This is a genomic window from Nocardiopsis sp. N85, from assembly GCF_028882275.1.
In the GTDB taxonomy this organism is placed as follows: domain Bacteria; phylum Actinomycetota; class Actinomycetes; order Streptosporangiales; family Streptosporangiaceae; genus Nocardiopsis; species Nocardiopsis lambiniae.
Window position 1 is genome coordinate 172298 of sequence record NZ_JARBUT010000005.1, and the last position, 57671, is coordinate 229968.

A 57671-nucleotide genomic window follows, 5' to 3' on the forward strand; every position below is an offset into this window, starting at 1 on the left:
AGCCCGCTGAAAGAACTCGGTGTCCTTGGGGTTCGCCCCCGGCCACCCTCCCTCGATGAACGCCACCCCGAAGTCGTCCAGCAGCTTCGCGATGGCCAGCTTGTCGGAGACCCGAAGGTTGATCCCCTCGCGCTGGGCCCCGTCGCGCAGCGTGGTGTCGAAAACGTGGAAACCGTCGTCCCTCATGGGTGGAACTCCCGAAGGTGGATGCTGTGGTGGACCGACCCGGACCCGGCCAACAAAAAAGACCCCTCATGGACATGAGAGGTCTGCGCGCCGGCAAGGTCCGTTGTCAGCCGACGCGCCTCACGATAATGATCACCTGAGACGGCATGACGTCAGTGTGCCACACGGAGCCGGTGTTGTCGGTGCTCCGAGACCGATTGTCCCAGCATGTGGAACAGTGATTTCTCCCACCGGACAAAGCGGACAACACGAAAGGCCGCCCGGGGAACCCCGGACGGCCTCGTCGGAAGGGCCGTTCGCCCTGGACCGGAACCCTAGAAACGGGTGACCCAGTCGTACTTGTCGGTGCGGTGACCGGTCTGCAATCCCACCAGTTCCTCGCGCAGGCGCATGGTCACCGGACCCGGGGTGCCGTCACCCACGGTGAACTCGCCCTCGTCGCTCTTGACGAATCCGACCGGGGTGATGACCGCCGCCGTGCCGCAGGCGAAGACCTCGGTCAGCTCGCCCGACTCGGCGGCCTCGCGCCACTCCTCGATCGAGATCGGCTTCTCCTCCGCCGGGATGCCCAGTTCGGGGGCGAGGGTCAGCAGCGACTCGCGGGTGATGCCGGGCAGCAGCGTGCCGGTCAGCGGAGGCGTGCGCAGGCGCGCGTTCTCACCCGAGCCGAACACGAACCACAGGTTCATGCCGCCCATCTCCTCGACCCAGCGGTGCTCGCGGGCGTCGAGCCAGACCACCTGGTCGCAGCCCTTCTCGACGGCCTGGGCCTGGGCCAGGAAGCTGGCCGCGTAGTTGCCGGCGAACTTGGCCGCACCGGTGCCGCCGGGCGCGGCACGGGTGTAGTCCTTGGACAGCCACACGGTGACCGGCTTGATGCCACCGGAGAAGTAGGAACCGACCGGGGAGGCGATCAGCAGGTAGACGTAGCTGCGCGACGGGTGGTTGACCCCGAGGCCGACGTCCGTGGAGATCATGAACGGGCGCAGGTAGAGGCTGAAGTCGGGCTTGCTCGGAACCCAGGCGCCGTCGTGCTCCAGCAGGAGCCGGATGGATTCGAGGAAGAGCTCCTCGGGCAGTGCCGGCATGGCCATGCGGGCGGCGCTCCGGTTGAAACGGGCCGCGTTGGCGTCGGGCCGGAAGGACGCCAGCGAACCGTCCGGGTGGCGGTAGGCCTTGAGCCCTTCGAAGATCTCCTGGGCGTAGTGGAGGGCGGAGGTGGCGGGGTCCAGGCTCAGCGGGCCGTAGGGCTCCAGCTTCGCGTCGTGCCACCCCTTCCCCTCGGTGTAGCGGATGCTCACCATGTGGTCGGTGAACACCTGGCCGAACCCGGGACTCTCCAGCAGCGCCTCTCGCTCCTGCGGGGTCTTCCGCCGGTCGGAGATCTGGATGTCGAACGCCAACCCGCTCGTGGTGGTGTTGTCGTTGGTCATGTCGTCGTCGGTCCTCTCGGGTGCATCAGGTCGGCAGCGCCGCCGACCTGGGATCTAGTCTGTCGGAAGAGCGCACCCTGTGCCAGAGCGGGAGCAATGCACCCGTAACACGGACAGGGCGCGCCCGGGGATGTCCGGGCGCGCCCTGTCTGCGTGTTCGCGATGTGACCGTGCCGGTCGGCCGCGCCCTGATCCATCCGGGGGCAGGGCCGACGCGAGGGATCAGCCCTGCTCGGCTACTCGCGCGGCGAGGTCGTCGCCGATGCGGGAGGTGGAGCGGGGCTCGCCGCCCTGGGCACGGGTCTTGAGGTCCGCGGCGACGGCGGCCTCGATGCGGCGGGACGCCTCGGGGACGCCGAGGTGGTCCAGCATGGCGGCGGCCGAGAGCACCGTGGCGGTGGGGTCGGCCTTGCCCTGCCCGGCGATGTCCGGCGCGGAGCCGTGGACCGGTTCGAACATGCTGGGGAAGGTGTTGTCGGGGTTGATGTTGCCGCTGGCGGCCAACCCGATGCCACCGGTGATGGCGGCGCCGATGTCGGTGATGATGTCGCCGAACAGGTTGTCGGTGACGACCACGTCGAAGCGGGCCGGCTGGTTGACGAAGAACATCGACGCGGCGTCGACGTGGCAGTAGTCGACGGAGACCTGCGGGTACTCGGCGCCGACCTCGCGGACCACGCGCTGCCACAGTTCGCCGGCGAAGGTCAGGACGTTGTCCTTGTGGACCAGGGTGAGCTTCTTGCGCGGGCGCTCGGCCGCCTTGCCGAAGGCGTAGCGGACGACGCGCTCGACACCGAAGCGGGTGTTGACGCTGTCCTGCGTGGCGATCTCGTGCGGGGTCCCCTTGCGCAGGACTCCACCGGCCCCGGCGTAGGGGCCCTCGGTGCCCTCGCGGACGACGAGCATGTCGATGTCCTCGGGGGTCACGCCGGCCAGCGGGCTCTCCACGCCGGGGTACAGGCGCACGGGACGCAGGTTGACGTAGTGATCGAAGTCGAAGCGCAGACGGAGCAGCAGACCCCGTTCGAGGACCCCGCTGGGGACCGTCGGGTCGCCGACGGCGCCCAGGAAGAGGGCCTCGTGCCCGGCCAGCTCGGCGGCGACCGAGTCCGGCAGGGTCTCGCCGGTGCGGTGCCAGAGCCGGGCGCCGAGTTCGTACTCGGTGGTCTCGATGGCCAGGTCGTGCGGGGCGGTGGCGGCCTCCAGGACCTTGAGACCCTCGGCGATGACCTCGGGGCCGATCCCGTCGCCGGGGATGACGGCCAGTTTCACCGTGCGCGCTGCCATACGGCCTGCCTCTGATCCGATCGCGATCCCACCGGGGATTTCTCACATGGTGAGATCAGAATGAACACTGAATGAGACAACCATACCGGCCCACGAGACCGGAGGCGCCCACCGCCCCGAACGTTCAGTCGCGCCGGTCGAGGGCGTCCTGGAGGGCGCGGGAGATCTCTTCGTCGACGTCGGAGGTGGACGGGTACTCGACCATGTCGTACATCATGTGGGACTCCGATTGCGGTGCGTGATCGCGGCCGCGTGCGGCGGGCCGGATGGGCGTGCGCTGCGCGGGTGCGGCGATCGACGGTGACCGCGAGAGAGATGTGGAAGAGAAGGAGCACCTGCCCCGACGAGGTCGCGCCGGGTCCACCCCACGGGCCCGGTTGGGGCGGGCGGGGCGGCGGACGGCGGCGTCGATCGGTGGAGACGGACGCCGCTGACTCCTAGGACGCCAGAATATCGGATGTCCAACTATGTGGCCAGAAATTCTCACCATGTGAGACGGGCGCGTGTCGCCCCTGGTCGCGAACCGCCCATTCCGCCACGGAACACCCGTGGAACACGACCGACACACGGGCGAGGGGGTCGCACCGCGTGGTGCGACCCCCTCCGAGCCCCGGTGTTCCCTTCGGCCCCCGCGGCGCTCCGGGCCGCGCTCGGGCACCCGGGGGACGGGAACGGACCGAAGGAGGCGCGGCGGCCACCGCGCGAACCTCCCCGACCGCTCCCGGAAGGCCCTCCGAGGACGGCCCGCGGCCGAGGGGCCCCACCGCTCGGCGACGTCCGCTCCGCAGGCCTTCGGAACCCCGGGGGCGCGCCCTCGGGGCGCCCCGATCAGTCCTCCAGGTCCACCTGACGGGTGACCTCGGCGTCGATCTCCTCGGAGATCGACGCCAGGATGGCGTCCGGGACCGCGGAGTCGACGGTCAGCGCGATGAGCGCCTTACCGCCCTCCTTGTCCCGGATCACCTGCATGCCCGCGATGTTGACGTCGGCGTCGCCCAGCAGGGCGCCCACCTTGCCGACGATGCCGGGACGGTCCTCGTAGGACAGGAACACCATGTGCTCGGCCAGGCCGATCTCCAGGGCGTAGTTGTTGACCTCCACCAGCTTCTCCAGCTGGCGGGGGCCGGTGAGCGTCCCCGACACCGACACCCGGGTGCCGTCGGTCAGCACACCGCGCACCGAGATGAGGTTGCGCCAGTCGCCGCTCTCGTCGCTGGTGACGAGGTTGACCTCGACACCGCGCTCCTTGGCCAGCAGCGGGGCGTTGACGAACGTGACCGTGTCCTCGACCACGTCCGCGAACACGCCCTTGAGGGCGGCCAGCTCCAGCACCTTGACGTCGTGGGCCGCGATCTCGCCGCGCACCTCCACGTCGATGCGGCTGGCGATGGTGCCGGCCAGGGCGGTGAAGACCCGGCCCAGCTTCTCGGTGAGCGGCAGACCCGGCTTGATCTCCTCGGCCACGCCGGTGCCCTGCACGTTGACCGCGTCGGGCACGAACTCTCCCGAGAGGGCGAGCTTGACCGAACGGGCGACCTGCGTGCCGGCCTTCTCCTGGGCCTCGTGGGTGCTGGCGCCCAGGTGCGGGGCGACGACCACGTTCTCGAACTCGAACAGCGGGCTGTCGGTGCACGGCTCCTTGGCGAACACGTCGATGCCCGCGCCCGCGACACGGCCGTCCTTGATCGCCCGGTACAGCGCGTCCTCGTCGAGGATGCCGCCGCGCGCGGCGTTGATGATCCGCACGCTCGGCTTGACCTTGTGCAGGGCCTCGTCGCCGATCAGACCCAGGGTGTCCTTGGTCTTGGGCAGGTGGATGGTGATGAAGTCGGCGCGCCCCAGCAGGTCGTCGAGCGTGGTCATCTCCACGCCCATCTGGGCGGCGCGGGCCGGCTGCACGAAGGGGTCGTAGGCGATGACCTTGGTGCCGAAGGCCAGCAGCCGCTGGGCGACCAGGGCGCCGATACGGCCCAGGCCCACGATGCCGACGGTCTTCTCGTACAGCTCGACACCGGTGTACTTGGACCGCTTCCACTCGCCGTTGACCAGGGCGTTGTGCGCGGGGGCGGTGTTGCGGGCGCTGGCCAGCAGCAGGTTCACGGCCTGCTCGGCGGCGCTGACGATGTTGGAGGTGGGGGCGTTGACCACCAGCACGCCCGCCTTGGTGGCGGCCTCCACGTCCACGTTGTCCAGGCCGACGCCGGCCCGGGCGACCACCTGGAGGCGGGGGGCCGCGGCGATCGCCTCGGCGTCGACCTTGGTGGCGCTGCGCACGATGATGGCGTCCACGTCGGCCAGGGCCGGCAGGAGTCGAGAGCGGTCGGAGCCGTCGACGCGGCGCACCTCGAAGTCCTCTTCGAGCAGCGCGATTCCGGCGGGCGAGAGTTCTTCCGCTACGAGTACGGCGGGTTTCGACACAGGGGTTCCTTTTCGGGTGTTGCGTCCCGATTCACGCAGGTCAAGCCCTACCGAGATCGGGGAGGACGGCCGGAACAAAGTCTACTGCGGGGGTAGGGAAGCCCGAAGGGGGCGGGTGGTCGTTGCCACCCACCCCCGTCTCACGAGGACTCGTCTCAGCCCTTGAGCCAGCTCATCAGCGGACGCAGTTCGGCGCCCACCTTCTCGATCTGCTCACCCTGCTCGGCCTCACGGCGCTTGGTGAAGGTCGGCTGACCGGCGTCGAACTCGTCCATCAGCTCCTTGGCGTAGGAGCCGTCCTGGATCTCGCGCAGGATCTTGCGCATCTCCTCGCGGGTCTGCTCGGTGACGACGCGCGGGCCGCGGGTGTAGCCGCCGTACTCGGCGTTGTCCGACACCGACCAGTTCATCTTCGAGATGCCGCCCTCGTACATGAGGTCGACGATGAGCTTCAGCTCGTGCAGGCACTCGAAGTAGGCGATCTCGGGCTGGTAGCCCGCCTCGACCAGGGTGGCGAAACCGGCCTTGACCAGTTCCTCGGCGCCGCCGCACAGCACGGCCTGCTCACCGAAGAGGTCGGTCTCGGTCTCCTCCTTGAAGGTGGTCCTGATGACGCCGGCCTTGGTGCCGCCGATGCCCTTGGCCCACGACAGCGCCAGGTCCCAGGCCTGTCCGCTGGCGTCCTTCTCGACCGCGACCAGGCAGGGCACGCCGCGCCCGGCCTCGAACTGGCGGCGGACCAGGTGCCCCGGACCCTTGGGGGCGACCATGGCGACGTCGACGCCCTCGGGCGGGGTGATGAAGCCGTAGCGGATGCTGAAGCCGTGGCCGAAGAACAGGGCGTTGCCCGGCTCCAGGTTGGGCTCGATCTCCGCGGCGTACAGGTCGCGGTGGATGTGGTCCGGGACCAGGATCATGATGACGTCGGCCTCGCGGGTGGCCTCCGCCGGGGTGAGGACGCGCAGGCCCTCCTCCTCGACCTTGGCGCGGCTCTTGGAGCCCTCGGCCAGGCCGATCCGCACGTCGACGCCCGAGTCCCGCAGCGACAACGCGTGCGCGTGGCCCTGGCTGCCGTAACCGATCACGGCGACCTTCTTGCTCTGGATGAGCCCGAGGTCCGCGGAGTCGTCGTAGTACATCTGTGCTGCCACTTGGGGTTGCTCCTTGTTCTTCACATTCATTGGGGTACGCGGGGACACCGGTCCGGGTGCCGGGTTCCTCAGGCGGTGCGGTCGACCGCGCGGAGGGAACGGTCGGTGATGGAGCGCGGCCCGCGTCCCAGGGCGACCAGCCCTGACTTGACCAGTTCCCGGATACCGAACGGCTCCAGGTTCTTGACCAGGGCATCGAGCTTCTCGGGGTCGCCGGTGGCCTCGATGACGACGACGTCCGGGCTGACGTCCACGACGTGCGCGCGGAACAGCTCGGCCGTCTGAAGCACGTGGGTGCGGCTCGACGCGTCGGCCTTGACCTTGACGAGCAACAGCTCGCGCTGGACCGACGCGGTGGTGTCCATCTCCACGATCTTGACGACGTTGATCAGCTTGTTGAGCTGTTTGGTCACCTGCTCCAAGGGGTGGAGGTCGCAGTTGACCACGATCGTCATCCTGGACAGGCCCGGATACTCGGTGGTGCTGACACTGAGCGAGTCGATGTTGAAACCACGACGGGAGAAGAGGGCGGAGGCGCGGGCCAGGATACCCGGGGTGTCCTCCACCAGAACGGAAAGCGTGTGACGGCTCATGGTGGTCGACCTGCTCCTCTTAGTCCTCGGTGTCCCAGCTCGGCGCCATGTCGCGCGCGTACTGGATGTTGTCGTTGCTGACGCCGGGGCCGACCATCGGCCAGACCATCGCGTCGTGGTTGACCGTGAAGTCGACGACCACGGGGGCGTCGTCGATGGCCATGGCCTTCTCGATGGTGGCGTCGATGTCCTCGGCGCGCTCGCACCGCAGGCCGACACAACCGTACGCCTCCGAGAGCTTGACGAAGTCCGGAATGCGGACCTTCTCGTCCCGGGGCGAGGTCTGGAGGTCGGTGTTGGAGTAGCGGCCCTCGTAGAACAGGGTCTGCCACTGCCGGACCATGCCCAGGTTGCCGTTGTTGACCACGGCGACCTTGATGGGGATGCCCTCGATCGCGCAGGTGGCCAGTTCCTGGTTGGTCATCTGGAAGCAGCCGTCACCGTCGATCGACCAGATCACCCGACCGGGGTCGCCGACCTTGGCGCCCAGGGCGGCGGGCACGGAGAAGCCCATCGTGCCCAGCCCGCCGGAGTTGACGAACGCGCCGGGGCGCTCGTAGTCGATGAACTGGGCGGCCCACATCTGGTGCTGACCGACGCCCGCGACGTAGGTGGCCTCGGGGCCGACGATCTCGCCCAACCGCTGGATGACCATCTGGGGTGCCAGGCTGCCGTCGTCGGGGACCTCGTAACCCTTGGAGTAGGTCTCCCGGAGGCGGTTCAACTGCTGCCACCAGGCCGCGTAGTCGCCGGCGCGGCCCTTCTCCTGGTCGGCGCGGACCGCGACGACCAGGTCGGCCAGCACCTCGCGGCAGTCGCCGACGATGGGGACGTCCGCGTGGCGGTTCTTGGAGATCTCGGCCGGGTCGATGTCGGCGTGGACGATCTTGGCGTCGGGGGCGAAGCTGTCGAGCCTGCCGGTGACCCGGTCGTCGAAGCGGGCGCCCAGGGCGACGATGAGGTCGGCCTTCTGGAGGGCGCCGACCGCGGAGACGTCACCGTGCATGCCCGGCATGCCGACGTACTGGGGGTGGCTCCCGGGGAAGACGCCCCGGGCCATCAGGGTGGTGACCACGGGGACACCGGTCAGCTCGGCCAGGACCCGCAGTTCGGCGGAGGCTCCGGCGCGCAGGACGCCGCCGCCGACGTACAGGACGGGGCGCTTGGCGTCGAGGATCATCCGGGCGGCCTCGCGGACCTGCTTGCCGTGCGGCTTGGTGACCGGGCGGTAGCCGGGCAGGTCCAGGCGGTCGGGCCAGACGAAGTCGGAGGCGGCCTGGAGGGCGTCCTTGGAGATGTCGACCAGGACCGGGCCGGGGCGGCCGGTCGCGGCGATGTGGAAGGCCTCGGCGACCGTGCGGGGGATGTCGCGCACGTCCTTGACCAGGAAGTTGTGCTTGGTGATCGGCATCGTGATGCCGCAGATGTCCGCCTCCTGGAAGGCGTCGGTGCCGATCATCGGTGCGGCGACCTGGCCGGTGATGGCGACCATGGGCACGGAGTCCATGTAGGCGTCGGCCAGCGGGGTGACCAGGTTGGTGGCACCGGGTCCGCTGGTGGCCATACAGACCCCGGGGCGGCCGGTGGCGTAGGCGTAGCCTTCGGCGGCGTGCCCGGCGCCCTGCTCGTGCCGCATGAGGATGTGGCGCACCTTCGCGGAGTCGTAGAGGGGGTCGTAGGCGGGGAGGATGGCACCCCCGGGAATCCCGAAGACGGTGTCGACACCGACCTGCTCCAGCGACCTGATCAGCGATTGTGCTCCGGTCATCTGCTCGGTCATCTCAAGATCCTTCGCGAGGGTCCAGAGCGGCACGGGGGCTCTGGCTTTTGGTGGGTCTGACTCTTCGTGGCCTGGTGCGGCAATAAAAAAACCCCCACCGCCCGGTGGCGGTCGAGGGGTGGCGCGCAGCAGAAGTGACTCAGTGGGCTGCGCGCCGACCAAGTACGAGAATCAGGGAGTTGCTCTTCACGCTCCCAACCTTGGCCGAAGAAGCGTCCGCGCGTCAACCAGAACTTCATATTGTCTCAAATAGTGAGACGTAGATGTCACGATGCGGCACGACCATCATCCAGTGAACCGCACTGAACAGGACAAACACAAAAAAGTCCCCTGTTACGTGTAACGGAGAACACGTAACAGGGGACCTGGGTTCAGATCGTTAGGCCGTCTTAACGGCCCTTCTCGGAACGCTCCTCGAAGAGGTCCTCGACCCGCTCGGCGCCGACGGCCCGGTTCAGCCACACGTCCAGGAGTTCCAGGTCGGTCGTGCCATCGATACGCTTCCGCGTCTCCTCGGAGACCTCGATCCCCTTGCTCTTCAGGACTGCGAAGATCCCCTTGATCTGCCCCAAGGCTTTGCCCTCGCGAAAGGGGCGCCCGATCAACTCGGTCTTGAACTCGTAGTCCTTCAGCTTCATGAGCTTCTCCAGGGATCCGAGGGCCGTGGCGGACAGGGCCGCGAGCACGTGATCAGAGTACAGCGAGGAGGACGAGCCATCGAGGCTTTTCAGCGCCGTGAGCAGCGCGTCCAGCGCCGCTTCGTCCTCGGTCGGGTTGTCGGCCATGGCCGGCACGGCGAGCACCGGTCGGGCCGCGGCGGCCTTCGGGTCGCTGATCGGCCTGAGGGTGTCCAGGGCCAGGACCAGGGGGCGGATCTCCCCGCACCCCAGGTCGATGGGTTCGGCGTAGCGACGGGCCGGTGACGACGTGGGGGTGAGCACCAGGAGCGCCACCGGGCGCTCCAGGCGCATACGGGTGCTGGCCACGTAGGCCGGCCAGCGGTAGGACTTGCGGTCGTCACGCCTGTTCTGGGGCTCGACGATGACCGCCAGGACCGGGACCGGGTCGTCCCGTTCCTCATGGGGGTGGGGCGGCCGTTCACAGACCACCACCGAGTCCGAGGTCAGATGGGTCAGAGCCGTGCTGGTGGCCTCGGCCGCGTCGCAGCGGACGCGGGTGAACTCCGGCAGCGGTTCGCCGGTGAGTTCTCGGAGGAGTTCGACCGCGGAACCCGGATCGCAGCGGATCAGGTCGAGGGGGAACTCGTGCTGATGAGAGGGCATGACGGAGAATTAGCGGCCACGTCGGCGTCTTCGCAGGTGAACGCCGCTATATTCGTATTGGCGCAGATTCGTCCTAGAGGTTGGCGCCGGCCTCGCCGCCGACCAGCGACTCCACACCGGGGGCGGCCATCGGACGGGCCACCAGGAACCCCTGACCGCGATCGCAGCCCATGGCCCGCAGCTGCTCCAACTGCTCGGGGCGTTCGATGCCCTCGGCGACCACCTGTACGCCCAGGTCCCGACCCAGCTGGATGATCGTGTGGGTGAGCAGCGTGACCGTGTCGTCGCGGCCCAGGTCGGCGATGAACGACGGGTCGATCTTGATCGCGTCCACGCTCAGCCTGCGCAGGTGCGCCAGCGAGGCGTACCCCATCCCGTAGTCGTCGACGGCCAACTGCACACCCAGATCCCGCAGTTCCGCGAGCCGCTGCACGGCCTCGCCGCCGCCGTCGAGCAGAACGTCCTCGTCGACCTCCAGGGTCAGCACCTCCGCGGACAGACCCGAGTCGGCCAGCACGGCCTCCACCGTCTCCACGAAGCGCGGGGAGAGCACCTGCTTGATGGACAGGTTCACCGACAGGCCGATGTCCCAGTCCGATACCCGCCACACCGCGACCTTCTCGCAGGCCTCGCGCAGGATCCACTCCCCCAGGGGCACGATCAGCCCCGACTCCTCGGCGGCACCGAGGAAACCGTCCGGTCCCACCACCTCGCCGTCGCGGTCCCACCGCACCAGGGCCTCCACCGACGTGACCCGGGACGTGCCCAGGTCCACGATGGGCTGGTACTCCAGGAAGAACTCCCCTTCGGCCAACGCCCGACGCAGCCGGATCTGCAACTCCAGACGGGACACCACGGTGTCGTGCATGTGCGCGGCGTACACCTCGACGTTGCCCGCCCCGCGCTCCTTGGCCCGGGTCAGCGCCACGTCGGCGTTGCGCAGCAGGTCACCGCTGTCGGTGTCGGGTTCGGCGAAGGCCACACCGATACTGGCGGTCAGCACCAGTTCCCGGTCGGCCACCTGGAACGGCTCCGAGGCGATGACCCGTCCCAGACGTTCGGCCAGGTCCACCACCCGCTGTGCCCGGGGTACGCCCTCGATGAGCACCGCGAACTCGTCACCGCCCCAGCGCGTCAGGGTGGCTCCGGGCTCCAGTTCGCCGCGCATCCTGCGGGCCGCCTGGGCCAGCAGGTGATCGCCGCGCACGTGCCCGGCCGAGTCGTTGACCGCCGTGAACCCGTCCAGGTCCAGGAACAGCACCGCGATGTCCCCGATCGGCTCGTCGCTGATCGCCCGGTGGGCCAGCACGTCGCTGGCCCGCTCCTCCAGGTAGGAGCGGTTGGGCAGGCCCGTGACACCGTCGTGGAAGGTGAGGTGCTCCACCTCGTCCTGCAACGCCACCTGGGCGCTGATGTCGCGGGTGGTCACCAGGAGCCGGTCGGGTTCGCCGGGCTGCTCGTACAACGACACCGTCGACTCGGTGTGCCGCCAGGTCCCGTCCGCCGCGCGCACCCGCAACCGCAGGTGCACGCCCTGGCTTCCCCGCTCGTCGAACAGGGCGGTGACCGTCTCGGTCCGCTCCATGTCCTCGGGGTGGATGAGCGTGGTCACGGGTGCGGCCAGCACGTCTTCGAGCCGATATCCGAAGGCCTCGGCCGTGCCCGGGCTGACGTAGGACACCCCGCCGTCGCGGTCCAGCACCAGGATGACGTCGCCGCTGTTGCGCGCCAACTCGTGGAAGTGCCCCTCACGGTTGCGCACCATGCGGGTGAGGGTGGCGTTCTCCTCCAGCATTCCCAGGATCCGCACCAGCAGCACCACCACGGCGGTCCCGGCGGCCACCGGCAGCACCGGGGCCACCCCCGTCAGGCGCAGTCCGCCGACGGTGAGCACCACCGCCGCGATCGCGACCGCGCCGATCGCGGCCAGCTCGGGCGCGAACCGGTACAGGCCACGACCGGTGATACGGCGCGGTTCGGCGCCCGGTCGATGCTCCACCAGCCACGGCAACGCCCCCAGCAGGGCGAACCCGAGGAAGCGCACCGGGTGCTCGATGCCGCCGGCCACGGACGGCCCGGACAGACGGGTGATCGCCCCGATCATGTCCGAGGTGGCGATGACGATGAGCGCGGCGATCGCGAGCAGCACCGCGCGCCGGGTGCTGTGCGGCGACATGAACACCAACGGGACGAGCAGGCACAGGACGGCGATGTCGGCCACCGGGTACACCAGGGCGAAGCCCAGCACCCCCGAGCCCTCGCCCAGCTCCCCGTACAACGGTGAGAAGACGAGCAGCCACACGACGGAGAACACGGCGGCGGCGCACACGTAGCTGTCGGTGATGTGCCGCAGCGCGGTGCGCACGCCCCCCGGCCAGGGGGCGAACCGGGTGAAGCCGACCACGAACAGCGGCAGAGCCGCCAGCGCGAACAGGTCGCCCAGTGTCAGGGACAGCACCGAATTGGAACTGAGCGCCCCCGTGATGCCGTGGGTGACCCCGCCCGCGCACCAGGCCAGGGCCGCGAAGCCCAGGTTGCGCAACGCCGCCGGCCCGTCCGCGCCGTCGACGTGGGCCTCGCGATCGGCGCCGGTGGTCGCCCACCGGCGGGACGCGTACAGCAAGGAGGCCCCTGCGATACCCGCGACCAGGGATGAAGGCCACTCACCGAGGAACGTCGCGACCGTGTCCGTTCCCATCGGGATCCGGGTCGCGACGACATAGACGAGGAACAGGACGACGAGCCCGATCACCGACAGGCGACGTGTCCGGGTTCCCATTACCGACCTCCCAGCGGGCGCGTGACGCCGTCCGCGGCGGCTCGCCGCGGACACGCTCTCTCCTCGGACATGGAGCACCCACCTCGCGTCGTGACGATTCCTGGCGCGCTCGGGGCGTCCGGCGCGCGGACCGCCGATCTCGCGGGACCGGGACCGACCGGTGGCGGGCGATCGCCGTCGACCACCGCCACCGTGCGTCGCAACCCTACGCAACCAAGGTCACATGGCGATTGAGGGTCGGACGAGAGATGACGACGGAGTCATCACGGACCGTGATCGACGTTACGGTGACGCGGACCCCCTGATGCTCACGCGGTGTGCCGCGATCTCCCTCCGAAGTCGCGGCACACCCAGCACCCTAGGGGATCCGTGAGGGGGCCCGGTCGATCCACGGCGTGGCACCGGGCACACGTCACGCGACGCCCAGCTTCTCCAGGATCAGTTGCCGGGCGCGACCGGCGTCGGCCTGCCCGCGGGTGGCCTTCATCACCGCGCCCACCAGCGCTCCGGCCGCGGCGACCTTGCCGCCGCGCACCTTGTCGGCGGCGTCGGGGTCGGCGGCGATGGCGGCGTCGACGGCCGCGCCCAGCGCGCCGTCGTCACTGACGACCTTCAGCCCTCGGGCCTCCACGACCGTGTCGGGCTCGCCCTCACCGGCCAGGACGCCCTCGACGACCTGGCGGGCCAGCTTGTTGGTGAGTGCGCCCTCGGCGACCAGGGCGATGATCCGTGCCACCTGGGCGGGGGTGATCGGCAGGGCCGACAGCTCCACCTCCTGCTCGGTGGCGCGGCGCGACAGCTCGTTGAGCCACAGCTTGCGCGCCTCCGCGGAGGGGGCGCCGGCCGCGACGGTCGCCTCGACGAGTTCGACCGCGTCGGCGTTGACCAGGTCGCGCAGCTCGGTGTCGGTGAGGTCCCACTCGGCGCGGATCCGGGCCCGCTTGGCGGCGGGCAGCTCCGGCAGGGTGGCGCGCAGGTCCTCGATCCACTCCGCGGACGGGGCGACCGGGACGAGGTCGGGGTCCGGGAAGTACCGGTAGTCCTGCGCCTCCTCCTTGCTGCGACCGGACACGCTGGCTCCGGTGTGCTCCTGGAAGTGGCGGGTCTCCTGCACGACCTTCAGCCCGGCGTCGAGGACACCGGCCTGTCGCTCGATCTCCGAGCGGACGGCGCGCTCGACCGAGCGCAGGGAGTTGACGTTCTTGGTCTCGCTGCGGGTTCCCCACTCGGAGGCGCCCCGCTCGTTGATGGAGACGTTGACGTCGCAGCGCATGGAGCCCTCCTCCATGCGCACGTCGGAGATGCCCAGCGAACGGACCAGGTCGCGCAGCTCGGCGGCGTAGGCGCGGGCGACCAGCGGGGCCAGGACACCGGTGCCGGTGATCGGCTTCGTCACGATCTCCAGCAGCGGGATGCCGGCGCGGTTGTAGTCGACGATGGAGTACTCGGCGCCGTGGATGCGACCGGTGGCCCCGCCCACGTGGGAGGTCTTGCCGGTGTCCTCCTCCATGTGGACCCGCTCGATCTCCACACGGAACTCGCGGGGGCCCTCGGGGGTGTCCACCGTCACGTTCAGGTACCCGTCGACGCAGATCGGCTCGTCGTACTGGGAGATCTGGTAGTTCTTCGGCATGTCCGGGTAGAAGTAGTTCTTCCGGGCGAACCGGCCCCACGGGGCGATGGAGCAGTTGAGCGCGAGCCCCAGCCGGACGGCCCCCTCGACGGCCTTCTCGTTGACCACCGGCAGGGAGCCGGGCAGCGCGAGGCAGACCGGGCACACCTGGGTGTTGGGGTCGGCCCCGAACGCGGTGGGGCAGGAGCAGAACATCTTCGAGGCGGTGCCCAGTTCGATGTGGGTCTCCAGGCCGAGCACGGGCTCGTACCTGGTCAGCGCCTGCTCGTAGGCCACCGGAGAGGGGTCACCGTTCGTGGCAGTGCCAGGAGTTACCGCGTGGGCCATCGCCGCAAACCCGTTTCCGTAGAGGACGTACCTTCCAGGTCAGCCTACCGAGCGCGCGGGGGTGGAGCGCCCGCCCTCGGCCCCGCGTGGGAACGACGCATGTCACGTCATGTGCACGATCAGGCCACTGTAGAGGTGTCAGACCGTCACCGACGGTGCCGGACCGTTAGTCTGAGTGCTCCGAGAAGACGATTTCGCCGGTCGACCCGATGGTCCGTCCGCCCTCCGTACAGGAGCTGCACATGGACATCCCGCGTCGGTGCGCCGCATTGCTCTCATCGGTCGTCCTCGTCACGGTCCTGGCCGGTACCCCGGCCGCGCTCGCCGACGATTTCTCCCGTGTGGACCGCGAACCGGTGGCCGGGGTCGAACTGACCCCGGTCGGCGGTGGAACCGTGGCCACGGCGCTGTACAGCCTGCGCATCGGGAACGACGACTCCGTGCGCGCCTACACGACCTCACCCGACGGTGAGGTCCGTCGACGTGCCGCCTACGTGGAGTCGGACTGGTCCGGCGTCCCCGCGTGGGCGGGCGGCGCGACCGAGGCGGCCCCGGCCGACCGGGCGCACTGGATCGTCACCCACTCCTACCCCGCTCGGGACCTGGTGTCCCTGAGCATCGACGCGGGGCTGCCCCCGATGCGCGAGGACCAGGCGATCGCGGGCACGCAGGCGGCCCTGTGGCGGGTGCTGTCCGACACCGAACCGGACCGCGAGGCCAACGACCCGACCGTGCTGGCGCTGTACGACCACCTCATGGTGGGCGCGCTCGCGCCGGAGGAGAGCCCGGCGGCACCGTCCCTCAGCGTGTCCCCCGAGCACGTGGACGCGGTGGGACCCGAGGAACCGCTGGGACCCCTGACCGTGTCGAGCGCCGGTGACGAGCCGATGCCGGTGTCGTTGGGCGGGGCGCCCGCCTCGTGGCTGGTGGACGCGGAGGGCCGACAGGTCACCCACGCCGTGGACGGCGACGAGTTGTACCTGCGGGTGGAACCGTCGATGCCCGCCGGAGTGGTGTCGCTCCACGTGCACGGCGAGGACATCCCCCTGGCCGAGGGCGGGCTGTTCACCGGGCGCGACGGTGTGCGCACCCTTCCACTGGTCACCGCCGAGGCCGGTACGGCGACGAGCACGGCGACGGCCACGCTGACGTGGCACGCTCCGACACCTTCGACCGAACCGGCGTCCCCGACGCCGGAACCCCCGACCGAAACCCCGGAGCCGACCCCGCAGGAACCACTCGCCGAGGCAGAACCGAGCGAAGAGGCCGTGTCCACCGAGGATGACCGAATCGTGGGCGACGACCTCCCCAGGACCGGCACCTGGTTGTCCGGGTTGCTGGTCATCGCGGGTGCCCTGGTGGTATCGGGCCTGATCATCCTTATTCTGGGGCGTAAGCGACGCGAGTGACCCCCACTTCGTTGCATAACATTCGGCCATAATGCGGCTTTGCGCAGGTGGATTTTTTTCTGGGCCGTATCGGGTCACATTTTTCGCGAACCGGGTTGGAAGTGGCGAACCGTATCGCTAGTATCGGGCGGGCGATCGGCCTTGTGCGGCATCCCGACGGCCCGCCCCCGCGAGACGGCGAATCCGGGCCCGGGCGCGCCGCGCCCAATCTCCGCTCCCAGGGCACCACGCCCCCTGACCCCGAGACGTGGTCCACCCGACCCGGACGCACGAGTGGCGGCCTCGCACCGCCTCCGCACGGCCCTTCGCACCCGGACCCCGCCGCGGCTCCCCGCTCCGGCATGGTCCGACATCATCCGGTTACCCCTAGACCGGTCACCCCTAGACGACACCGGGATACGACTTGACTCAGATCTCCCTCCCCCGCACCGCCGGGCGCGCGGGCCTGGCGGCCACCGCCGCGGCCTTCCTCGCCTTCGGCATGGCCGCTCCCGCGGCCGCCGAGCCGGCCCCGTACGAGGGCGCCGTCACCGGCACCTACATCGGCAACGCCGAGAACGGCCCCCAGGTCCACCTCGACGGTGGCAACGCCCCGACCAGCCTCTTCAAGCTGGAGCTGGAAGACGGCACGGTCCTGACGACGTACTGCATCGACTTCCGCACGAGCATCGTGAGCAAGGCGAAGTACGTCGAGGACAAGTGGGACAACTACCCGGGCAAGGGCGACTTCGCCGAGCCCGCCAAGGTCCACTGGATCCTCCAGAACTCCTACCCGAACGTGAGCGCCGAGGAACTGGGCGCGGCCGCCGGGGTCGAGGGTCTGAGCAAGGCAGACGCCCTGGGCGGCACCCAGGCCGCCATCTGGCACTTCAGCAACGGCATGGACCTCAAGAACAGCGGCAACAGCGCCGGCGTCAAGAAGGTCTACGAGTACCTGGTCGGCAACGCCCAGGACCTGCCGCAGACCTCCGAGCCCGACGCGACCCTGAGCATCACCCCGGGTACCGCCGAGGGTGAGGCCGGCTCCAAGGTCGGCGCGTTCGTCATCGAGACCAGCGCCGCCTCCGTCCCGGTCGTCCTCGACGCCCCCGAGGGCGTCACCCTGGTCGACCTGGAGACCGGCGAGCCGGTCACCGCCGTCGAGAACGGCGACAAGGTCGCCTTCGACGTCCCGGCCGACGCCGCCGCCGGCAACGCCTCCTTCTCCCTGGAGACCACCGCCGAGGTCGCCACGGGCCGCCTGTTCAAGGGCGAGGACCCGAACAAGCCGACCCAGACCCTGATCACCGCCAAGGGCGGTGAGACCAAGGTCTCCGCTTCGGCCTCCGCCTCCTGGACCGCCAAGCCCGAGGTCCCCCCGACCGACGAGCCCAGCGAGCCCACCGAGGAGCCCAGCGAGCCGACCGAGGAGCCCAGCGCCCCCGAGTCCCCGGCCCCGTCGGAGTCCCCGTCCGTCCCGGAGTCCCCGAAGCCGACCCCCCCGGCCGATGACCGCCCGAGCCTGCCCGTCACCGGCGGCGCCCTGGCCGGCCTCGTCGCAGCCGGCATCGCCGCCCTCGGCGCCGGTGGCGGTGCGATCTACCTGAGCCGCAAGCGCAAGGCCGCCTCCACCCAGGAGTAGGCACCGCGTCCCAGGCGAGGGCCCCCTCTTCCGAGCAGTCGGAAGAGGGGGCCTTTCGTGTACACCATCCGCCCCAGCCGCGCGTCTTCCTCTTGGAAGTCCCATGCCCGCGCACAGGAGGCGCGGCGCGACCACACCTCATCGGCTCGGTGGGGGACATCCCGCATCACCGACATCGGTCGGGCGGTCATGCCCGACCGGTCTCCCCCGCTCACACTCCTCACGTGCTCCCAGGCCGTACCGGCGCCCTTGACCCCGCCCACGGTCGGAGCCGTAGAACCCAAGGAACAGACGTGACGAACGTGTCCCTCCCCCTTGCCCTCGGGCGTACGACCGTCGCCGCGGGCGCGGCCTCCCTCCTCGCCCTCGGTCTGGCCGCCCCGGCCGCCGCGGACCCCGACACCTACGAGGGCGCCGTTCGGGCCCAGTACACGGGCCCGGCCCAGAAGGGCGCCGACGTTCGCGTCGACGGCGTCAGGCAGAACACCATGCTCTTCACCCTGAAGCTGGAGGACGGCAGCACGTTCACCACGTACTGCATCGACCTGGAGACCGGCATCCGCGGCGATGCCTGGTACCGCGAGGACGACTGGGCGAACTACCCGGGCAAGGGTGACTTCGCCTCCCCGGGCAAGGTCCACTGGATCCTCCAGAACGGCTACCCGACGATCTCGGCCGCGCAGTTGGCCGAGAACGCCGGCGTGACCAACTCCCGCTTCAAGGAGGAGCACGCCATCGCCGCCACCCAGGCCGCGATCTGGCACTTCACCAACGGCGCCGAGGTCACCGCCAACGACCCCGAGGGCGTCAAGAAGGTCTACGACCACCTGGTCGCGAACGCCGTGGAACTGCCCCAGGAGCCGGGACCGGCGCTGAGCGTCACCCCGGGTACCGCCGAGGGTGAGGCCGGCTCCAAGGTCGGCGCGTTCGTCATCGAGACCAGCGCCGCCTCCGTCCCGGTCGTCCTCGACGCCCCCGAGGGCGTCACCCTGGTCGACCTGGAGACCGGCGAGCCGGTCACCGCCGTCGAGAACGGCGACAAGGTCGCCTTCGACGTCCCGGCCGACGCCGCCGCCGGCAACGCCTCCTTCTCCCTGGAGACCACCGCCGACGTCTCCGCCGGGCGTCTCTTCAAGGGTGAGAGCGACAAGCCGACCCAGACCCTGATCACCGCCAAGACCGAGAAGGTCACGGTGTCCGCTTCGGCGTCCGCCTCCTGGACCGCCAAGCCCGAGGTCCCCCCGACCGACGAGCCCAGCGAGCCCGAGTCCCCGGCCCCGTCGGAATCTCCGTCCGCCCCGACCTCTCCGTCCCCGGCCCCGTCGGAGTCCCCGTCCGTCCCGGAGTCCCCGAAGCCGACCCCCCCGGCCGATGACCGCCCGAGCCTGCCCGTCACCGGCGGCGCCCTGGCCGGCCTCGTCGCAGCCGGCATCGCCGCCCTCGGCGCCGGTGGCGGTGCGATCTACCTGAGCCGCAAGCGCAAGGCCGCCTCCACCCAGGAGTAGGCACCGCCTGAATCATCGGGCCCCTTCCCCATCGGGAAGGGGCCTTTGTCGTTCAGTGAACAGACAAAAGGCTCAAGTGCGGACACAGTGCACTTGCGTCACTACCGAGGGTTGGCCGCCGAGAGATGAATCGCTACCATCGGCCCCGTATCCCCGAACGGAACAGGTACCGCCCTCCCCTCCGTGCTCCGCTCCTCCACTCCACGCCCCACCGGAAAGTGATATGTGAACGTGCCGCTCTCCCGTGTGATCCCCGCCGCGTTCGCGGCCACCGCCCTGGTGCTGGGCCCCTTGGCCCTTCCCGCCATGGCCGAATCCGTGCGCGGTCGGTACACCGGTGTCGACGAACACGGTCACGGGATCATCATGCGGGGCGAGGAGTTCACCACCACGGGCACGTTCAGGGTGGACCTGGGGGATCGGACGCTCACCACCTACTGCATCGACTTCCGGACCGGCATCGTCGGCGACGCCTGGTACCGGGAGGACGAGTGGGCGAACTACCCCGGTGAGGGCGACTTCGGCGAACCCGGCAAGGTCCACTGGATCCTCATGAACTCCTACCCGGTGGTGGACATCCCCGATCTGCGCAAGGCGATCGACACCCCGGGCCTGTCGAAGGCGGAGGCCCTCACCGCCACCCAGGCGGCGATCTGGCACTTCAGCAACGGCCTCGACCTGGTCGAGGTGGAGCAGAACCCGGACATCACGGCCCCGGTGAGCGAGGAGGAGGTGATCCGGCTCTACGACCACCTGGTCGAGAACGCCGAGGAACTACCCGACGAGCCCCCGTCGACCCTGTCCGTCTCCCCCGACCTGGGATCGGGACTGGCCGGGGGGACGGTCGGCGCCTTCACCGTGGAGACCAGCGCCGACGCCGTGCCGCTGGAGCTGGACGCGCCCGACGGTGTGGAGATCGTCGACCTCGACAGCGGGGCGACGGTGGAGTCCGTCTCCGACGGCGACCGGATCGGGTTCGCCGTCCCGGCCGACGCCGGGGCGGGCGAGGCCGAACTCACCCTCGCCGCGGAGGCCGCCGTGCTCACCGGCCGGCTCTTCAAGGGCGAGGACGAGGACGAGCCCACCCAGACCCTGATCGCCGCGGCCGACGGTGAGATCACCGTCTCCCGCACGGTGTCGGTGGTCTGGGACGAGGCGGGCGGCACCCCGCCGCCGATCGCGGCCCCGTCGGCGAGCCCGGTGTCCGCGGCCGGCGAGGAGAGCCGCCTGGCGCTGACCGGCGGGGCCATCGCCGCCCTCGTCGTCGGCGGCCTGGCACTGCTCCTGGGCGGCGGCGCGTTCGTCGTGCTGAGCCGCCGCAGGAGGGCCTCCGACGGTCGGACCCCGACCCCCTGAGCCCGGGGTCCGGACCGTACCCCCCACGGCCCGGGCCCCGTTCCCCTTCCGCGGACACGGAAGCGCCCGCCCGCCCCGAGGGCCGGCGGGCGCTTCGCGCGCGGACGCCTAGGCGTCGACCGCGTACGGGCTGCGGGCGATCAGGGCGCCGTCCCGATCGGTCAGGGCGCGCTCGACCGCCGCCGCCACCCGGTAGGCGCGGTCGTCGGCCAGCGGCGGGGCCATGATCTGAAGGCCCACCGGCAGCCCGTCCTCCGGTGCCAGTCCGCACGGCACCGACAGCGCCGCGTTGCCCGCCAGGTTGGACGGGATGGTGCACAGGTCGGCCAGGTACATCGCCATCGGGTCCTCGGCGCGCTCGCCGATCGGGAACGCGGTGGTCGGCGTGGTCGGCGAGACCAGTACGTCCACGTTCTCGAAGGCGGCGTCGAAGTCGCGCTTGATGAGCGTGCGGACCTGCTGGGCGCTGCCGTAGTAGGCGTCGTAGTACCCGCTGGACAGCGCGTACGTCCCCAGCATGATGCGGCGCTTCACCTCCGGGCCGAAGCCCTGGGCGCGGGTCAGCGACATGACCTCCTCGGCGCTGCGGGTGCCGTCGTCGCCGACGCGCAGGCCGTAGCGCATGGCGTCGAACCGGGCCAGGTTCGACGAGCACTCGCTGGGCGCGATGAGGTAGTACGCCGACAGGGCGGCGTCGAAGCTGGGGCAGGACACCTCGACGATCTTGGCGCCCAGGGACTCCAGCAGTTCCAGGCTCTCGTGGAAGCGCTGACGCACACCGGCCTGGAAGCCGTCGCTGTCGAGTTCCTCCACCACGCCGATGCGCAGGCCGTCGATCTCGCCGTTGCGGGCGGCCTCGACGATCGGCGGCACGGGGGCGTCGATCGAGGTGGAGTCGAGCGGGTCGTGCCCGGAGAACGCCTCCTGGAGCAGGGCCGCGTCGAGCACGTTGCGCGCGAACGGGCCGGGGGTGTCCAGGGAGGACGCGAACGCGATCATGCCGTAGCGGGAGGAACCGCCGTAGGTGGGCTTGGCGCCGACCAGGCCGCACACGGCTGCGGGCTGGCGGATGGAACCGCCGGTGTCGGTGCCGGTGGCCAGCGGGGCCTGGAACGCCGCGACGGCCGCCGACGACCCGCCGGAGGAGCCGCCGGGGATGCGGGAGGTGTCCCACGGGTTGCGGGTGACCTGGTAGGCGGAGTTCTCGGTGGAGGAGCCCATCGCGAACTCGTCCATGTTGGTCTTGCCCAGGATGACCAGCCCGGCCTCGCGCAGGCGCGCGGTGACGGTGGCGTCGTAGGGCGGGTGCCAGCCCTCCAGGATCCTGGAGGCGGCGGTGGTGGGCATGTCCTTGGTGACGAACACGTCCTTGTGGGCGACCGGGACTCCGGCGAGCGGGCCCAGCTCCTCGCCGGCGGCGCGGCGGGCGTCCACCGCGCGGGCCTGGTCGAGGGCGGTCTCCCGGCGCACGTGGAGGAAGGCGTCGATCTCGCCGTCCACGGCCTCGATCCGGTCCAGGTAGGCGGTGGCGGCCTCCTCCGCGGAGGCCTCGCCCGTCTTGATCGCCGTGCCGAGGTCGGCCGCGGTGAGGCTGACGATGTCGCTCATGGCTACTCCTCCTCCCCGAGGATGCGCGGAACCCGGAACCGCTGGTCCTCCACGGCCGGGGCGCCGGACAGGGCCTGCTCCGGGGTGAGGCAGGGCCGGGCCTCGTCGGGACGGAAGACGTTGGTCAGCGGCAGGGCGTGCGAGCTCGGCGGGATGTCGCCTTGGGCGACCTCCTGCACCTTGGCCACGGCGGTGAGGATGTCACCGAGCTGGGCGGCGAGCGTGTCGAGCTCGCTCTCGTCGAGCGCCAGCCGCGACAACCGGGCGAGGTGCGCGACCTCATCGCGGGTGATGGCGGTCATGAGTGACTTAACCGTTTCTTCGGCGGACGGACTGTCCCGTCAATCCTATGGCTCCGTCGTCGTTGCCGGTGCCGGTCGGCCGGGGCCGCGATCCGGATCACCCCGAGGTCGGGGCCCCTGTGGACACCCCTCGGTGGGCGGTCAGCCAGGTGAGGGCCTCGTCGGCGGGCATCGGCGGGGCGAAGTGGTGCCCCTGGGCGGCGTGGCAGCCGGTGCCCCGGGCGGCCTCGGCGAACTCCCGGGTCTGCACGCCTTCGGCGGTGGCGCGCATGCCGAGCGCGTTGACCAGCGCGATGGCGGCGTGGACCACCGTCGGACCGTTGCCGGTGCCGTCGGTGAGGCGGGCGGTGAACGACTCGTGGATCTTGACCTCGTCGAGCGGCAGCCCGGCGAGCTGGACGAGGGTGAAGTGGCCGGTGCCGAAGTCGTCCAGTGCCAGGCCCACGCCGAGCCCGCGGAGTCGGTGGACGGCCGCCGTGGCCGCTTCGACGTCGGTGATGAGGGCGTGTTCACCGATCTCCAGCACCAGGCGTTCGGGCGGGATCCCGTGCTCGGCCAGCGCGGAGGCGACGGTTTCGGGCAGGGAGGGGTCGAGGAGTTCGCGCACGCCCAGGTTGACGGAGACGGGCAGGCGCACCCCCTGTTCCCGCCATTGCGCGAGGCGGGACAGGGTGATGTCGAGGACCTGCCCGGTGAAGGCGCGGAACAGGTGGGACTCCTCCACCACCGGCATGAACTCCTCGGGTCCGAGCAGCCCGCGCGTGGGGTGGCGCCAGCGGGCGAGGGCCTCCATCCCGACGGGGTGTCCGTCGTCGAGGCGCACCTTGGGCTGGTAGTGCATTTCGAGGGCGCCTTCGGTGAGGCCTCGACGGAGTTCGCTGAACAGGCTGAGCCGGGCGGTGGAGTTGCGGTCCTTGCCGGGGTCGTAGGACTCCACCCCGGAGCGGGCGGACTTGGCGACGTACATGGCGACGTCGGCGCGCTGCATGAGGTGTTCGAAGTCGACGGCGTCCTCGGGGTGGAGGGCGATGCCGATACTGGCCTCCAGGTCGAGGTCCATGCCGTCGAGGCGGACGGGTTCGGTGAGGGCGCCGCGCAGGCGGGCGGCGACCTCCGCGGCCGCCTCGATGTCGCGGATCTGGGGCAGCAGCACCGCGAACTCGTCGCCGCCGAGCCGGGCGACGAGGTCGCCGGGGCGGACGCTGTGGGTGAGTCGGCCGGCGACGATCTGGAGGAGCCGGTCCCCGGTGGGGTGCCCCAGGGTGTCGTTGACCTCTTTGAACCGGTCGAGGTCGAGCAGGAGCAGGCCGACCCGGCCGCCGCGGCGGCGGGCGGCGTCGATCTCCTGGTGGGCGCGCAGGGTGAGGAGTTTGCGGTTGGCCAGGCCGGTGAGTTCGTCGTGGTTGGCCTGGTGATCGCGCTTCACCGACAACAGGGCGCTGGTGTAGAGGGCGCCCAGGGGCAGGGCGAAGAGCGGAACGTACAGCACCGAGTGGGTCATGGCGACGGCGACGAGGGGGGCCATGCCGATGAGGACGGCGTTGATCTGGATCTGGCGGCCGAGGCCCTTGGCCATGGCCTGTCCCAGGGGAACGCGTTCGTGCATGGCGACGGCGCAGATCACCAGGATCCGGTTGACCAGGAAGTAGGTGATTCCGGCCAGCCCGATGGCGAGGAGCGCCTGCCCGGCGGGCACCCCCGTGGCGGTGCCGCGCAGGGGCGCCAGGACCAGGCGCAGGACGGCGTCGGCGGCGCCGAGGGACAGGGTGTACTGGGCGGCGTTGAAGGCGATGCGGTGGGCGGCGTGGCCACGGACGAACCCGGCGACGACGGTGGCGACGACCTGGACGAGTCCGGCCAGGGGCAGGCCTTGGAAGAGGATCAGGGCCAGGGAGAACGGCAGTGAGGTGGGCGCGCCGCTGCCGGGGGACCGCCCGGGGATGGAGATGGGGCGCAGTTCACCGAAGAGGACCATGCCGAGCAGGACCCACGTGAGCGGTTCGACCGCGTACGGGAGCAGGTCGGGCCCGGCCCACAGCAGGGCGGCGGCGAGCAGGAGCGTTCCGGCGGCGACGGTGCCGGCCATGTACAGCCACAGCGGCGTCCCGATCCGCGGGCCGATGTCCCGGGTACTGATGGGGTCTCTCATCCGTTGTGTCCTCGTGAGGGGGACGCGGAGATCGACGGCATCGGCCGTGCCGCCGCTCCTGATGGTTCGGCCCTCGGGCGCGGTCACCCCTCCATGACCGAATCCCGGGTTCGGTGGTGTCCGCTTCGCGGAGCACACTGTCCACCTTACGCCGCTTCGTCACCAAGTGTCGTCCGACAGGAACTATCAGTTAACCAAGACGTGGGTCGATTGTGGCGCGAACCAGGAAAAAGAAACGGCGGTCCGGAACGGATTCCGACCCACGGACCATCGGACGGACGTGCGTGTCGGATGGCGTCCGGACCGCCGCGCGGACGCGACCCCTCAGGCCTCGACCGCCTCCTCCCGCTGCTCATCGGCTTCGTCGCCGGCCTCCGGCGGGTTGATCCGCGCCTTCTCCGCGGCCTCCGGGCCGGCCTCCAGCAACACCCGGAAGCCCTGCTCGTCCAGGATCGGCACGCCCAGCTTGACGGCCTTGTCGTACTTGGAGCCGGGGCTGTCGCCCACCACCACGAATCCGGTCTTCTTGGAGACCGACGCGGTGGCCCGGCCACCGCGTTCGGCGATGGCCTCCTTGGCCCCGTCCCGGGTGAAGCCCTCCAGCGAGCCGGTGACCACCACGGTGACCCCCTCCAGGAAACGCGGTCGGTTCTCGTCGACCTCGTCCTCCATGCGCACGCCGGCCGCCGCCCACTTGGCGACGATCTCCCGGTGCCAGTCGACCTCGAACCACTCCTTGATGGAGCGGGCGATGGTCGGGCCGACGCCGTCGACCGCCGCCAGTTCCTCCTCCGAGGCCGCCCGGATGGCGTCCATCGACCGGAAGTGGCGGGCCAGGTCCTCGGCGGCGCGCGGGCCCACGTGCCGGATGGACAGCGACACCAGGACCCGCCACAGCGGCCGCGCCTTGGCGATCTCCAACTGCTCGAACAGCTTCTCCACGGTCTTCTTGGGCTCGCCCTTGAGATTGACGAAGAAGGAGACGACCTTGGCCTCGCCCGTCTTGGGGTCGGTCTTGGGCTCGGAGGTGTCGGGGTCGAGGACGTAGGTGCGGATCGGCAACAGCTGCTCGACGGTGAGGTCGAACAGGTCGCCCTCGTTCGCGAGCGGCGCCTCGGTCGGCTCCAGCGGCTGCGTCAGCGCGGTGGCCGCCACGTAGCCGAGCGCCTCGATGTCCAGCGCCTTGCGGCCGGCCACGAAGAACAGGCGTTCGCGCAGCTGGCCGGGGCAGGAGCGGGCGTTGGGGCAGCGCAGGTCGACGTCGCCCTCCTTCTGCTGACCCAGTGGGGTGCCGCACTCGGGGCAGACCTCCGGCATCACGAAGGGCCGCTCGGTGCCGTCGCGCTTCTCCAGCACCGGGCCGACGATCTCGGGGATGACGTCGCCCGCCTTGCGCAGCACCACCGTGTCGCCGATGAGCACGCCCTTGCGCTGGACCTCCTGCGCGTTGTGCAGGGTGGCGAACTCGACCTCGGACCCGGCCACCGTGACCGGCTCCATGACGCCGTAGGGGGTGACCCGGCCGGTACGGCCCACACCCACCTTGATGTCCACCAGCCTGGTGGTGACCTCCTCGGGCGGGTACTTGTAGGCGATCGCCCAGCGCGGGGCGCGGCTGGTGGATCCCAGCCGCCGCTGAAGCGAGAAGGCGTCCACCTTGATGACGATGCCGTCGATCTCGTAGTCGGGCTCGTGCCGGTGCTCCTGGTAGTGGGAGACGTAGGCGCGCACCTCGTCCATGGAGGACACGACCCTGTAGCGGTCGCTGAGCGGCAGTCCCCACTCCCCGAGCAGGGCGTAGGCCTGCGACTGGCTCGTGAAGGCGACGTCCTCCGAGCCCGGACGACCGTTCCCGCCGCCTCCGGCGGGAACATAGGCGCCCACGCCGTGCACGATCATCGACAACGGCCGGGTGGCGGTGACCCGCGGGTCCTTCTGCCGCAGCGATCCGGCGGCGGCGTTGCGCGGGTTGGCGAAGGGGGTGTGCTCGCCGGTCTCGGTGATGCGCCGGTTGAGCGCCTCGAACGCCTCGACCGGCAGGAACACCTCGCCGCGCACCTCCAGCAGCTCCGGTGCGGGGCGCACGCTCTCGTCCAGCCGCTCGGGCACGACGTCGATGGTGCGGATGTTGAGGGTGATGTCCTCGCCCACCCGGCCGTCGCCGCGGGTGGCGGCGCGCACCAGGCGGCCCTTCTCGTAGACCAGGTCCACGGCCAGACCGTCGATCTTCAGCTCGCACAGGTAGGCGTCGACGGGCACCTCGGCCGAGGCGCGGTCCGCCCAGGCGTTCAGCTCGTCGGAGTCGAAGGCGTTGCCCAGGCTCTCCATCCGCACCAGGTGCTCGACCGCCGCGAAGTCGACGCTGATGGGGGCGCCGACCTTCTGGGTGGGCGAGTCCTGGGAGATGAGCTGCGGGTACTTCTCCTCGATGTCGCGCAGCTCGCCCATGAGGGCGTCGTACTCGGCGTCGGAGACGATCGGGTTGCCCAGGTAATAGCGGTAGCTGTGATCGTCCAGGTCCCTGGACAACTCCTCGTGCCGGTCGCGCGCCTCGTCGGGGATCTCGCTGGTGTTCTCGGGCGCCACGTGGCCGCCTTTCCGTCTCGTGCTCGTCTACGACCTGCGGGGCTCGTCACGAAGGACCCGGGCCCCGTCCCGCGCGGCCCGCAGGGCCGCCCGGGCGTGGTGGGGGGAGGCGCCGGCCAGCCCGCAGGCGGGGGTCGTGACCACCGTCCGTGAGAGCAGGTCGGGATCGAAGCCCAACCGGTTCCACAACTCGCGTACGACATCGACGTTAGCGGCGGGGTCGGACATTCGGGCCTGCTCGGAGGGGGTGGGATCGACCGCCGGAACGACGCCGAGCAGCAGCCCGACACCGGCCTCGACGGCGGTGCCGACCATGTCGTCGTGACGACGGTCGAGCAGTCCGGCGTCCAGGCTCAGCGCTCGCGCGCCGCTGCGGCGCAACAGGTCCAGGGGCGCGTTTTCGGCGCAGCAGTGGACGACGGGGACGGCCCCGGCGTCGGTGATCGTCGTGAACAGGGTGCGCAGCGTCTCCTCCACGCGGATCCGGTCCACGGCGCGCAGCCGGCCGTAGCCGCTGGCGGTGGGCAGGGCGCCGAGCAGGACGGCCGGCAGGGAGGGTTCGTCGATCTGCACGAGGAGGCGGGCGCCGGGCACCCGTGTGCGGACGTCGGCGAGGTGGGCGCGCACGCCTTCGAGGTGGGAGGCGCAGAGATCGCGGTACGCGCCGGGGTCGGCGATCACGCGCTGGCCGTTGCGCAGTTCGGTGGAGGCCGCCATCGTCCACGGACCGGCCGCCTGGATCTTGAGTGCGCCCTCGTAGGCGTGGGCGTGCTCGGTGAGGACGTCCAGGTCGCGGGAGAGGAACCCGTGGGCGCGGTACAGGTCGCGGCCGGGGGTGTCGGCGACGCGCCACCCGGTGGGCTGCACCTCGACGGGGAACTCCACCAGCAGTCCGGCGGTGCGGCCGATCATGTCGGCGCCGACGCCGCGTCCGGGCAGTTCGGGCAGGTGGGGAAGGTCGGGGAGTTCGCCCAGGACGGTGCGGACGGCCTCGTCGGGGTCCTCTCCGGGCCACGACCCGACCCCGGTGGAGGAGGCGGTGGGCCAGGGGTAGGGGTGCTGTTCGCTCACATCGCCCAAGGTTAGGGCAAGGACGACCCGGGGTACGGCGCGGCGCGGCCGCGCCGGGTCAGGTGGTGGTGGCGCGTTCGGAGGCCGGGGAGGCCTCGTCGGTCCGCGCGGTCCCGCTCGGCTCCGCCGTCCCGGCCTCCCCGTCCGGTTCGACACCGGCGTCGGGGGCCCGCGGGTCGTCTGCCACGCGGGACGCTCTACGGCGGCGGAGGAGCACCATGACGGTGACCAGGGCCGCGGCCACGGCCACGACCCCGATCGCGGTCCACGGGGAGTCCAGGAACAGCGTGAGCCAGGTGCCGACGATCCCGGCGATGACCATGCCCCACAGGCCCGCCCAGGCCAGCCCGCCGACGAAGACGGCGGCGAAGTAGCGCGGGAAGCGCATGCGCACGACGCCCGCGGCCAGGTTGATGGCGGTCTGCATGCCCACGGTGAAGAAGCTCAGGGTGACCACGGGCGCCCCGTAACGGTCGACGAGGTTCTTGGCCCGGTCCAGGCGCGGACCGAGCCGGGTCCCCATACGGCTGCGGTTCACCCCGGCGCCCAGCCCGCGGCCGATCCAGTACGTCGCGGGCGCGCGCAACAGGATGACGACGAGCAGCGTGAAGTAGACGACCCAGAAGGGTTGACCTTCGAGGAAAGCGAACTGGGGCATGGACGGGTCTCCCAACCTTGACCCCATCACTTTGCATTGCCTTACCTAACCCCGGCAAGAGGCGAAGAGCGGAAAGTGACCGAAAACCTGTCCTGCTTTGCCCGGTTTGTCCTGGGACTCCTCCACCGGGCCCCGGGACACCGTCAGACGGAGGCGGAGGCGCGGGCGGTGACCGCGATGGTCGCCGAACCCAGCACCGTGTCGCCCTTCCCACCGTCGTAGACCACCACGGCCTGACCGGTGGCCACCCCGGTGGCGGGCTCCGCGAGCCGGACCACCAACTCCGGGCCGGCCCCCCCCTCGCGCTGGTGTGCCGTCGCCGGGTACACCTCGCCGTGGGCGCGCAACTGCACGTGGCAGGCCGTGGGCTCGGTGAGCGGCTCCGAGCCGCTCCACACCGGCCGCACGCCCGTGATCTCGTTGACCCGCAGCGACGTGCGCGGCCCCACCGTCACCGTGTTGTTCACCGGCTCGATGGACAGCACGTACCGGGGATCGGGCGCCCCGCCCAGTCCCAGTCCCTTGCGCTGGCCCACCGTGAAGGCGTGCGCGCCCCTGTGGGTGCCCAGCACGTTGCCGTCCTCGTCGAGGATGTCACCCGGCCGCTCCCCCAACCGGCGGTTGAGGAAGCCGGCGGTGTCGCCGTCGGCGATGAAACAGATGTCGTGGCTGTCGGGCTTGTCGGCGACCGCCAGCCCCCGGCGCTCGGCCTCGGCCCGCACCTCGTCCTTGGTGCAGTCGCCCAGCGGGAACATGGCGTGCGCCACCTGTTCGGCGTCGAGCACGCCCAGCACGTACGACTGGTCCTTGGCCTCGTCGACGCTGCGCACCAGGCGCCCGTCGATCTTGCGGACGTGGTGCCCGGTGGCCACCGCGTCGAAGCCCAGCGCGATCGCCCGGTCCAGCACCGCCTCGAACTTGATCTTCTCGTTGCAGCGCAGGCACGGGTTCGGGGTGTTGCCGGACTCGTACTCGGCGACGAAGTCCTGCACGACCTCCCGGTCGAACTCCTCCGACATGTCCCACACGTAGAACGGGATGCCGATGACGTCGGCGGCCCGGCGGGCGTCGTGGGAGTCCTCGACCGTGCAGCACCCGCGGGCGCCCGTGCGGTAGGACTGAGGATTCTTGGAGAGCGCCAGGTGGACACCGGTGACATCGTGGCCGGCCTCGGCCACACGGGCCGCGGCGACCGCGGAATCGACCCCGCCCGACATGGCGGCCAGTACACGCAAAGTCATAGTGGTTCCAGCCTATGCGCCCCGCGAGGGTGTGCGGGGCGGGTGTGGTCGTCCGCTTCTGCGAAAATCGACCCATGGCTCTGTTCCGTCGTCGCCGCTCCAACGACACCACCGATTCGACCGCCGCCATCTCCGCGTTCTGGGATGCCTGGCCGACCCTGCGCGAACCGCTGGCCGAGGCCGTCGAGGCGGACCGCCCGGCACCCGACGAGGTCGCCGAGCGGGTCACCGCCCTGGTCAAGGCGGTCCATCCGGACCTGGACTGGGAGGCCGGCCCCGCTCCGAGCACCCCGGAACCGGGTCTGGAGGACCTCGACCTCTCGATGGACGTCGACCCCGACGAACTCCTGGAGCGCTTGGCCGCGCTCGACGACCCCGCCGCCTTCGGCCAGGGCCCCGCGCACGCCCTCACTCTGCGACCGGGCCCCTCCGACGACGCCCGCATCCAGTCCGAGCGCTGGACGCGTTCGGCTCCGGACGACGACGCCTGGGCGTTCCTGCCGGCCCGCCCCGCCGACCACGAGAGCCTGACCGGGACCGTGCGCTGGGACGACCACGAGCTCGACCTGACCCACGTGTCGGTGTCGATGCGGGTCGACCACGCCACCGGGCGGATCGAGGTGGGCGTCTACCACCCCGACAACATGTTCCTGTCCGAGGACGTGCGCCGCGCCCTGGCCGACCACGTGGTGCTGCTCGCCCTGGGAGAGGACGAGTCGGTGCGCCGCATCGGCACGGTGGTCCCGCTTGAGGAGTCCCCGCTGGACCCGCTGCCGCCCACCTCGATCCCGGCGGCGGTCCGACAGATGATCGACATGCTCGGCGGCGGCAACGACGGCTGGGTGACCCTCAAGGCCACCAACCTGCGCCAGGACCAGCTGGTGCTCTCCGCCCGGCACCCGGTGACCCGGCGTGACTTCCCGGCGTTCACGCTCGCCGTGCAGGTGCTCGTGCCCTACACCGACAAGGGTTCCGACGGGCAGCCCGACGGCGCCTCCGCGGTCGCCCTCCAGGAACTGGAGTCCCGCCTGGCCCGGCTGCTCGACGACAACGGCGCGCTGTTCCTGCGGAGCACGCTGTCGGGTCGCAGGGACCTGATGTACTACCTCGACCCGGAGTCGGACGCGCTGGCCCCGTTCGAGGAGGAGCTCAAGAGCTGGTCCGAGGGGGATCTCAAACTGAGCAGCAGGCTGGACCCGGACCGGGCGGTGTTCGCCGCCGCCCTGCGTCCGTACCGCCGTTTCCTCCAGGGGTGAGGCGCGTCCCCTTCACCTGCCGTTGACCCTCGACCGACCCGGTGCGGACACGGTCCCTCCGTGGTCGGCCGTGAGGTCAAGTCCGAATCCCACGTTGCACATCTGGCGCTCAAGCCTCGACAGGCGTAACGTTGCCTCCCCGCCAGGAGGATGATTCGGCCTGATGGACGGTGTGCTTCCCCGTGCTCCCACGGGCCGACCACGGCTCGCCGCGGTCGGTGCGATCCTCATCCTGTGCCTGGTCGGCGCCCCCCTCATGTCGCTGTTCCCGTTGGGCGTGTGGGACGTCTCCCGCGCCCTGACGATGAGCGACGCGGGTCTGGGGATGTTCCTGCTCACACCCGTGGTCACCGGGGTCATCCTGCTCATGGTGTGGCTGGCCACCCGCTGGCTGGAGGGGTTCGGCGTCGAGCACGCCCTGACCTGCGCGGTCCTGGTGACGGGCACCGCGATGACCGTCCCCGTCGTGGTGGCCTTCCTCGCCCCGGAAGCCACACCGCTGTCCGGCGGCGTCACCGTCAACATCGCCTTCCTGACGGGGGCGATCACCACCCTGGGTCTGGGCGCCGCCATGGTCACCGCGTGGCTACCGGGAAGGCACAGACCCGGTGCGCTGCCCGCCCTGGTGCTCATCTGCGCCCTGCTGGCGATCCTGCCGGTCCTCTCCGAGGAACTGCGCCGGTACACCGCCGCCGAGGGCTCCCGCGACCTGCTCATGGAGTACGGGCGACCGATCGCCGTGCTGGACCACCCCGGCTGGACCCTGGCCGCGGCCCACCGGACGCACCAGGGGCTGCGGTTGACCTACCGCGGCGCCGACGGGTCGCCGTTGTACGTCGTCACCTGGAACGACGCGGCGGTCGCCGAGGGCATCGCCTCCGGCTGCGAGTACCCCGGGGTGTGGTGTCGCGACCTCGACGGCGTCCTCATCGTCCACCACTCCGACGGATACCCCAGCGAGCTGCGCGTCCACCTGGACGACGGTTCGATCGTGAGCCTGGTGCCCGACACCGGCACACCGGCCGATCCGACCTCCACGATCCACCACCTGCGCCCGGAGTCCCCGGGAGAGCGCGAGGTCCTCGCCGAGGGGATCACCTCCCGTTCCTGGCGCTGAACGCGCGGGGGCGCCGGGGCGGGGCGCGGGGTCGGCGGAGATCGAGGCGGCCGCACGCAGGCGTCGGCGCGGGGGCGGGCACCACCGGCGGAACCGCGAAGGTCGATCCGGTGGCGTGCGGTGGCCTCCCCGAGCGGCCCGCCGGGTCCGGCGAGGATGACCCGTCGGCGTCGGTCGGCGGGTCGTACCCGTCGGAGAGGCCACCGCGCATCCTCACGGTCGGTCGTCGCGTTCGGCGAGTTCCTTGAGCGAGGCGAGCCTGCGTTCCCATGTCTCGCCGACCCTTTGCAGGTCACGGCCCAACGCGCTGAGCCGCCCGCCCACCGCCCGGTGCACGACCTCGCGCCCCTGCCGCCGCGACTCCACCAGGCCGACGGCCCGCAGCACCTCCAGGTGCTTGCCCACCGCCTGCCGGGTGATGGGCAGGTCGGCGGCGAGCGCGGACGCCGAGGCGGGTTCGCGGCCCAGGCGGACCAGGATGTTCCACCGCGTCTCGTCGCCCAGGGCGGCGAACGCGGTGGCGACGTCGGTCCCGCTCATCCCCGTGCTCCCGCCAGGTGCTCCGCGAGGCCGGCGAAACCGCCCTCCCAGCCGTCGGTCTCGGCGGCGGCCTCCTCTGGATCGGCGAACCCGGTCTGGGTGACGGTGAGCAGCGAACCCTCCCCCGAGGCCCGCACCTCCAGGACGACCAGGGTGGAGTCGTCGCCGGGGTCGGTGTCGGTCTCGCCGGCGATGCGGTAGGCGAACCGGCGGGGCGCGACGGCCTCGACCACCCGGCCTCGGAAGGTGCCGTGCTCGTCCCAGCGCAGTTCCATGGGCGCGCCGGGTTCGGCGACGAAGTCGGCGCCGTCGAAGGCGTACCAGCCGACGAAGCGCGCGGGTTCCGTGATGGTCTCCCACAGGCGTTCGGGCGTGACATCGACGTGCACGGCCCGGCGCACGGCGAGCGGGTCCAGGTGGTCGCGGGCGGCCGCCAGTTCGATCTCCCAGCCCTGGGCGTTCTGCTCGAACCGGCGCCGCCGGTAGGCCTCGGTGCCGCCCAGGGTGGCGAACCCGCTCTCGACGACCCGCAGCCGGACCCCGCCGGCGGGGAGTTCGTCCAGGTGGAACTCGACCAGGGTGGAGGCGTCGGTGTCGTCGTCCAGCCACCGGAAGGCGGCGTAGCGGTGCGGGTCGAGCTTCTCCGTGCGGATGCGGAAGTCCCCGTGCACGGGGTCCCGGACGATGTCGATGTCGCCGTCGCGTTCGATGGCGTGGTCGATGATCGCCCCGTCGTTGATGAACCAGCCCGGGCGGGTGATCAGGGCCCACACCCGGGTGACGGAGGCGTCGATGTCGATGGCGCGTTCGATGCGGTCGATGTCGTCGATGTCGTCGATCATGGGAATCCTCTCCTTTGAGCGCAACCCCAGGGTTGCACTTTGATCGCCAACACGCAACCCTCAGGTTGCACTTTCGCGGTACGCACCCGTTCCCGAGCCACCCCGGCGACCCGTTCCCCCCGAAATGTCCGAGCGCCGCGACAGGCTTCCCTCATGACCCGGCGACGCATCCGCGAGCACGCGGAGCGCGTCCGGCGGAAGGAGAGAACATGTCGTTCCAGGCGTACCTCGACACCATCGAGGACAAGACCGGGCTGACCCCCCGTGAGTTCGTCTCGCTCGCCCGGGAGCGCGGCTTCGACACCCCCGACACCAAGGCCGGGGTCATCCTGACCTGGCTCAAGGAGGAGTACGGCCTCGGGCGCGGCCACGGCATGGCCCTGGTGCACGTCATCAAGAAGGGCCCCGAGATCAACGCCGAGCACGTCGGCACCACGGGGTCGCACCGGGACGAGTCCGCCACCCTCTGGCTCGACGGCAAGGCCACCCGCCCCTGAGGTCCCCTCGGGCGCTCCGCCCGCCTCCCGCGCGTACCGGTGGCGCGGGCGGGGGCGACCGCCGTGGTGTCACACCGTTCCATCACCGGGGCGTTCGCCTCGGGACGATCGGACGACGCGGACCGCGAGGACCGCGATGTCGGCCTCGGGTCGGACGGAACGGACACCCGACCGGGCCGGGGCGACGCACGGCCCGGCACCCGCACGCCGGACTCAGCCGATGTGGAACAGCGGCACCGCGTTGACGAGACCGTGCACCACGAGCAGCGGCCACATGGCCCGGTACCTCCACCACAAGAGCCCCAGGAAGATCCCCGTCACACCCTGGTTCGCGACCACCCGGGCGATGTCGGTGAGCAGGTCCCCGGTCCCCTGGATCGCGACATGCCAGAGGGCCCACAGGATCGAAGCCCACAGGATCGCCCCCACCGGCCCCACCAACACCTCGAACCGGGTCTGCGCCCACCGCCGGTAGAAGAGCTCCTCCAGGACGGCGTTGATGAGGAACCCGATGACGATGATGGCCACGAGCGTCACCGGATCGAACTCCGCCGGATAGCCGAACCCGTGGTCCGTGGAGGCGATGGCCAACGTCGCCGCCGTCCACACCGCCACCGCGACCAGCGGAGCGACCCGTGCGCGGGGACGTTCCACGGCCCGCAACGCCGCCCGGGCACCGGCCTCCCTCCCGAACCCGGTGAACCTCCACAGCGCCAACGGCAGCACCAGGAGCAGGAGGAGCTTGCCGACCGTGTACACGGGTTCGGCGGGCCCCGCCGCGAGCAGCAGCGCCACGAAGGCGAGGGCGCACACCACGAGCACCAGCGCCTGGACACCGAGGGCCCACACCGCCTTCGGCGTGGTCTCCGGCCGCCGGAGGTCGTCACCGGTCACCCGTCGCGGCAGGAGCAGCACCGCCGACGTCCCGGCCAGGACGGGCACCCAGGTCCGCCAGAGGTGCTCGGTCTCCTGCGAATCGGCGCTGGTCCTGATCCGCCCATCGGCTCCGATCAGCACGAAAAGGATCGAGACCGCGTGAACACCGAGCGCGGTCAGCAGAAATGCGACACGGGTCCACCGGGGGAGGGCTCCATCGATCATGCGCCCGATCATAAACACCGCGCCAAAAGCCGCATCCGAGGCTTGAAATTCTCACATTCCGTCTGACGGTGTGTATTCGGCAGCGGAGAAAAACCCGGACGCCGACCGCCCCCCGCGATCAGGGCTGCCGCCCCCGGCGTTCCGTCGCGGAACGAGTCGTGCTCGCGCCTCCCGGCGGCGAGAGGGGACGCGGACCGTCATGCGAGGGTGTGCCGTGGCCGACCGACCGGACGGCGAGCCGCCGTCTCGGGCCGTCGGAGAGGGATCGCCCCCGACCGATATCCGCCCTCGGACAGGGGCCGGGAAGCGGCCCCCGCCCGGCCGGGGCACGGGGAGGCCAGGGCACGGGCAGGCTCGGAGCCGGGGGACGGCCCGGGAGGGACGTGGTCGAGGTGGGGACGGAGGGCCGGCAGGGAAGACCGGAGGGAAGGGCTGCCGGAAGAGCCGGGAGGGTCGAGAGGGAAGGCCGAGGTAGAGGGACGGCCGGGAAGGCCGAGGGGAAGGCCGGGGGAAAGGCCGGGAGAACCGGAGCGGTAAGGAGGAGAGAGGACCGGTGTTCCCGAAGGGACGGAGCGGGAGCGGTGGGTAGGCTTCCAGCCGGCGAAGGCCTGGCGAGGGGGCGCGATGAGCGGTGGCGAAGGCGGCGGCGAGAGGGGACGCGGAGGAAGACCGCTGCGCGGGGTCGGCGGGTTGAGCCGGGAGGAACTGGACGCGGCGCGCGACCGGCTGTTGCCGGACGTGCTCGCCGACGGGCTGAGGGTGGTGTTCTGCGGGGTGAACCCGGGACTGACCACCGCCGTGCGCGGTCACCACTTCGCCGGTCCCGGCAACCGGTTCTGGCCGGCGTTGGCCCGGTCGGGGTTCACCCCGGAGGTGCTGCCGCCGGATCGACAGGGCGAGCTGCCCGGTCTGGGCCTGGGGCTGACGAACCTGGTGGCACGGCCGACCCGCGGCATCGAGGAGTTGACAGCGGAGGAGTACGCGCGCGGTGTGGAGGTGCTGCGCGAGAAGGCCCTGAAATGGGAGCCGGACTGGCTGGCGATACTGGGCGTGACTGCGTACCGGGCGGCTTTCGGAGCGCGCGGGGCGCGGGTCGGTCCGCAGGAGGAGACGCTCGGCGGGACCCGGGTGTGGCTGCTGCCGAATCCGAGCGGGCGCAACGCCCATTGGACGCCCGCGATGCTGGCGGAGGAGTACTCCCGCTTGCGGGCGGCGGCGGGCCTCCCCGACCGGTCGGCCGGGACCGACGGAGCCACCGCGGTCGGTTGACGTCGCGGGGAGGACCGGAGACGGGGGAACCGGTCGCGAGGCCGGGGCCCGGCGCCGCGACCGGTTCGGTCAAGCGGTCCGTGGGAGGGTGAACGCGGCCCAGGTGTGGCGGCCCAGGTCGCAGCACTCACAGACCGGGCGGTGACCCCGGACGGTGGCTGTGGCCTCGATGAGGAACAGGCCCCGTCCGCCCTCGGCCGTGGCCCATTCCTGCGCGGTGCGGGCGTGGGGGATGGCCGGGACCCGTCCGCCGGTGTCGCCGTCGTCGGTGAAGCCGACGCAGACGCGATCTCCTATCGCCCAGAGGGTGCGGATCACCTCCCCGCTCCCACGTCCCGAAGCCGTGTACCGCACCGCGTTCGTGAACAGCCCACTCCCGCACAGGGTCACCGCGTCGACCACGCCGGGATCCGCCCCCGACAGGTCGGCGGCCAGGTCACGGCGCATCCGCGCCAGAGGGGAGGTGTCCCCGGCATAGCGACGGGGAGGCCGGACACGGACGCTCATCACACCTCCACCTTTCGGCTCCGCTGTGCCGGCCAGGTTCGCACCGACGCCTCCAGATCCTCGAACCCCGGCGTCGGCCCACCGCTCCGTCGGACCACCGTCGGCGCACCCGCGCCCACGGACGATGCGACCGTCGGCACGGCCTTGGGTGAGAACGGCGTATCGGGTGAGGTCCCGTTGGCCGGTCGGGTCATGGTGCGATGCCCGCCCCGAGCGGGCGCGACGACGGGGGCGGGGGCGGGGTCCGGAGCGAGCAGGTCGCCGGGCGGGGTCGGACGCGACCGCGGGATACGGGGTGCGGTCCACCGCTCCAGGCGGGCCAGGGCCTCGGCCTGGACACGGACCTGTTCGGCCTCCGTCTCCCCCTCGTTCCGGGAGGCCGCCGCGCGTTCGTGGGCGGCGTAGTAGGGCCGGACCAGGGCGACGTCATCGGCGGGAAAGGACTCGGGCGGAGAGGTGAGAGGGCGCGCGTGGGGGCGATCCACCGGGAGGTGGACGGTGGCGCGGCGGGCCGGTTCGGGGTTCGCGGCGTACCGGCGCACCCGCTGCGACCTGCGGCGCAAACCGGAGAACGTGCTCCGGGAGTGGCGGCCACGGGAAGGGAAGAGCAACGCTCCGACCATGCGCAGGGCACGGCCGAGAAGCGTGGCAGTAGACTGCTTCACGCTGGCAATCCTTCGGTTAAAGGGTTTGAGTTGCCGGCCACGACCCCGTGCGTTCTTCAAACGCAGCGGGGTCTCTGTGTTCGGTTGTTGGTTTCTAGGCAGAGATTAGGGGATCGCGGGGACGGAAGGGAAACGTACGGCCGAGTAACCGCGAAAAAATTTTACGGAGCGGCGTTTCCGCAGGCCGGGGTGGCTCGTAGGATTTTCTCTACAAAAGACTTCAACGTCTCCATTCGGACATGAAGGGACGGCACCCTTACGCGCCGGCCGTTCATCACCACCGAATCCCGTGCGGTCCTCGGACACGGCGACGGGCCCCGCGCCCCTCCCGCGAGACCCGTCTTCCCGGCTTCGGCTACCCGTGTGGCCGGTGCCCGTTCCCCGCCGCCTCGGACCCCGCCTCGATCGGAACACCGCCCACCGAACCCGTCTCAGAACCCGCTTCCGGCCCCGAGCCCGACCCCGGGTCGGTGTCCGTCGAGAGCGGTCCCGTTCCCCCGTCGCCGCGCTGCTCGCGCAGCATCCGGTCCAGCCGCTCCACCTGTGCCCCCAACTGCTCCAGGCGCGCCATGACCGCCTCATGCTGCACGGCCTCCAGCGCCTGGTCCTCCACCCAGCGCTCCGCGTTGAACTCCCGCTCCATGGTGGTGACGATGACGCCGATGACCAGGTTCAGCATGATGAACGCGGTGAGCACGATGTAGGTCACGAAGAACACCCAGCCCATGGGGTGGTCCTCCAGGACCGCCTCGGACACGTCCGGCCAGTTCTCCGTGGTGAGCAGCAGGAACATCGTGTACAGCGACGCCCCGAGGTCTCCGAAGAACTCCGGCACGTCCTCACCGAAGAGCTGCTGCGCGATGATCGCCGAGGCGTAGACGGCCACCAGCAGCAGCCCGATGACGGTGCCCATGCCCGGCACCGACTTGAAGAGGGCGGTGATGATCAGCCGCATCTGCGGGACGGCCGTGATGACCCGGAAGACGCGCAGCACGCGCAGGATCCGCAACACCGCGAAGGGGCCTGTCGCCGGGATCAGTGAGATGAGCACGACGAGGAAGTCGAACCAGTTCCACGGATCACGGAAGAACCGCCCCCGCCAGGCGTAGAGCTTGAGCGTCATCTCGATGACGAAGACGCCGATGAAGACCCGCTCGGCGACGAGAAGATAAGGAAGGGCAGAATCACCATAAGTCGCCCATCCCAAAATCACCGCGTTGACGATGATGATCCCCAGCACCACATTGGAGAACCACGCGCTCTCCACCAGACGGGTGACCCGGTCTCTCCGCAATGTCCTGTCCCCTCCAGAATTCCACTCCCGATTCGGACAGTGGCCCCCCACATATATCAAAGCAACTCGAAACGCTCTTCGGCGCGTCGCTCAACGCCGAGAATCCCGCCGCCTTCGTGATGACGCAGGCCACCCCCACGCCCGCACCTCTCGACCCGCATCCCGCCTCGACGGGAGAGCCCACCCGATCCCCGGTCCCGTGCGGCGCCGTCCGAACGATAACGGAAGGGTGACGGGCGGCGCGTTTTCCACGTGCAACACACCACATCCGCTTTTCCGGCCGGAACACGAACTCTCACAAACCGGACCGGAAACACGCGTTCGGGTGGGAACTCTGGAGTCGACGGGGAAGGGGACCTTTCGGAGAGTGGGATGCCGGGCCGCCCGCAGGGGTTCCTGGAGGCACGCGACGCACTGGTATCTTCGCTGCTGGCCGCCGGGCCCCGCCGGACAGGGGTCATGGGCGCCGCCGACACCAGGCCGCCCACGACCGAGGAAAGAAGGCCATGGCGGAGCTGAAGTACTTCACCGGAGCGATGAACTCGGGCAAGAGCACCATGGCCCTCCAGGAACATCACTCCCGTGGTCGTGAAGGCGTGCTGTACACCCGCCAGGACCGAGCGGGCGCGGGCATCATCTCTTCCCGGCTGGGGCTGGAGTCCCCCGCCGTCGAGGTCACCGACGAGCTGGACCTGTACGACGACGTCGCCGACCGCAAGGCGCCGTACGTGATCTGCGACGAGTCCCAGTTCCTGTCCCCGAAGCAGGTGGGGCAGCTGGCGGGGGTCGTGGACGGCATGGGGATCGACGTGTACTGCTACGGAATCCTCACCGACTTCCAGGGGCGGCTCTTCCCGGGATCACAGCGGCTGGTGGAGCTGGCCGACAAGATCGAGGTCCTGCCGGTGTCCGCGCGCTGCTGGTGCGGCGGCCGCGCCACGCACAACGCGCGCGTGGTCGACGGCGTGATGGTGTACGAGGGCGCACAGGTGCACATCGGCGGCAACGAGTCCTACGCGACCCTGTGCCGCCACCACTTCATGGCGGGCATCGCCTGACCGGAACCGGCCGCACCCGTCTTCCCCTCTCCTCTCTCCGCTCCTCCCCTCTCCCCTTGCCTTGTCCATCCCCGCTCACCGGCGATCCGCTCCCAAGGGTCGGGTATCGGGAGATCATCCGCCCCTCCTCGGTACCGCAGCGGCCGAGCGGCGGTATCGCCCTATGGTCGCTCCAGGATCGCCGGTAACGGTGCGCCCGGCACCCCCAGGGTGGCCACGTCGCCGCGGACAAGGGACCCGAAGGACCGATCACCGTGGTGAGGGTGCGCTGGTCGAGAGGCACGGACCAGGTGTCCGGTTCGAGAGCGGAACCGACCCGCCACCCGTCGGGGAAGGCGACGATCCGCACCGCACCCGGTTCCGCGTAGGACATCGACTCGAACACGAAGTCACCGGTGGTGCCGCCCCCGTGAGAATTCAGCAATACGGTCAAGGCCCGCGCCGGTTCGGCGACCGGGAACCCCTGTTCGGCGAGGATGGCGCGGTCGCCGTCCAGGACGGCGAAGTCGGCCTCGATGTCGAGGAGCAGCACCGCCAGGGGTGCGGTCGATGGTGGAAGACCGCGCCGACACAGGTCGGGGGCTGTGAGGTTCCGGCGGACGAATTCCAGGGTGACCACGGGTTCCGAGGTCAGGTCGGTACCCGGTGTAGATCTCGATGACGTCGTCCTCGGGATCGCGGAAGAAGAGCGTCCGGTGACGCCGGTCGGGCAGGTCGGTCGGCCCCGAAAGATGGGCGCACCCGCGGCGACCAGCTCGGCGTGGCACACGTCGACGGCCGGGGGCGGTACGCGAAAGGCCAACTGAACGGATGCGGCCCCGGCCTCCAAGGAGCCGTCGTTCCAGGCCGGACCACGGCCGCGCGGGCGAAGGGTCAAGGGTCAACAGGGTGGCGCCCACCCGGAAGCTCACCCAGGTCCCGAGATCCTGCTCGACGGGGAGACCCATCACCTTCTCGTAGAAGGCCCCGGTCGCCCCCAGGTCCCGACAGAGCAGGACGGTGTGGTCCAGGTCGTGGATGTCCTTGAGGCTCAAGGCGCGGCTCCTCGATGCCGGGAGCGCCGACCTTAGCAGCGCCGCCTTCAGCGGCCACGGCACAGTGCCCTGGCGGACGCACGGCCCCACACGGAGCGGACTGGCGGTTCCAGCGGCGAGAGGCCACGAGGGCGGCTGAGGCTTAACCGAATGTCGCAGACGCGCCCGCTTCGATCGGCCTCCCGGACGAAGCCGACTCTTCCGCGTTCCTGCCGGCAGGCAGCCTGTTCACCACGGATACCGATCGTCGCGGCGCCCGGCCCAGTTGGCCACTGAACGGGCGGAGAGTGGCTGGACAGCGTGAAGTCGACGGAACCTCAGCACCCCCTTGTTCTCACTTTAAGGAGAAGACAAGGGATACGCGAGGCGGGCATCTCAGTCTGTGGACAACTCGCACTCCCCACGAACTCCTCCACCGGACTCAATCCCAGCCCCAAAAGGCCCGACCTTAACGAGCTATCTCGGGATGAGATCTCTCATATCGTTATCCAATCTCCTATGAAGTTTTTGCACCTCATTGGAGAATGCCGAAGCATCAACTTGATCATCTGAATCCAACCGAATCACTATGACCCCACTACGCTTTCTAGCGACCACAGAATAGAAGGTTCCCGATCCGGACTCCGGAGTTCCATAAAAATACTGCGCCTCATCGAGAAAATCGTAAGACCCACTCTCCTCGATCAACACCCCAGCGCCACCGACTTCGGAAGCGGCCTCCTCCAAGTATCCACTCGCCAAATCATCCCTGCCATCTTCCGGTGAATAGATGACAGCCCAATAAGAGATTTCGGCACTCCATGGCCCGCCAGGATAGGGCGCTCCATTCGGAGTCACCCGGGCCTGACATGAGCCAGATCTAACAAGATCGTCATCCTCAGGAGGCCCCCCGGAGATCGATTCGTCCAAAGGTCCTTCGATCTCTCCCACCAAACTCAATTGAATAGACGAGATCGAATCAATAATGCCACAAAGCTCAAAGGCATCCGACTTGAAATCTTCCCGAGGTGCCGTAGGTTGCGCACCAATAACTCCTGGCTCGCCAGCATCTTGAGATCCAATCCCCACCCCAGAGGAAAGGGCAGAGAGAAATGATCCGAAGATCACAAGAACGATGCCGAAGACTCCGAAAGCCGCCAGCGTCCCGCATCCGAAAACCGCGAGTGCGGCCTTCCACCCGTGCAACCCCTGTTTCCTGGGTGGTGCCTTCTCGTCAACCACGATTATCCTGCGCCTCCAACTGGGCCTTCACATCGGGGTGTTCGAGCGGACGGGTGAAACCCACGATGTCCGACCGATTGGGGTCATCGTACTCTCGCACCGCGATCGGTCCACAGTTGGTGCACCAGGCCTCCACCATGAGGCCGTCTCCGATCACCATGGCCATATGACCTGGCCCCGGAGGTTCTCCCGCCCGCGTCACATCAAAGAACACCAGGTCACCGGGCTGTTCCTCACCAATGGGGATCTCGGGACCGAATTTCCATTGATCCTGTGAGACCCGTGGAATCGTGACCCCGATGCTCTCGTACGCCTTCATCGTGAGCCCCGAGCAGTCGTATCCGTGCGGCCCGGTCCCGCCCCAGATGTAGGGCTTCCCCCGCTGATCCAAGGCCCAGTCGATCACGGCCTGCGTCAACTCGTCGGGGGCCCGACCGATCGGTGCCCCGTTCTCGTCCAACTCGCACAGCACCGCGGTCCGGATCGGATCGGAGGTGTTGAAGTCCCCGTCCGCGTACCTCTCCGCCCACTCCAGCACATCGTCCACGTACCACCAGGCGTGGTTGTAGCCGTAGATCGCCTTGCGCACGTCGTCCTGGATGCCATGGGCGATCAAATAATCAGCGGCTGCGGGGATGGCGTCGCCTGGATCGTAGACGTTGACGATGCCGTCACCGTTACCGTCGACCCCGTACCCGTTCTCCGGCCGATCCTCCACCGGCTGGATCGGCTCGCCGCCCCAGCTGTTGCCGGCCGCCGATCCGTCGAGCGAACCGAACTGCATCGGCCCGGCGGCGCCCCAGTCGTTGTGCCCCTCCGTGATCCCGGGCCCCTCCCACCGCCCATGGTGGGACTCCACCTGGCCGACCCCGGCGAGGATGTTCCACGGGATCCCCCGGTCCTCCCCCGCCTCCTGGTACAGCTTCAGATAGTTCTCGGGGATCGAGTCCATCGCATAACCGCTCGCCCCGGGCTGTTCGGCATCGGCGTTGGGCGCACAGACCAGGCCGTTCGCCATAAGGCCGGCGATCTGCTGCCCGGTGTTGGTGACGATGGGGATCACGAACATCGCCACCATGATCGTCAACGCCACTACGGCGGCCACGAGGCCGCCGAACCACAGCCTCGTCGAACCCCGATCACCTGGAGCACCGAAAAACGAGAACACCGGGTCACTCCTCCCCGAACTGTCCCGCGTCGGCGGGCTGGAAGTCGAAGACCCGCCACGTCCGACCTTCCTGGACCACGGTGATCGCGAACTCCCCGAGTTCCTCGTCGAATTCCCGGTTCGCCGTCTCGGTGATGGACTGTGCCGTCACCACGAAGGTGATCGAGTCGTCCCCGAAGGCGCGGATGAACTCCACCTCGGCCCGCCCCTGGGCGACCGCTTCGGCCTCCGCCATCTCCTCCCAGAAGGCTCCGGCCCGCGAGGACTCCGTCAGCACGTCGGCGTACTCGGCGGTCGCCAACGTCCGCATCGAGTCGTAGTAGGTCTCGGGGGACCCGCTGTAGTCGATCGTCCCGTAGGCCTCGGCGAAGGTCAGAGCGGTCGCCCCGGCCGCTCGAAGCTCCTCTTCGGGGAAGGGGAACCACCCCAGCACGTCCACGTCATCGACGGCGGTGGTCGGCAACGGGCTGGGCTCGACGCCGGACAGCGCATCGGATGCCCCCGCGCTGCCCCCGTTCCCCCCTTGGGAAACGCCAGGGTCGACCGGAGCCTCCTCCGTCGACCCATCGCCGAAACCACCGACGCTGAAGTACACCCCGGCTCCGACCAGCACGACGATGAGACCGATGAACACGAACCTCTGGGCACGCTCGGGGAGAGGGTTGGGCATAGCTCGGGGCCTTTTGTCGTCGTTCGGGGGCGGGTCAGTCGTCGTTCAGCCAGAAGGGCACGTCGCGCTTCCGGTCCCTGCGGGGGCTGTTGGAACCTTCTCCCCAGAAGGGGGTGATAGGGGCATTGTCCTTGCTCTTACCGGATCCACTCAACCAGCCGCCCTCACCGTCTCCACGCCGACTCTCCGGGGCCGGTGCCGGACGGCCCGGACGCTGCGGGGCGGTACGTTCCCGCCTTTCGCGCGGCACACCCCATCGGGAGCCCCTGCCGTCGGGGTTCCCCCTCGGCGGAGTGTCCTCACGGGCACCGAAGATGCCCCGCCCTGTGCTGGGATCGGGCCGTTCCGCACTCGCGGCACGACCGATCCCGGCGGCGGAGGAAGAGCCTCCGGCGTCATCACGCCGCTCGGAACGTCCACCCGAGGCGGTGCCGAACACCGATGCCCAACCGGTGTCACCGGCACCGGTGTAGCCGCCGCTGGGACGTGGGGGGATGGCGCCTGTGCGTCCGCTCAGACTCGGCGCCTCGTCGGCCGTGCGCCTGCCGCCGGAAGGACGGCTCCCACCGTCTTGACGGCTGACGTTGAGCGGCGGTGCGGCCCCGTTGCCCCGGACCCGGCCGTAGCCGCCGACGCCTCGCACCCGGGGCGCTTCGGTGGCCTCGCCCACGGCCTCTTCCTGGCCCCTGACGTTGACATCACCGCCCGGAGCACCGGAACCCCCGGTCGGGATCCCGGCCGCCGTCGCGGCGATCGCGGCACCGTTGCGGCGGCCCCAGTTCTGGGCCTTGAGGTAGGCCGCGGGCGGCAGGACCATCGAGCTCTTGGCGAGGACCTGGCTGTTGGCGGCGTCGCTGACGACCCGCGAGGTGAAGGAGTTCGCGTTGACCGAGGAGAACAGGTAGGCGAAGGGCTTGCGGTAGACGAAGAGCGCCACCGTGAACAGGGCGAGCAGGATCATCTGGAGACCCCAGCCCAGGCTGGTGGACATGACCATGCCGTAGCACATGACCAACAGCGAGATCAGGAGCACCACGAAGATCTGCTTGAGCAGGAACCCCACCATCAACTCGACCCAGCGCAACAGCACCATCCGCCCGTATCCGGGGTGAATGCCGATGAGCAGGAAGACGGGGGACAGCAGGAACAGGACCAGGAACGCGATCTTGAGGACGATGAGCGCCACGGATCCGGCGAGGATCAGACCACCGGCGAAGATCGACGCGAACAGGGCGAGCGTGGCGACGCCCAACCTGCTTCCCTGGTCCTGACCCGAGAAGAGCGGATAGACACTGGGGTAGTACTCCTGGACATCGGCGGCGATGGTCTCGTAGGACTCCTGTTTCGCAGTGACGAGTTCGTTCGCGTCCACCTCGTCGTCCAAGATCTGCTGCTGTTCGATGCGACTGATGGCCTGCGCCTCGATGAGATCGACCCCATGAACATGGGATGCGGATTCGGCGATGTCCCCATTGCCGAACTGCCCCGCCACCCACGGCTGGCACACCAGGCTCGACCACAACATGTCCGCGTTGCGCCGCACCTGGAAGTCTGCCTCGGATTCCCAATCGGCTTTTTCAGGAGGCTCAGCCCCGGAAGGGCACGTCCCCGATCCTCCGCCGTAGGGAATCTGCCCCACCGTGCTGGTCACCAACTGGCTGCCCGAGTTGACCAGGCTGCTCGCCAACCCCATGACCTGTGCCGGGTTGACCATGATCCACAGCCCCAGCGCCGTCGCGCCGACCATCCACACCGTCGACTCGATGGTCAGCGTCATCCGCTTCCGGATGAGCCCGTACCACCCCAGCCACAGGGCACCCAGGATGACGACCGTGGGGATGAGCGGCCGCCAGATCCCCTCCCGCAGCGTCACCACGACGCTCTCCACCAGTTCGTTGAAACTGGAGAGCAGCCCGTCGGATGTCGCCGCCTGGTAGACGGTGATGGTCGACTGGTTGATGGTCTTGGACAGGTCCCAGGCGGTATTGGCGAGGGTGGCCTGCGGCCCGTTGCTGATCCCGTCGACGCACGATTCGGTGATCATGTGCCACTGCTGTCCGGCGGTCCCGTACTGGCCGTACATGCTCGCGTCGGGCGGCAGCCCGTCGGGGGCGCCCTCGATGGCCGATTGGGACTGGGGCGGCACCAGCAGCCCGTCCGATCCGCTCCCCGCGGACTCGGGCAGGGGTGCGGGTTCCCCCGGGCACAAAGGGTTGGCCTGGGCCCCGCTGAGCGGCAGCACCAGGAAGCCGGCCAGCAGAAGGAACGTCATCAGGAGGCGTCGCCATCCCCGCCGTCGGACGTGCTGATCCGTCATCTGCTGGCTCCTGCGTCGTCGTTCGGTGCCCAGGGGTCGATGGCGGACACCGTGAGGCCCGGTTCTTACCCGGCCGCCGCACGCCATCCTCCCGTCCGGGCGCGTGGATGCGCACGCCGGCGCGAGGCCGTGCGCGACCACAAGGCCCCCGGATGTCTTTACCCCATCCTCTATGGTGCTCCATCACAGAGTTCTCGTACGGGCGCAACGCGATGAGTTTTCCGGTTCTCGATCCGACCACACCCAGACTGGGGGTGACAAAAGGTTCACATATCAACGTTTTCGCAGGTAGTGGACATCAACGGCCTTCCAGAAGCACCGAAAAGCGACCAACCGCAATTATCCCTTCCGCCCCCTTCTATGAGCGGCGTCACATCAGTACCGCCGGCCAAAAGTGGACACTCGACGGCCAACCGGACTGGTACGGAGTGCCGGACGTACCTTCGGTGGAAACCGCAGTGCGGTTTGTCGTAGGACCGAAAAGAACTTCTCTGGTCAGGTCGACACATCCGCCCATCCGGACATCCCACCGAAAAGAGACACACCCCGCCCCAGGACCTGTCCGCGGTCACTTCCCTCCCTCGACTCACCCGGTCCTCGGACGGTTTTCCCACCCGCCCATCCCGTCTCGGGACACCGGCGACTCCCACCGGCATCACCCGACCCGGCCCCGCCTGCATCGCTGTGACCGCCGTTCCCGTGGTCCCGCCGGGACGGGCGGGACCACACCCCGCGTCCCGTCGAGTGGTCGCGTCCCTGTGGGCGGCGGCCCGCCTTCCCGCATCCCGCTCCCCTCGTCCACTCCCCCGCTCCGACCGGCGCCGGCTCAGCGACGGGGCCGCGCCGGATCCACGCGCTCGGCCAGGAAGCCCTCCCAGGTGCGGGTGGCGCGCTCCGCCTCCGCCCCGGCCAGGTTCTCCCCCGCCCGGTAGGAGCGTCCGACCGCGCCGGGGATCCGCAACGGCACCGTCAAGCGGCGGGTGCCCCTCGCCGCCAGGTAGGTGCGCAGCAGGTGGCCCATGGGGAGCACCTCGGGCCCGGCCAGGTCGGGGACCCGCCCGGCGGGCGCGCCGAGGGTGAGCGCCGTCAATCGCTCGGCGACATCGCGGGCGTCCACCGGTTCCCAGCGCATGCCGGGGACGGGGACGAGCGGTGACTTCGCCAGGGCCCGGACCATCGCGAGCGTCAGGTCGTGGAACTGGGCGGCGCGCAGGATCGTCCACGGCACCGAGGACTCCCTCAGCGCCCGCTCCGACTCCGCCTTCGCGCGGAAGTAGCCGATCGGAAGCCGGTCGGCGCCGATGACCGAGATGAGGAGCAGATGTTCCACCCCCGCCAGCTCGGCCGCGGCCACCAGGTTCCGGGTTGCGGCGTCGTCGCCCTTCGGGCCGCCGGCCAGGTGCAGGACCGTCCCGACACCCTCGACGGCGGGGTCGATGCCCTGACCAGTGCGCAGGTCGGCGGTCACGTGGCGCAGGCCTTCGGGGGGGCGGGAGCCTCGGGTGAGCAGGCGGACCTCGCGTCCGGCGGCGCGGAGCAGGGGGACGATCAGGGAACCGAGTCCTCCGGTGCCCCCGGTGACGAGAACGGGTGCGTTCATGGTGTGCTCTCCTCGAAATGAGCGGGCGGGCCGGGGTCGCGTGGCCCGCGCGACGGGTCCATCCACATGACCCGCGCCAGGAGAGGAATGTGACAGGGTGCGCGAACGTGTTTCGGCGGCGGAGCGGTTCGAGGAGCACCGGCCCCGGCTGCGGGCGGTGGCCTACCGGATCCTGGGATCGGTGGGCGATGCGGACGACGCCGTCCAGGAGACGTGACTGCGGTTGGAGCGCGCGGGGATCGAGGCCGTGGACGACCTCGCGGCCTGGACGACGACCGTCACGGGACGAGTGTGCCTGAACATGCTGCGCTCTCGCCGACAGCGGCGGGAGGAACCGTTGGAGGAGGCGTCCGCCGGAACGTGGGAGGGGCGCATGCCCGACCCGGTGGTGGCGTCGGGACCGGGCGCGGACCCGGAGGCGGAGGCGTTGACCGCGGACGCGGTGGGGTGGACGCTCATGGTGGTGCTCCAGGCGTTGACCCACTGGAGCGGGTGGCGTTCGTGCTGCACGACATGTTCGCGGTGCCGTACGCGGAGATCGCCCCGCTGGTGGAGCGGTCGACCGGGACGACCCGGCAGTTGGCCGCCCGGGCCCGGCGCCGGGTACGCGACCGGAGTCCGGAGGCGGACGGGGACCCGGCCCTGCGACGGGAGGCGGTGGAGGCGTTCTTCGCGGCGGCGCGGGAGGGCGACATCGACGCCCTGCTGGCGGTGCTGCACCCGGATGTGGTGCTGCGCTCCGACGGCGGGGCGGCGCGCGGGCGCCACACGAGGCGTTTGGAGGGCGCGCGCACCGTGGCGGAGCAGGCGGTCGTGTTCGGGCGCTTCGCGCCGTTCGTGCGTCCGGCACTGGTCAACGGTGCGGAGGGCGTGCTGGTCGTCGCGGGCGGGCGGCCGTTGGCCGTCATGGGGTTCACGGTGACGGGGGGACGGGTCATCGCCGTCGACGTCCTCGCCGACCCGGACCGTCTGGCGCGTCTGGGGCTTCCCGGAGAGGGGTGACGAGGGTCCGGGGACGTGTCGCCCCGTGGGGAAAGGGGGCCGGGGCGTGCCCACGTGGTCCGGGAACGGTGTTCCGGAAAGGCGGGACGCGGTTCCGCCCGACCTCGGTCATGAATGGTCCGTGAACAGCGGTGATGCCTCTTCATGAGGTATAGCGATGATTCCACGGGCCACCGGTCCAGGATGACCGTTATCGGTCACCTCCCCTTGCCCCCGGATACGGACGCGATGGTCCGGATTACAGTGAGAATGCTTCGGAAAACATCGATGGCCACCGTGAACGTCGGTGATGGGGCTTTTCTCGGATAGATTGGCCTGCGCATCGTCCCCCGGTTCAGAAGGGATGCGCCCCCATGTCCCCATCCGGTCGCTCCTCCGTCGGCCGTTACGAGTTGCGCGAACGGCTCGGCGCCGGCGGGATGGGCACGGTGTGGCACGCCTGGGACCCCGCCCTCGAACGCGACGTCGCGGTCAAGGAGGTCATCCTTCCCGAGGGCATGAGCCCCGAGGACCGCGACGAGGCCCGGACCCGGACCCTTCGGGAGGCCCGGGCGACCGCGCGGATCAAGGACAACGCCGTGGTGACCGTCCACGACGTCCTCGAACACGAGGGCAGTCCGTGGATCGTCATGGAGCTGCTCAGCGGGAACTCGCTCCAGCACCACCTGGACCGGAGCGGCCCCCTGCCGGTGACCCGGGTGGAGGAGGCGGCCCGGTCGCTGCTCAGCGGGCTGAAGGCGGCGCACGCGGTCGGGGTCACCCACCGGGACGTCAAGCCCGCGAACATCATGCTCACCGAGGACGATCGGACGGTGCTGACCGACTTCGGCATCGCCAACGTCGACGGCAACACCGCTCTCACCCAGACCGGGGTGTACATCGGCTCGCCCGAGTACATGGCCCCCGAGCGGTTCGAGGGTGAGCGGGCGCTGCCCGCGTCGGACCTGTGGAGTCTGGGCGTCACCCTGTACGCGCTGCTGGAGGGGCGCTCCCCGTTCAAGCGGGAGAGCATCACCGGGATCATCAGCGCGGTCCTGACCGCGCCGATGCCGCCGCGTCCGTCGGTCGGCGGCGGCCCCGTCCCGGGGGCGGACCCCGAGAGCGCGCCGTTGCGGACGCTGATCGAGGCCCTGTTGAACCGCGACGTGTCGGCCCGGCCTTCGGCCGCGGAGGCCATCGCCCTCTTGGACCGGGCGAAGGAGGAGCGGGGCCGTGACGGCGGCACCGCCGAGGTCGTGGGGCCCGTGCCCGGACCGGCCGGGTCGCCCGGTGGCACCGGTGCGAGCACCGGCCCCGGGACCGGGGGGAACACGGCGTTCGGCACCCGGCCGGCGGCTCCGGCGGCCGGGACCGGAGGGAACACGGGTCCGGGTCCGGGCGCGGTGTCCGGCCCCCGGCCGCTACCCGGGACGGGCGGGAATCCCGCGTTCGCCGCCCCCCGCGGACACCCGACCGGGCCGCACACGGGCGGGAACCCGATGGTCCACGGCCCGGGGGTCGGGGGCGGTCCGGGACGCCCCGGACCGAACGGCCCCTACCCCGGCGGGAACACGGGGTTCGGCGGGCCGGGCACGGGAACCGGCGGGAACGCCGCGTACATGGGGCCGAACGGTCCGCGTACCGGGGCGAACACCGCGTTCGGCGTCCGCCCCGGATCGCCCGCCCCGGTGCCGCCCGGTCGGCGGGCCGAGGCCCCCCTGCCGCCGATCACCCCCGCGACGCCCTTGCGCACGGGACCGCACGCCCGGATCGACGGGACCACGGCCGCACACGGTTTCGGGCCCGGGACGGGGCACCTCGGCACCGCCCCCGCCGCCCGACGCCCGTCTCCGCCGGCGTCGGTGCTCGTGGTGTGCGCGATGCTCGTGATCAACGCCGTCGTCCTGCTGGTCCTCACGGCGATGGCCGCCGGGGACGGCGACACCGGATCGGGCGTCACCGCCGTGTTCGGTGTGTGGGGGGTGTGCTCGGGGCTCGCGGTGATCGGGCTGCTGCTACGGTCACGGCTGGTGTACGGGCTCGTGGTGTTGATGCAGCTCGTGGCGTCGGTCGGGCTGATCCTCAGCATGTTCACCGTGCTCATCTACACGCCCGAGATGCTGCCGTTCTACCTGGCGATGCTGCTGTTCAACCTGATGGTGGGCGGTTTCCTGCTGATCCCGCCCAAGGCGCGGGCCTTCTTCCGGTTGGGCGCGGCCTTCGAGTGAGTCCCCGGGGCCCGGTCACGCGCCCCACGTCCTCACCAGTGGGAGACCTGGAGCGCGCCGAGGTCGTCGAGGGCGATCCGGCCCTCGTCGGCCAGGACACGGACCATCTCCTCGGCCTCGGGAAGGGTGACGTGGCGTCCCCGGGCCAGGCGCTCCCCGGGTGAGGGGCTCTCCAACCACAGCCGGGGCCCGGTCTGCCACATCATCTGCACGACGTCCCCGGAGCGGCAGGCGAACACCCCGAACACGCCATCGGCCGGGGTGAGCCGGTAGACGAGGTCGCGGGCGGCCGCCGTGCTCAGGGGTTCGGGGTGGTCGACGAAGCCGAGGCCGCCGACGGTGGAGTCGGCGTAGGTGACGTCGAGCAGGCCCAGGTGGGTGGAGCGGGCGTCCTCGGTGGGCCAACCGGCGCCCACCGCCCAGCGGGCGAGGGTCTCCTCGACGCGCTCCCGGGAGAGGGCGGGCCCGTTCTCCACGCGCAGCAGGTCGAAGTCGCGTTCGAGGACGGCGGTACGTCCGCCCTCGCCGGTGACGGTGGCCCGTACCCCGCCGGGCAGCCAGGGCAGCACCAGGCGGGCGAGTTCGCGCACGCTCACCCGGCCCTGATGGCGGGTGATCCACGTGGGCAGGGGGTGGGGGCGGTCCTTGGTGAACCCGACCTCCACGTGCGGTTCGCCCGGCGCGTCGGGCCCGGGGAAGGCGGCCAGACGGTCATGGCGGCGCCGACTCCAGTCCATGTCCACCTCGATCTTGCGGGCGGGGTCGCCGTCCCAGTGAACGGTGAGGCCGTGCGTGCGCAGTGCCTCGGTGACCTCCGCGCCGACGGCGGCGTGGCGGACGGGGTGGGTGGACTCGAAGCCGATCATGAGCGAGGCGCCGTCGGCGGCCAGGAGCGTGTCCTGCCAGTGGTAATAGGCGTAACCGCGACTGCCGGTGCCGCCGGCCGCCGCGTGGAGTTCGACGCGGGCGCAGGAGTTGCAGCAGGAGAACTCCTCGCGGGCGAGGATCCCCGACTCGTCCAGGGCCCGGAACGCGCGGGTGAGTCGCTCGGAGTCGGTGCGGGAGGGGCGCCTGCGTTGGCGGTGGACGTGCTCGGCGAGGGCGGCGTCGACGTACTCGGGCAGGGTGGCCGCGAGCGCGCGGACCTGTGGGGCGTCCGGGTCGATGTGCTCGGGCAGGGCTTCGACGAGGTGTCCGCGGGCCTGTTCGAGGAGCGCGGAGTAACCGTCCCGACCGGCCGCGACCCGGGCCGCGACATCCTTCCGAACCATGGCCAGGAGCTCGTCGCCGTCCCAGTGTTCGCTCATTGGCCCAATGTGTCAGAAGTCGGGAGTGTTCGGATGCGGTTGTCCGAGATATCGCCGTCCGCGGGCGGTCGTATACGGAAAACGGAAGTGACCGCTGGTGTTCGAATGACGACTCTGGGAAATGTGCGCGTGGATTTCGCTTGGTACGGCGGCGAAAGGGGTCTCGGGAGAAGGCGGGGCCTACCCGGGGGAACTCCTCCGTGGTCTCCTCGGAATTCGGGAAGTGCGACAACGGTCACAGGACGGGGGGTCCCTTTCCGCGATGTCCGCACCGGGCTCCCGATGGGTCCGGGGCCGCGTGCCCCTCAAGGCGCCCGGCGTCCCGGGCGGGGGTCCGCGACGGTCGGGGCGTCCGTCGGGCCGGCCGCTATCGGCCCTGGTCGGCGCGATACCCGGTGGATCTGGCGAACACGCGCCATAATCGAGGTGTCCCCGTTCCGGGGGTCATCCCCCGACGAGGAGCGCGCGTGGAACCGCTGACCTCAGAAGATCCTCCCGTCATCGGCCGCTACCGGCTCTTGGCCCGGCTCGGCGCGGGCGGTATGGGCCGGGTGTACCTGGCCCGGACCGCGACCCGGCGGATCGTGGTGAAGACCATCCGCTCCGAGATCGCCGGCGATCCCACGTTCCACGCCCGGTTCGCCCGCGAGGTGGAGCTGGCGCGCAAGGTGGCCGGTCCGTACACGGCGGCGGTCATCGACGCCGATCCCCATGCCTCCGAACCGTGGCTGGCCACCGAGTACATCGAGGGGCCGTCATTGCAGACGGCCGTGACCCGGACGGGCGGGCCGTTGCCGGAGTCGAGTCTGGCGCTGTTGGCCGCCGGTCTGGCGGAGGCGCTGGTGGACATCCACCGGGTGGGGATCGTGCACCGCGATCTCAAACCCGGGAACGTCCTGCTGGCCGCCGACGCGCCGCGGGTGATCGACTTCGGCATCGCCAAGGCCGTCGTGGAGAACACGTTGACGCCGATCACGGCGGTGGGCCACGTGCTGGGGACGCCCACGTACATGGCACCGGAGCAGATCCTGGGGCGGGCGGCGGTCCCGGCGGGCGACGTGTTCTCGTTGGGCGGGGTGCTGTACTTCGCGGCGACGGGGACGTCGCCGTTCGGTGCGGCGGATCAGGCGCTGTTCTTCCGTGTCCTCAACACCGAACCGGACCTCGAACGGGTGCCCGAGAGGTGGCGGGAGCTGATCGCGTCGTGCCTGGTGAAGGAGCCCGAGGGACGTCCCGGGCCTGAGGGGATCCTGGAGCGGATCGGGGACATCGACCTGGACGCGAGCGGGTGGCCGCCACCCGGGGTGTTCGGCGCTCGGACCGGCTCCGACACGGCGGGGCCGGCGCCTTCGGGATCGGCGCCTTCCGCACCGGTGTCTTCGGGGTCGGCCCCTCCACCGAGAGCGGGCGGATCCGTGGACGCACCACCGCCGGTCTCATCGACCTCGCCCGTCGCCGGGGAGGAATCGGCAGGTGCCCTGTCGGGCGCGGACCCGGCCGTTCCCACCTACGACGCGCTGCCCCCGCCCTCGGTCCGCGCCCGGCTGCGCGAGCTCACCATCGCCCAGGTCCGCGACCTGCGCGCCTACGAGGTCGCCCACCTGGGTCGCGCCGAGTTCATCAGGATGTACGACGACCGCATCGCCGGTTCGGAGGCCGGTGGGCCGGACGTCTTCGGCGGGCCGGTCCCGCCATCGGTCGGCGCGCCCGGCACGGCCGCACGGGGCGACGGTGTTCCCGGAACGGCGGCACCCGGGGCGGGGGCGGGCTCCGCGTCGGTGTCCCGGTGGCGGCGATCGCGACCGCCGGTGGCGGTGGGGTGGTACCTCGGGGCGGCCGGGTACGTGATCGCGGCGGCGGTGCTCGGTCTGTACCAACCGCTCTGGTACACTGCGGCGCTGATCCCCTGTGTGCTGGTCCCGCCGCTGTTGGTGCTCCAGCAGGGGTTGCGGACCGGCCGGTCCCCGGAGAAGCCGACACCCCCGGGGTCGTCGGTGGCGCGGGTGGCGGCCTTCCTGCTCGCCCTTCCCTTGCCGCTGTTCGCCCTGTTCGCGTTCGCCAACGGCGACGGAGAGGTGCAGTGGGCGTTCGACGAGCGCTCCTACCACTCTCTGCCCCTGACCTTGGGGCTCCCGCTGCTCCTGCTCCTGGATCCGCCGCCGATCGGCTCACCGCTGCGCGGACCGGGGTGGGGGACCGCCCGCCCGGTGCTCATCGGGCTCTACGTGCTCGTGCTGGGCACGGCGTTCGTGTTCCACCGGGACGAGGTGGCGAACATCCACGTCCTCGACCATCAGCAGCGGCTGATGTGGATGGCCGTGCTGGGGGTCTGCGCGACCGTGGTCACCGTCGCCGCGCTCGGCGTCGCGGCGTGGACCGGCGGCGCGCCCCGGAGCGTGGTGGTCCCGTCGGCGGCCGCCCTCGTGTCGGTCCTCGTCCTGGCCGGGGTGACCCTCGCCCACGTCGAGAGCGATGCCCTGTGGCTGGTCTACGGATCCCCCGTCCCCCTGGCCCTGCTCGCGACGGCGGCCGTCACGGCGGCGGCTCTGGTGGCCGCCGCCGTCTCCCGGGCCCGCGTTCGGAGCGACGGGGTTCAGAACAGCGGGGAGTGACCCGTCAGCCGGTCGACGTGCTCGTCGCGGACCCGGCGGGCGGCCTCCGCGGTGGCGGCGAGTTCGTCCACCTCCGGGGAGCCGACGCCCGGGAACACCGCCGAGGCCCGGTGGTCGGCGTAGACGGGGGTGGTGTCGACGGCCTCCTGGCACTGTTCCCACTCGCGGTGGGCGGTCACCGCCCGTTCCACCAGTCGGCCGTACTCGACGATCTGTTCCACGCGGGTGCGCACGGCGTCCTCCACCGCGCACAGGTGCTCGCGTTGGGTGCGCAGTGCGTCCCGGACGCGCGGTGAAGCGGCGCGCTGCCAGCGGCGCAGGTGGGCGCGGCGCAGTTCGCGTTGGCGGGAGAGCAGGACGGCGATGCGCCACTCCTCGTCGCGGAGCACCGTCAGGGCCCGGTCGGTGTCCAGGAAGTCGCCGCCGATCTCCTCACGAGCGCGTTCGACCAGGTCGATGGTGTTCTGGACCGCGACGAGGGAGGGGTGATCGGAGGCGCTGAGGTCTTCGGGGCGCACCACGGCGTCCTCGGCGGGGGCGCGGTGGACCGGGGCGGTGCCCTCCTGGACCCGGGCGGTGAGGGTGTCGGCGGTGACCAGGGCGACCAGGACCCCGAACACCGCCCAGGGGAGCCCCATGGAGGGGTCGGCGGGCAGGGCGTCCAACAGCCGGATCGGGACGGCCACGGCGGTGCCCGCGCCGCCGATCACCCCGAGGGCCCGGGTGACCGGGTGGGCGTCCCCGCGGAGGGCGAGGGCACCGATGTAGGCGATGAGGCCGACGCAGACCACGATCATGCCCAGGTACCAGCCCACGGTGAGCAGGGACAGGGCGAGGGTGATCCCGATGACGCACAGCTGGACCCCGCCTTCGCGAAGTCGGGCACGGCGGGTGACGACCTCGCCGTTGGGCCACTGTACGAGCGGTCGGGGGTTCTCGACCCGGCGCAGGAGATCACCGCGTTCCCGTGCGGGGAGGGCGGGATCGATCACGGGTCTGGGCCGGCGGGTGACGTCCTCACTCATGGGCGGTCCCTCGTGAGTGTGCCGTTCGGGGCTGGGCGGTGGGGATCGGGCGTCGCGGGAGGAACCCGACAGGGTAGGAGATGCCCACCCTGCGGGCCCACCGAACATGACCGTGTCCGCCCCTTGCCGGGCGGCCCCCGCCGGGACCGCCCGCACAGGTCACGGGATTCCGGTGGCCCGCTCCGGCCACCGCCGCCGGTCAGCCCTCCCGGGTGGTGGTGACCAACCCCTCGTCCTCGGTGGTGGGGCGCCGCCGGGTGGGGTTGGTGTCCAGCCAACGCCGCAGGTCCTCGGAGACCAGGTCCACGGCGATGCGGGCGGCCCGGCCGTCCAGGTCGCGGAACAGGCATTCGCCGTTGCCGAGGTTGCGCAGCACCGCCAGGTGCTCCTCGGTGGGTTCCACTCCCAGCAGGGCCATGACGCTCTCCACCTCGTAGCGTTCGCTGGAGCGGAACGCGAACACCGAGGACAGGCAGTTGGTGACCTGTTCGTTGAGGAGGTCACCGGCGTTCTGGGAGACCAGGATGAGCGCGGTGTTGCGGGAGCGGCCCATACGGGAGACCTCGGGGACCAGTTTGGCGCCCTCGGGGGTGGAGGTGACCGCCCACGCCTCGTCCAGGAAGATCGCCTTGGGCAGGTGCCGGTCCAGGCCGTTCATGAGTCGGCGGGCGAACTGGGAGACCAGGTAGAGGAGGGCGACGGACAGGCGCTGCTCGTAGGAGTAGTCGTCGCGGCGCAACCCGGAGTCGGGCAGTGTGAGCCCGCCCAGGGTGAACACGGTCGTCCACCCCTCGGTGTCGATCTGCGCGTCGCCCTGGGGGTCGAAGCACAGCGACGCCAGGCGCATCTCCGACATCGACCCCAGGACGGCGCCCAGGTTGCGGGATGCGGCGTCGGAGGAGTGCGCCAGGTGGTCGACCACCTTGGCCAGGGAGGGCCGGGGCTGGTTGGCGACGGCCGCCACGGCCTGGATCATCGCCGATTCG

45 protein-coding genes (2 of these 45 running past the window's edge) are annotated in these 57671 nt (G+C 70.5%); 13 read left to right on the forward strand and 32 right to left on the reverse strand.

Annotated features, from left to right (window positions below; all coding sequences use genetic code 11):
• The 10 genes from cimA to gatB all read right to left on the reverse strand — a co-directional run.
• Positions 1-186, reverse strand: partial view of a citramalate synthase gene (cimA, locus tag PWG71_RS09675; RefSeq protein WP_274809242.1) — the 5' end (the start) only. 1431 nt of this gene lie to the left of the window's left edge; only the first 186 of its 1617 coding nucleotides appear in the window; its start codon is at positions 184-186; the stop codon falls past the left edge of the window.
• A gap of 314 nt (positions 187-500) precedes the next feature.
• Positions 501-1619, reverse strand: a complete 1119-nt coding sequence (locus tag PWG71_RS09680; protein ID WP_274809243.1) for a branched-chain amino acid aminotransferase — start codon at positions 1617-1619, stop codon at positions 501-503.
• Between the two features lie 222 nt (positions 1620-1841).
• Positions 1842-2906: a 3-isopropylmalate dehydrogenase gene (locus tag PWG71_RS09685; RefSeq protein WP_274809244.1), complete on the reverse strand. Its 1065-nt coding sequence runs from the start codon at positions 2904-2906 to the stop codon at positions 1842-1844.
• Between the two features lie 828 nt (positions 2907-3734).
• The gene (serA, locus tag PWG71_RS09690; protein ID WP_274809245.1) at positions 3735-5324 is read right to left on the reverse strand and encodes a phosphoglycerate dehydrogenase; all 1590 of its coding nucleotides are present in this window, start codon (positions 5322-5324) and stop codon (positions 3735-3737) included.
• Between the two features lie 155 nt (positions 5325-5479).
• Complete coding sequence (gene ilvC, locus PWG71_RS09695; protein WP_274809246.1) at positions 5480-6475, reverse strand: ketol-acid reductoisomerase; 996 nt, start codon at positions 6473-6475, stop codon at positions 5480-5482.
• A gap of 68 nt (positions 6476-6543) precedes the next feature.
• Positions 6544-7068, reverse strand: coding sequence for an acetolactate synthase small subunit (gene ilvN / locus PWG71_RS09700; RefSeq protein ID WP_274809247.1), 525 nt, complete (start codon positions 7066-7068; stop codon positions 6544-6546).
• Positions 7069-7087: 19 nt separating this feature from the next.
• Positions 7088-8848 carry an acetolactate synthase large subunit gene (locus PWG71_RS09705; RefSeq protein WP_274809248.1) on the reverse strand — a complete coding sequence of 587 codons (1761 nt, stop codon included), beginning with the start codon at positions 8846-8848 and terminating at the stop codon, positions 7088-7090.
• Between the two features lie 389 nt (positions 8849-9237).
• The gene (locus PWG71_RS09710; protein WP_274809249.1) at positions 9238-10131 is read right to left on the reverse strand and encodes a hypothetical protein; all 894 of its coding nucleotides are present in this window, start codon (positions 10129-10131) and stop codon (positions 9238-9240) included.
• 73 nt (positions 10132-10204) lie between these two features.
• Complete coding sequence (locus PWG71_RS09715) at positions 10205-12910, reverse strand: putative bifunctional diguanylate cyclase/phosphodiesterase (RefSeq protein ID WP_274809250.1); 2706 nt, start codon at positions 12908-12910, stop codon at positions 10205-10207.
• A gap of 412 nt (positions 12911-13322) precedes the next feature.
• Positions 13323-14819 carry an Asp-tRNA(Asn)/Glu-tRNA(Gln) amidotransferase subunit GatB gene (gene gatB / locus PWG71_RS09720; protein WP_274809251.1) on the reverse strand — a complete coding sequence of 499 codons (1497 nt, stop codon included), beginning with the start codon at positions 14817-14819 and terminating at the stop codon, positions 13323-13325.
• A gap of 293 nt (positions 14820-15112) precedes the next feature.
• On the opposite strand from gatB, the gene PWG71_RS09725 reads away from it, so the two are divergent.
• From PWG71_RS09725 to PWG71_RS09740, 4 genes are all read left to right on the forward strand, one after another.
• Entirely contained in the window at positions 15113-16279 is a 1167-nt protein-coding gene (locus PWG71_RS09725) for a Cys-Gln thioester bond-forming surface protein (protein WP_274809252.1), read from the forward strand.
• Between the two features lie 403 nt (positions 16280-16682).
• Entirely contained in the window at positions 16683-17900 is a 1218-nt protein-coding gene (locus PWG71_RS09730; RefSeq protein ID WP_274809253.1) for a thioester domain-containing protein, read from the forward strand.
• A 293-nt stretch (positions 17901-18193) separates the two neighbouring features.
• Positions 18194-19405, forward strand: a complete 1212-nt coding sequence (locus PWG71_RS09735) for a thioester domain-containing protein (RefSeq protein ID WP_274809254.1) — start codon at positions 18194-18196, stop codon at positions 19403-19405.
• Between the two features lie 231 nt (positions 19406-19636).
• Positions 19637-20761: a thioester domain-containing protein gene (locus PWG71_RS09740; RefSeq protein ID WP_274809255.1), complete on the forward strand. Its 1125-nt coding sequence runs from the start codon at positions 19637-19639 to the stop codon at positions 20759-20761.
• A 108-nt stretch (positions 20762-20869) separates the two neighbouring features.
• Here the strand turns inward: PWG71_RS09740 and gatA are convergent, their stop codons facing one another.
• The 7 genes from gatA to mnmA all read right to left on the reverse strand — a co-directional run bounded on the left by gatA (position 20870) and on the right by mnmA (position 30376).
• Entirely contained in the window at positions 20870-22369 is a 1500-nt protein-coding gene (gene gatA / locus PWG71_RS09745; RefSeq protein ID WP_274809256.1) for an Asp-tRNA(Asn)/Glu-tRNA(Gln) amidotransferase subunit GatA, read from the reverse strand.
• 2 nt (positions 22370-22371) lie between these two features.
• Positions 22372-22671 (reverse strand): Asp-tRNA(Asn)/Glu-tRNA(Gln) amidotransferase subunit GatC, encoded by a 300-nt coding sequence (gatC, locus tag PWG71_RS09750; RefSeq protein ID WP_274809257.1) that lies wholly within the window; start codon positions 22669-22671, stop codon positions 22372-22374.
• Between the two features lie 97 nt (positions 22672-22768).
• A complete protein-coding gene (locus tag PWG71_RS09755) occupies positions 22769-24820 on the reverse strand; it encodes a putative bifunctional diguanylate cyclase/phosphodiesterase (RefSeq protein WP_274809258.1) in 2052 nt (683 codons plus the stop codon).
• Positions 24821-25144: 324 nt separating this feature from the next.
• Positions 25145-27406 (reverse strand): NAD-dependent DNA ligase LigA, encoded by a 2262-nt coding sequence (ligA, locus tag PWG71_RS09760; protein WP_274809259.1) that lies wholly within the window; start codon positions 27404-27406, stop codon positions 25145-25147.
• 27 nt (positions 27407-27433) lie between these two features.
• Positions 27434-28477: a methionine synthase gene (locus PWG71_RS09765; protein WP_274809260.1), complete on the reverse strand. Its 1044-nt coding sequence runs from the start codon at positions 28475-28477 to the stop codon at positions 27434-27436.
• Positions 28478-28535: 58 nt separating this feature from the next.
• Positions 28536-29135 carry a DedA family protein gene (locus PWG71_RS09770; RefSeq protein ID WP_274809261.1) on the reverse strand — a complete coding sequence of 200 codons (600 nt, stop codon included), beginning with the start codon at positions 29133-29135 and terminating at the stop codon, positions 28536-28538.
• 143 nt (positions 29136-29278) lie between these two features.
• Positions 29279-30376 carry a tRNA 2-thiouridine(34) synthase MnmA gene (gene mnmA, locus PWG71_RS09775; RefSeq protein WP_274809262.1) on the reverse strand — a complete coding sequence of 366 codons (1098 nt, stop codon included), beginning with the start codon at positions 30374-30376 and terminating at the stop codon, positions 29279-29281.
• A gap of 74 nt (positions 30377-30450) precedes the next feature.
• Between mnmA and PWG71_RS09780 the strand changes: the two genes are divergently transcribed.
• On the forward strand, positions 30451-31632 hold the full coding sequence (locus PWG71_RS09780; protein ID WP_274809263.1) for a DUF695 domain-containing protein: 1182 nt from the start codon (positions 30451-30453) through the stop codon (positions 31630-31632).
• Between the two features lie 163 nt (positions 31633-31795).
• On the forward strand, positions 31796-32749 hold the full coding sequence (locus PWG71_RS09785) for a hypothetical protein (RefSeq protein ID WP_274809264.1): 954 nt from the start codon (positions 31796-31798) through the stop codon (positions 32747-32749).
• 213 nt (positions 32750-32962) lie between these two features.
• Here PWG71_RS09785 and PWG71_RS09790 read toward each other — a convergent pair whose 3' ends face one another.
• On the reverse strand, positions 32963-33289 hold the full coding sequence (locus PWG71_RS09790; protein WP_274809265.1) for an ArsR/SmtB family transcription factor: 327 nt from the start codon (positions 33287-33289) through the stop codon (positions 32963-32965).
• Entirely contained in the window at positions 33286-34131 is an 846-nt protein-coding gene (locus PWG71_RS09795) for an SRPBCC domain-containing protein (RefSeq protein ID WP_274809266.1), read from the reverse strand. The genes PWG71_RS09790 and PWG71_RS09795 overlap by 4 nt, the downstream gene beginning before the upstream one ends.
• A gap of 209 nt (positions 34132-34340) precedes the next feature.
• Here PWG71_RS09795 and PWG71_RS09800 point away from each other — a divergent pair, with 209 nt between their 5' ends.
• The gene (locus PWG71_RS09800) at positions 34341-34628 is read left to right on the forward strand and encodes a DUF4287 domain-containing protein (RefSeq protein WP_274809267.1); all 288 of its coding nucleotides are present in this window, start codon (positions 34341-34343) and stop codon (positions 34626-34628) included.
• Between the two features lie 213 nt (positions 34629-34841).
• Here PWG71_RS09800 and PWG71_RS09805 read toward each other — a convergent pair whose 3' ends face one another.
• Complete coding sequence (locus PWG71_RS09805) at positions 34842-35729, reverse strand: CPBP family intramembrane glutamic endopeptidase (RefSeq protein ID WP_274809268.1); 888 nt, start codon at positions 35727-35729, stop codon at positions 34842-34844.
• A 624-nt stretch (positions 35730-36353) separates the two neighbouring features.
• Between PWG71_RS09805 and mug the strand changes: the two genes are divergently transcribed.
• On the forward strand, positions 36354-36998 hold the full coding sequence (gene mug / locus PWG71_RS09810; protein ID WP_274809269.1) for a G/U mismatch-specific DNA glycosylase: 645 nt from the start codon (positions 36354-36356) through the stop codon (positions 36996-36998).
• 69 nt (positions 36999-37067) lie between these two features.
• Here the strand turns inward: mug and PWG71_RS09815 are convergent, their stop codons facing one another.
• The 3 genes from PWG71_RS09815 to PWG71_RS09825 all read right to left on the reverse strand — a co-directional run bounded on the left by PWG71_RS09815 (position 37068) and on the right by PWG71_RS09825 (position 39464).
• Complete coding sequence (locus tag PWG71_RS09815) at positions 37068-37505, reverse strand: ATP-binding protein (RefSeq protein ID WP_274809270.1); 438 nt, start codon at positions 37503-37505, stop codon at positions 37068-37070.
• Entirely contained in the window at positions 37505-38170 is a 666-nt protein-coding gene (locus PWG71_RS09820) for a hypothetical protein (protein WP_274809271.1), read from the reverse strand. The genes PWG71_RS09815 and PWG71_RS09820 overlap by 1 nt, the downstream gene beginning before the upstream one ends.
• A gap of 355 nt (positions 38171-38525) precedes the next feature.
• Complete coding sequence (locus PWG71_RS09825) at positions 38526-39464, reverse strand: ion transporter (RefSeq protein WP_274809272.1); 939 nt, start codon at positions 39462-39464, stop codon at positions 38526-38528.
• 506 nt (positions 39465-39970) lie between these two features.
• Here PWG71_RS09825 and PWG71_RS09830 point away from each other — a divergent pair.
• Complete coding sequence (locus PWG71_RS09830) at positions 39971-40522, forward strand: thymidine kinase (RefSeq protein ID WP_274809273.1); 552 nt, start codon at positions 39971-39973, stop codon at positions 40520-40522.
• Here PWG71_RS09830 and PWG71_RS28780 read toward each other — a convergent pair.
• The 6 genes from PWG71_RS28780 to PWG71_RS09855 all read right to left on the reverse strand — a co-directional run bounded on the left by PWG71_RS28780 (position 40503) and on the right by PWG71_RS09855 (position 48532).
• On the reverse strand, positions 40503-41291 hold the full coding sequence (locus tag PWG71_RS28780) for a DUF7878 domain-containing protein (RefSeq protein WP_446725000.1): 789 nt from the start codon (positions 41289-41291) through the stop codon (positions 40503-40505). The two genes, PWG71_RS09830 and PWG71_RS28780, sit on opposite strands and share 20 nt — an antisense overlap.
• Before the next feature lie 721 nt (positions 41292-42012).
• Positions 42013-42777, reverse strand: coding sequence for a hypothetical protein (locus PWG71_RS09835; protein WP_274809274.1), 765 nt, complete (start codon positions 42775-42777; stop codon positions 42013-42015).
• Complete coding sequence (locus tag PWG71_RS09840; protein ID WP_446725001.1) at positions 42770-43846, reverse strand: C40 family peptidase; 1077 nt, start codon at positions 43844-43846, stop codon at positions 42770-42772. The genes PWG71_RS09835 and PWG71_RS09840 overlap by 8 nt, the downstream gene beginning before the upstream one ends.
• Before the next feature lie 103 nt (positions 43847-43949).
• Positions 43950-44615 (reverse strand): hypothetical protein, encoded by a 666-nt coding sequence (locus PWG71_RS09845; protein WP_274809275.1) that lies wholly within the window; start codon positions 44613-44615, stop codon positions 43950-43952.
• A gap of 34 nt (positions 44616-44649) precedes the next feature.
• Positions 44650-46932, reverse strand: a complete 2283-nt coding sequence (locus tag PWG71_RS09850; RefSeq protein ID WP_274809276.1) for a conjugal transfer protein TrbL — start codon at positions 46930-46932, stop codon at positions 44650-44652.
• 826 nt (positions 46933-47758) lie between these two features.
• The gene (locus PWG71_RS09855; protein ID WP_274809277.1) at positions 47759-48532 is read right to left on the reverse strand and encodes an SDR family oxidoreductase; all 774 of its coding nucleotides are present in this window, start codon (positions 48530-48532) and stop codon (positions 47759-47761) included.
• A 97-nt stretch (positions 48533-48629) separates the two neighbouring features.
• Here PWG71_RS09855 and PWG71_RS28675 point away from each other — a divergent pair, with 97 nt between their 5' ends.
• From PWG71_RS28675 to PWG71_RS09865, 3 genes are all read left to right on the forward strand, one after another.
• On the forward strand, positions 48630-48749 hold the full coding sequence (locus tag PWG71_RS28675) for a sigma factor (protein ID WP_342455956.1): 120 nt from the start codon (positions 48630-48632) through the stop codon (positions 48747-48749).
• Between the two features lie 275 nt (positions 48750-49024).
• Entirely contained in the window at positions 49025-49534 is a 510-nt protein-coding gene (locus PWG71_RS28680; RefSeq protein ID WP_342455957.1) for a nuclear transport factor 2 family protein, read from the forward strand.
• 353 nt (positions 49535-49887) lie between these two features.
• Positions 49888-51741: a serine/threonine-protein kinase gene (locus PWG71_RS09865; protein WP_274809278.1), complete on the forward strand. Its 1854-nt coding sequence runs from the start codon at positions 49888-49890 to the stop codon at positions 51739-51741.
• Positions 51742-51773: 32 nt separating this feature from the next.
• Here the strand turns inward: PWG71_RS09865 and PWG71_RS09870 are convergent, their stop codons facing one another.
• Entirely contained in the window at positions 51774-53048 is a 1275-nt protein-coding gene (locus PWG71_RS09870) for a DUF6891 domain-containing protein (protein ID WP_274809279.1), read from the reverse strand.
• A gap of 467 nt (positions 53049-53515) precedes the next feature.
• On the opposite strand from PWG71_RS09870, the gene PWG71_RS09875 reads away from it, so the two are divergent.
• Positions 53516-55660: a protein kinase domain-containing protein gene (locus PWG71_RS09875; RefSeq protein WP_274809280.1), complete on the forward strand. Its 2145-nt coding sequence runs from the start codon at positions 53516-53518 to the stop codon at positions 55658-55660.
• Here the strand turns inward: PWG71_RS09875 and PWG71_RS09880 are convergent.
• Positions 55642-56685, reverse strand: coding sequence for a hypothetical protein (locus PWG71_RS09880; RefSeq protein WP_274809281.1), 1044 nt, complete (start codon positions 56683-56685; stop codon positions 55642-55644). The genes PWG71_RS09875 and PWG71_RS09880 overlap by 19 nt on opposite strands.
• Positions 56686-56884: 199 nt before the next feature.
• Positions 56885-57671, reverse strand: partial view of an ATP-binding protein gene (locus PWG71_RS09885; protein WP_274809283.1) — the 3' end only. The gene runs 1679 nt beyond the window's last position; the window shows 787 of its 2466 coding nt (coding positions 1680-2466); its start codon lies beyond the right edge, outside the window — the gene reads right to left on this strand; it ends in the stop codon at positions 56885-56887.

Bases quoted from the DNA above. Each gene is read 5' to 3' on its own strand.
- PWG71_RS09790 (WP_274809265.1), bottom strand. From the start codon at position 33,289: ATGAGCGGGACCGACGTCGCCACCGCGTTCGCCGCCCTGGGCGACGAG.
- gatC (WP_274809257.1), bottom strand. From the start codon at position 22,671: ATGACCGCCATCACCCGCGATGAGGTCGCGCACCTCGCCCGGTTGTCG.
- PWG71_RS09805 (WP_274809268.1), bottom strand. From the start codon at position 35,729: ATGATCGATGGAGCCCTCCCCCGGTGGACCCGTGTCGCATTTCTGCTG.
- ilvN (WP_274809247.1), bottom strand. From the start codon at position 7,068: ATGAGCCGTCACACGCTTTCCGTTCTGGTGGAGGACACCCCGGGTATC.
- PWG71_RS09725 (WP_274809252.1), top strand. From the start codon at position 15,113: ATGGACATCCCGCGTCGGTGCGCCGCATTGCTCTCATCGGTCGTCCTC.
- PWG71_RS09770 (WP_274809261.1), bottom strand. From the start codon at position 29,135: ATGCCCCAGTTCGCTTTCCTCGAAGGTCAACCCTTCTGGGTCGTCTAC.
- PWG71_RS09795 (WP_274809266.1), bottom strand. From the start codon at position 34,131: ATGATCGACGACATCGACGACATCGACCGCATCGAACGCGCCATCGAC.
- PWG71_RS09710 (WP_274809249.1), bottom strand. From the start codon at position 10,131: ATGCCCTCTCATCAGCACGAGTTCCCCCTCGACCTGATCCGCTGCGAT.
- PWG71_RS09715 (WP_274809250.1), bottom strand. From the start codon at position 12,910: ATGGGAACCCGGACACGTCGCCTGTCGGTGATCGGGCTCGTCGTCCTG.
- PWG71_RS09800 (WP_274809267.1), top strand. From the start codon at position 34,341: ATGTCGTTCCAGGCGTACCTCGACACCATCGAGGACAAGACCGGGCTG.
- PWG71_RS09785 (WP_274809264.1), top strand. From the start codon at position 31,796: ATGGACGGTGTGCTTCCCCGTGCTCCCACGGGCCGACCACGGCTCGCC.
- PWG71_RS09755 (WP_274809258.1), bottom strand. From the start codon at position 24,820: ATGAGAGACCCCATCAGTACCCGGGACATCGGCCCGCGGATCGGGACG.
- PWG71_RS09830 (WP_274809273.1), top strand. From the start codon at position 39,971: ATGGCGGAGCTGAAGTACTTCACCGGAGCGATGAACTCGGGCAAGAGC.
- PWG71_RS09705 (WP_274809248.1), bottom strand. From the start codon at position 8,848: ATGACCGAGCAGATGACCGGAGCACAATCGCTGATCAGGTCGCTGGAG.
- PWG71_RS09880 (WP_274809281.1), bottom strand. From the start codon at position 56,685: ATGAGTGAGGACGTCACCCGCCGGCCCAGACCCGTGATCGATCCCGCC.
- PWG71_RS09780 (WP_274809263.1), top strand. From the start codon at position 30,451: ATGGCTCTGTTCCGTCGTCGCCGCTCCAACGACACCACCGATTCGACC.
- PWG71_RS09685 (WP_274809244.1), bottom strand. From the start codon at position 2,906: ATGGCAGCGCGCACGGTGAAACTGGCCGTCATCCCCGGCGACGGGATC.
- mug (WP_274809269.1), top strand. From the start codon at position 36,354: ATGAGCGGTGGCGAAGGCGGCGGCGAGAGGGGACGCGGAGGAAGACCG.
- mnmA (WP_274809262.1), bottom strand. From the start codon at position 30,376: ATGACTTTGCGTGTACTGGCCGCCATGTCGGGCGGGGTCGATTCCGCG.
- PWG71_RS09840 (WP_446725001.1), bottom strand. From the start codon at position 43,846: ATGTTCGTGATCCCCATCGTCACCAACACCGGGCAGCAGATCGCCGGC.
- PWG71_RS09845 (WP_274809275.1), bottom strand. From the start codon at position 44,615: ATGCCCAACCCTCTCCCCGAGCGTGCCCAGAGGTTCGTGTTCATCGGT.
- PWG71_RS09815 (WP_274809270.1), bottom strand. From the start codon at position 37,505: ATGAGCGTCCGTGTCCGGCCTCCCCGTCGCTATGCCGGGGACACCTCC.
- gatA (WP_274809256.1), bottom strand. From the start codon at position 22,369: ATGAGCGACATCGTCAGCCTCACCGCGGCCGACCTCGGCACGGCGATC.
- PWG71_RS09865 (WP_274809278.1), top strand. From the start codon at position 49,888: ATGTCCCCATCCGGTCGCTCCTCCGTCGGCCGTTACGAGTTGCGCGAA.
- PWG71_RS09870 (WP_274809279.1), bottom strand. From the start codon at position 53,048: ATGAGCGAACACTGGGACGGCGACGAGCTCCTGGCCATGGTTCGGAAG.
- PWG71_RS09850 (WP_274809276.1), bottom strand. From the start codon at position 46,932: ATGACGGATCAGCACGTCCGACGGCGGGGATGGCGACGCCTCCTGATG.
- PWG71_RS09680 (WP_274809243.1), bottom strand. From the start codon at position 1,619: ATGACCAACGACAACACCACCACGAGCGGGTTGGCGTTCGACATCCAG.
- PWG71_RS09855 (WP_274809277.1), bottom strand. From the start codon at position 48,532: ATGAACGCACCCGTTCTCGTCACCGGGGGCACCGGAGGACTCGGTTCC.